The organism is Mycobacterium sp. NGS19 (assembly GCF_059813155.1).
In genome coordinates this window covers 451,328-508,998 of the sequence record NZ_JCALEB010000004.1, presented here as the reverse complement: position 1 = coordinate 508,998, position 57,671 = coordinate 451,328, and the positions used below count along the sequence as shown (strand labels likewise).

47 protein-coding genes and 2 tRNA genes (2 of these 49 running past the window's edge) are annotated in these 57,671 nt (G+C 64.2%); 21 read left to right on the top strand and 28 right to left on the bottom strand.

Annotated features, from left to right (window positions below; all coding sequences use genetic code 11):
• The 6 genes from AC5Y4N_RS15585 to rpmE form a co-directional block, all read right to left on the bottom strand.
• Window positions 1–42: the start of an ATP synthase subunit I gene (locus AC5Y4N_RS15585; protein ID WP_499912568.1), read on the bottom strand. The gene continues 408 nt to the left of window position 1, outside the view; the window shows 42 of its 450 coding nt (coding positions 1–42); it begins with the start codon at window positions 40–42; the stop codon falls past the left edge of the window.
• A 235-nt stretch (window positions 43–277) separates the two neighbouring features.
• Entirely contained in the window at window positions 278–1,477 is a 1,200-nt protein-coding gene (locus AC5Y4N_RS15580) for a glycosyltransferase family 4 protein (RefSeq protein WP_499912571.1), read from the bottom strand.
• 32 nt (window positions 1,478–1,509) lie between these two features.
• A complete protein-coding gene (locus tag AC5Y4N_RS15575) occupies window positions 1,510–2,163 on the bottom strand; it encodes an L-threonylcarbamoyladenylate synthase (protein ID WP_499912573.1) in 654 nt (217 codons plus the stop codon).
• Entirely contained in the window at window positions 2,160–3,011 is an 852-nt protein-coding gene (gene prmC, locus AC5Y4N_RS15570) for a peptide chain release factor N(5)-glutamine methyltransferase (protein ID WP_499912575.1), read from the bottom strand. Before prmC ends, AC5Y4N_RS15575 begins: the two co-directional genes overlap by 4 nt.
• A complete protein-coding gene (gene prfA, locus AC5Y4N_RS15565; RefSeq protein WP_499912630.1) occupies window positions 3,008–4,060 on the bottom strand; it encodes a peptide chain release factor 1 in 1,053 nt (350 codons plus the stop codon). The genes prmC and prfA overlap by 4 nt, the downstream gene beginning before the upstream one ends.
• Window positions 4,061–4,192: 132 nt before the next feature.
• On the bottom strand, window positions 4,193–4,435 hold the full coding sequence (gene rpmE / locus AC5Y4N_RS15560) for a 50S ribosomal protein L31 (RefSeq protein WP_499912578.1): 243 nt from the start codon (window positions 4,433–4,435) through the stop codon (window positions 4,193–4,195).
• Window positions 4,436–4,793: 358 nt separating this feature from the next.
• Between rpmE and AC5Y4N_RS15555 the strand changes: the two genes are divergently transcribed.
• Window positions 4,794–5,246, top strand: coding sequence for a hypothetical protein (locus tag AC5Y4N_RS15555; RefSeq protein WP_499912580.1), 453 nt, complete (start codon window positions 4,794–4,796; stop codon window positions 5,244–5,246).
• Window positions 5,247–5,305: 59 nt separating this feature from the next.
• Here AC5Y4N_RS15555 and rho read toward each other — a convergent pair whose 3' ends face one another.
• The 6 genes from rho to argS form a co-directional block, all read right to left on the bottom strand.
• Window positions 5,306–7,150, bottom strand: coding sequence for a transcription termination factor Rho (rho, locus tag AC5Y4N_RS15550; protein WP_499912582.1), 1,845 nt, complete (start codon window positions 7,148–7,150; stop codon window positions 5,306–5,308).
• Between the two features lie 266 nt (window positions 7,151–7,416).
• Window positions 7,417–8,370, bottom strand: a complete 954-nt coding sequence (gene thrB, locus AC5Y4N_RS15545) for a homoserine kinase (protein WP_499912584.1) — start codon at window positions 8,368–8,370, stop codon at window positions 7,417–7,419.
• A gap of 14 nt (window positions 8,371–8,384) precedes the next feature.
• Window positions 8,385–9,467, bottom strand: a complete 1,083-nt coding sequence (gene thrC / locus AC5Y4N_RS15540) for a threonine synthase (protein WP_499912586.1) — start codon at window positions 9,465–9,467, stop codon at window positions 8,385–8,387.
• Window positions 9,464–10,789, bottom strand: coding sequence for a homoserine dehydrogenase (locus AC5Y4N_RS15535; protein ID WP_499912588.1), 1,326 nt, complete (start codon window positions 10,787–10,789; stop codon window positions 9,464–9,466). Before AC5Y4N_RS15535 ends, thrC begins: the two co-directional genes overlap by 4 nt.
• Window positions 10,786–12,171, bottom strand: coding sequence for a diaminopimelate decarboxylase (gene lysA / locus AC5Y4N_RS15530; protein WP_499912632.1), 1,386 nt, complete (start codon window positions 12,169–12,171; stop codon window positions 10,786–10,788). The genes AC5Y4N_RS15535 and lysA overlap by 4 nt, the downstream gene beginning before the upstream one ends.
• 35 nt (window positions 12,172–12,206) lie before the next feature.
• A complete protein-coding gene (gene argS / locus AC5Y4N_RS15525) occupies window positions 12,207–13,859 on the bottom strand; it encodes an arginine--tRNA ligase (protein ID WP_499912590.1) in 1,653 nt (550 codons plus the stop codon).
• Between the two features lie 124 nt (window positions 13,860–13,983).
• On the opposite strand from argS, the gene AC5Y4N_RS15520 reads away from it, so the two are divergent.
• The 7 genes from AC5Y4N_RS15520 to AC5Y4N_RS15490 all read left to right on the top strand — a co-directional run bounded on the left by AC5Y4N_RS15520 (window position 13,984) and on the right by AC5Y4N_RS15490 (window position 19,743).
• Window positions 13,984–14,056, top strand: a tRNA-Arg gene (locus tag AC5Y4N_RS15520).
• Window positions 14,057–14,370: 314 nt separating this feature from the next.
• Window positions 14,371–14,592 (top strand): helix-turn-helix domain-containing protein, encoded by a 222-nt coding sequence (locus AC5Y4N_RS15515; protein ID WP_090276815.1) that lies wholly within the window; start codon window positions 14,371–14,373, stop codon window positions 14,590–14,592.
• A 56-nt stretch (window positions 14,593–14,648) separates the two neighbouring features.
• Window positions 14,649–15,074 carry a hypothetical protein gene (locus AC5Y4N_RS15510; RefSeq protein WP_499912592.1) on the top strand — a complete coding sequence of 142 codons (426 nt, stop codon included), beginning with the start codon at window positions 14,649–14,651 and terminating at the stop codon, window positions 15,072–15,074.
• A 208-nt stretch (window positions 15,075–15,282) separates the two neighbouring features.
• A complete protein-coding gene (locus tag AC5Y4N_RS15505; RefSeq protein ID WP_499912594.1) occupies window positions 15,283–17,922 on the top strand; it encodes a phage/plasmid primase, P4 family in 2,640 nt (879 codons plus the stop codon).
• A 502-nt stretch (window positions 17,923–18,424) separates the two neighbouring features.
• Window positions 18,425–18,874: a hypothetical protein gene (locus tag AC5Y4N_RS15500; RefSeq protein ID WP_499912596.1), complete on the top strand. Its 450-nt coding sequence runs from the start codon at window positions 18,425–18,427 to the stop codon at window positions 18,872–18,874.
• Window positions 18,871–19,359 (top strand): hypothetical protein, encoded by a 489-nt coding sequence (locus AC5Y4N_RS15495; RefSeq protein WP_499912598.1) that lies wholly within the window; start codon window positions 18,871–18,873, stop codon window positions 19,357–19,359. Before AC5Y4N_RS15500 ends, AC5Y4N_RS15495 begins: the two co-directional genes overlap by 4 nt.
• Window positions 19,360–19,383: 24 nt before the next feature.
• Window positions 19,384–19,743, top strand: a complete 360-nt coding sequence (locus tag AC5Y4N_RS15490; RefSeq protein WP_499912600.1) for an HNH endonuclease — start codon at window positions 19,384–19,386, stop codon at window positions 19,741–19,743.
• Window positions 19,744–19,882: 139 nt separating this feature from the next.
• Here the strand turns inward: AC5Y4N_RS15490 and AC5Y4N_RS15485 are convergent, their stop codons facing one another.
• Window positions 19,883–21,358, bottom strand: coding sequence for a terminase TerL endonuclease subunit (locus AC5Y4N_RS15485; RefSeq protein WP_499912602.1), 1,476 nt, complete (start codon window positions 21,356–21,358; stop codon window positions 19,883–19,885).
• A gap of 324 nt (window positions 21,359–21,682) precedes the next feature.
• Here AC5Y4N_RS15485 and AC5Y4N_RS15480 point away from each other — a divergent pair, with 324 nt between their 5' ends.
• From AC5Y4N_RS15480 to AC5Y4N_RS15445, 8 genes are all read left to right on the top strand, one after another.
• A complete protein-coding gene (locus tag AC5Y4N_RS15480) occupies window positions 21,683–22,879 on the top strand; it encodes a phage portal protein (RefSeq protein WP_499912604.1) in 1,197 nt (398 codons plus the stop codon).
• Complete coding sequence (locus AC5Y4N_RS15475) at window positions 22,872–23,462, top strand: HK97 family phage prohead protease (protein ID WP_499912606.1); 591 nt, start codon at window positions 22,872–22,874, stop codon at window positions 23,460–23,462. Before AC5Y4N_RS15480 ends, AC5Y4N_RS15475 begins: the two co-directional genes overlap by 8 nt.
• A 53-nt stretch (window positions 23,463–23,515) precedes the next feature.
• Window positions 23,516–24,838, top strand: a complete 1,323-nt coding sequence (locus AC5Y4N_RS15470) for a phage major capsid protein (RefSeq protein WP_499912608.1) — start codon at window positions 23,516–23,518, stop codon at window positions 24,836–24,838.
• Window positions 24,839–24,927: 89 nt separating this feature from the next.
• Window positions 24,928–25,131, top strand: coding sequence for a hypothetical protein (locus AC5Y4N_RS15465; protein WP_499912611.1), 204 nt, complete (start codon window positions 24,928–24,930; stop codon window positions 25,129–25,131).
• Between the two features lie 72 nt (window positions 25,132–25,203).
• Window positions 25,204–25,761 (top strand): hypothetical protein, encoded by a 558-nt coding sequence (locus tag AC5Y4N_RS15460; protein ID WP_499912613.1) that lies wholly within the window; start codon window positions 25,204–25,206, stop codon window positions 25,759–25,761.
• A 123-nt stretch (window positions 25,762–25,884) separates the two neighbouring features.
• Complete coding sequence (locus AC5Y4N_RS15455; protein WP_499912615.1) at window positions 25,885–26,163, top strand: hypothetical protein; 279 nt, start codon at window positions 25,885–25,887, stop codon at window positions 26,161–26,163.
• Window positions 26,164–26,491: 328 nt separating this feature from the next.
• Complete coding sequence (locus AC5Y4N_RS15450) at window positions 26,492–27,349, top strand: DNA-methyltransferase (RefSeq protein WP_499912617.1); 858 nt, start codon at window positions 26,492–26,494, stop codon at window positions 27,347–27,349.
• Complete coding sequence (locus AC5Y4N_RS15445) at window positions 27,346–28,461, top strand: hypothetical protein (protein WP_499912619.1); 1,116 nt, start codon at window positions 27,346–27,348, stop codon at window positions 28,459–28,461. Before AC5Y4N_RS15450 ends, AC5Y4N_RS15445 begins: the two co-directional genes overlap by 4 nt.
• On the opposite strand, the gene AC5Y4N_RS15440 is transcribed toward AC5Y4N_RS15445, so the two are convergent.
• The 7 genes from AC5Y4N_RS15440 to AC5Y4N_RS15410 all read right to left on the bottom strand — a co-directional run bounded on the left by AC5Y4N_RS15440 (window position 28,448) and on the right by AC5Y4N_RS15410 (window position 46,895).
• Window positions 28,448–28,828 (bottom strand): hypothetical protein, encoded by a 381-nt coding sequence (locus tag AC5Y4N_RS15440; RefSeq protein ID WP_499912621.1) that lies wholly within the window; start codon window positions 28,826–28,828, stop codon window positions 28,448–28,450. The two genes, AC5Y4N_RS15445 and AC5Y4N_RS15440, sit on opposite strands and share 14 nt — an antisense overlap.
• 10 nt (window positions 28,829–28,838) lie before the next feature.
• The gene (locus tag AC5Y4N_RS15435) at window positions 28,839–30,050 is read right to left on the bottom strand and encodes a tyrosine-type recombinase/integrase (protein WP_499912623.1); all 1,212 of its coding nucleotides are present in this window, start codon (window positions 30,048–30,050) and stop codon (window positions 28,839–28,841) included.
• Entirely contained in the window at window positions 30,047–30,328 is a 282-nt protein-coding gene (locus tag AC5Y4N_RS15430; RefSeq protein ID WP_499912625.1) for a hypothetical protein, read from the bottom strand. The genes AC5Y4N_RS15435 and AC5Y4N_RS15430 overlap by 4 nt, the downstream gene beginning before the upstream one ends.
• Before the next feature lie 480 nt (window positions 30,329–30,808).
• Window positions 30,809–30,988, bottom strand: a complete 180-nt coding sequence (locus tag AC5Y4N_RS15425) for a hypothetical protein (protein ID WP_499912627.1) — start codon at window positions 30,986–30,988, stop codon at window positions 30,809–30,811.
• 106 nt (window positions 30,989–31,094) lie between these two features.
• A protein-coding gene (locus AC5Y4N_RS15420; RefSeq protein ID WP_499912846.1) for an IS3 family transposase occupies window positions 31,095–32,254 on the bottom strand; the annotation gives its coding sequence in 2 pieces (ribosomal slippage) (window positions 31,095–31,963 and window positions 31,963–32,254; 1,161 coding nt in all).
• A gap of 44 nt (window positions 32,255–32,298) precedes the next feature.
• Window positions 32,299–45,450, bottom strand: a complete 13,152-nt coding sequence (locus AC5Y4N_RS15415; RefSeq protein WP_499940520.1) for a non-ribosomal peptide synthetase — start codon at window positions 45,448–45,450, stop codon at window positions 32,299–32,301.
• 680 nt (window positions 45,451–46,130) lie between these two features.
• Window positions 46,131–46,895, bottom strand: coding sequence for a class I SAM-dependent methyltransferase (locus AC5Y4N_RS15410; RefSeq protein ID WP_499911255.1), 765 nt, complete (start codon window positions 46,893–46,895; stop codon window positions 46,131–46,133).
• 233 nt (window positions 46,896–47,128) lie between these two features.
• Here AC5Y4N_RS15410 and AC5Y4N_RS15405 point away from each other — a divergent pair, with 233 nt between their 5' ends.
• On the top strand, window positions 47,129–47,632 hold the full coding sequence (locus AC5Y4N_RS15405; protein ID WP_499911061.1) for a DUF2505 domain-containing protein: 504 nt from the start codon (window positions 47,129–47,131) through the stop codon (window positions 47,630–47,632).
• Between the two features lie 140 nt (window positions 47,633–47,772).
• Here the strand turns inward: AC5Y4N_RS15405 and AC5Y4N_RS15400 are convergent, their stop codons facing one another.
• On the bottom strand, window positions 47,773–48,375 hold the full coding sequence (locus AC5Y4N_RS15400; protein ID WP_499911063.1) for a class I SAM-dependent methyltransferase: 603 nt from the start codon (window positions 48,373–48,375) through the stop codon (window positions 47,773–47,775).
• 138 nt (window positions 48,376–48,513) lie between these two features.
• On the opposite strand from AC5Y4N_RS15400, the gene AC5Y4N_RS15395 reads away from it, so the two are divergent.
• Window positions 48,514–48,735, top strand: coding sequence for a hypothetical protein (locus tag AC5Y4N_RS15395; protein WP_499911066.1), 222 nt, complete (start codon window positions 48,514–48,516; stop codon window positions 48,733–48,735).
• A 164-nt stretch (window positions 48,736–48,899) separates the two neighbouring features.
• Here the strand turns inward: AC5Y4N_RS15395 and AC5Y4N_RS15390 are convergent, their stop codons facing one another.
• On the bottom strand, window positions 48,900–49,553 hold the full coding sequence (locus AC5Y4N_RS15390; RefSeq protein ID WP_499911068.1) for a class I SAM-dependent methyltransferase: 654 nt from the start codon (window positions 49,551–49,553) through the stop codon (window positions 48,900–48,902).
• Window positions 49,550–50,497, bottom strand: a complete 948-nt coding sequence (locus AC5Y4N_RS15385; protein ID WP_499911072.1) for an NAD(P)/FAD-dependent oxidoreductase — start codon at window positions 50,495–50,497, stop codon at window positions 49,550–49,552. The genes AC5Y4N_RS15390 and AC5Y4N_RS15385 overlap by 4 nt, the downstream gene beginning before the upstream one ends.
• A gap of 46 nt (window positions 50,498–50,543) precedes the next feature.
• Between AC5Y4N_RS15385 and AC5Y4N_RS15380 the strand changes: the two genes are divergently transcribed.
• The 3 genes from AC5Y4N_RS15380 to AC5Y4N_RS15370 all read left to right on the top strand — a co-directional run bounded on the left by AC5Y4N_RS15380 (window position 50,544) and on the right by AC5Y4N_RS15370 (window position 53,050).
• Entirely contained in the window at window positions 50,544–51,119 is a 576-nt protein-coding gene (locus AC5Y4N_RS15380; RefSeq protein WP_499911074.1) for a helix-turn-helix domain-containing protein, read from the top strand.
• Window positions 51,120–51,233: 114 nt separating this feature from the next.
• Window positions 51,234–51,968, top strand: a complete 735-nt coding sequence (locus tag AC5Y4N_RS15375) for a Type 1 glutamine amidotransferase-like domain-containing protein (RefSeq protein ID WP_499911076.1) — start codon at window positions 51,234–51,236, stop codon at window positions 51,966–51,968.
• 113 nt (window positions 51,969–52,081) lie between these two features.
• Window positions 52,082–53,050, top strand: coding sequence for a lytic transglycosylase domain-containing protein (locus AC5Y4N_RS15370; RefSeq protein WP_499911079.1), 969 nt, complete (start codon window positions 52,082–52,084; stop codon window positions 53,048–53,050).
• A gap of 197 nt (window positions 53,051–53,247) precedes the next feature.
• Here AC5Y4N_RS15370 and AC5Y4N_RS15365 read toward each other — a convergent pair.
• The 5 genes from AC5Y4N_RS15365 to AC5Y4N_RS15345 form a co-directional block, all read right to left on the bottom strand.
• Window positions 53,248–53,321: transfer RNA gene (locus AC5Y4N_RS15365), tRNA-Ile, on the bottom strand.
• 29 nt (window positions 53,322–53,350) lie between these two features.
• Window positions 53,351–54,160 (bottom strand): carboxymuconolactone decarboxylase family protein, encoded by an 810-nt coding sequence (locus AC5Y4N_RS15360; protein ID WP_499911082.1) that lies wholly within the window; start codon window positions 54,158–54,160, stop codon window positions 53,351–53,353.
• Between the two features lie 41 nt (window positions 54,161–54,201).
• Window positions 54,202–55,563: a metallopeptidase TldD-related protein gene (locus tag AC5Y4N_RS15355; RefSeq protein WP_499911086.1), complete on the bottom strand. Its 1,362-nt coding sequence runs from the start codon at window positions 55,561–55,563 to the stop codon at window positions 54,202–54,204.
• Window positions 55,560–57,077 (bottom strand): TldD/PmbA family protein, encoded by a 1,518-nt coding sequence (locus AC5Y4N_RS15350; protein ID WP_499911089.1) that lies wholly within the window; start codon window positions 57,075–57,077, stop codon window positions 55,560–55,562. The genes AC5Y4N_RS15355 and AC5Y4N_RS15350 overlap by 4 nt, the downstream gene beginning before the upstream one ends.
• 28 nt (window positions 57,078–57,105) lie before the next feature.
• A protein-coding gene (locus AC5Y4N_RS15345) for an esterase-like activity of phytase family protein (RefSeq protein ID WP_499911091.1) crosses the window boundary here: on the bottom strand, window positions 57,106–57,671 show its 3' portion. Its footprint extends 454 nt past the window's final position; only the last 566 of its 1,020 coding nucleotides appear in the window; the start codon falls outside the window, past its right edge; the stop codon is at window positions 57,106–57,108.

Sequence of the window (57,671 nt, the reverse complement as noted above, 5' to 3'; positions counted from 1 at the left end):
GGAGGGAAACACCAACGGCGCGTTCTGCGCTGGCGTCGTCACTTGCTACCTCAATCCCGCGTGTCTGACAGATGCCTGGACGATTCCCAGTGGACCCGCCGAGCGTATCGGAGGGCGACGGGCGCGCTGGAATCACCCAAGGGGCTTCTCCCTATGTCGGTCGTTCTCGGGTCATCGAAGTCCGCTCCGACGGCCCGGGGGGCCGGCAACCCGCGGTGGTACTTCCGGGTTCTACCAGCACCGTACCACATGGTAGGAAGCCCAAAACCGGCCCCTACTACTCGTCGTCGTACAGCTCGTCGCCGCGCCGCAGAAGCGGTATCACCGTCACTACGATCGCAACGACGATGGCCGCCAACATGACTCCGCCGGTGTAGCGCGGGTCGAAGAAAATCGTGCTCGCGGCGCCGAACGCGACGATCCCCACCCACAGGTAGATCAGTAGCACGACCCGCCGGTGCGAGTGGCCGATCTGCAGCAGACGATGGTGCAAGTGCATCTTGTCGGGGCTGAACGCGCTGCGGCCGGCGCGGGTGCGGCGCACGATCGCCAGCAGCAGGTCGAGCATCGGCACGAACATCACCGCGACCACGAGCAGAAACGGCGACAGCAGAGCGAACACGTCGCGGGCCCCGTAGGCGTTCTGTGAGATCGGGCCCGCGGCCGTGGTGGACGCGGCGGCCAGCATCAGCCCGATCAGCATCGACCCGGAGTCACCCATGAAGATGCGCGCCCGGTGAAAGTTGTGCGGCAAGAACCCCAGGCATGCGCCGGCGAGCACCACGGAAATCACCGCGGGCGGGTAGAACAACACGTCGCCGCCGTGGTCGCGCAGCAATCCCACAGAGAAGACGCAGATGGCCAATGCCGTGATGAGCCCGAGGCCGGCAGCCAATCCGTCGAGCCCGTCGACGAAGTTCATCGCGTTGACGATGGCGACCGTGAGCGCCAGCGTCAGCAGGATCGACGACACCTGGTCCAGCACGATCGTGCCGACTCCCCCGAGCGGGATGTAGAGCACGCTCCATGCCACGCCCATCGTGACAAGCACACTGGCAGCGGTGATCTGGCCGGCGAACTTGGTCAGCGCGTCCAGTCCCCACCGGTCGTCGATCAGCCCGATGCCCATGATGATCCCGCCGGCGACGAGGACGGCGGGCATCCCCGAGGAGTACACGAACCCGCGGGTGAGCGCAGGCAGCTGGGAAGCCAGCAGCACGGCGGCCAGCACGCCGATGTACATGGCCAGCCCGCCCATGCGTGGCGTCGGCTGGACGTGGACGTCACGTTCCCGCGGGTAGGCAACGGCACCTAGCCGGGTAGCGAGCATGCGGACGCCGTCGGTGCAGAAATACGTGATGATCGCTGCGGTCAGTCCGACAAGAGCCAGCTCCCGCAACGGAACACCCGCGCCTCGCTCGGCGAGGGCGAGCACGGTGCCGGCTGCCGTGATCACCGGAAAACCGTACTGCACCAAGCTGAGACCGATCCGCTAGCGCGCCACCCGACTCACCTCTGAAGGGTCGCGGCGTCGATGCCCAGAACGTCGGCGATCTCGTCCGCTCGCACCGGGCCCTCGCGCAGGATGCGCGGAGTCGGTCCGGTGAGGTCGACGATCGTCGACGCCGCCTGCTGCACCGCGGGGCCCGCGTCCAGGTACACCTCGATCGAATCGCCGAGTTGCGACCGCGCTTCCTCAGCGGTGACCGCCGGTGGCCGGCCGGAGATGTTCGCGCTCGACACCGCCATCGGGCCGACGTCGCGCAGCAACTCGATCGCGACGGGGTGTAGCGGCATGCGAACCATCACGGTGCCACGGGCTTCGCCGAGATCCCAGTGCAGGGACGGTGCCTGTTGCACGACGATGCTCAGCGCGCCCGGCCAGAACGCGCGGATCAGCTCCCGCGCCGCGTCGGGTACAGCGAACGCCAACCCGTCGATGGTCTGCCAGGAACCAACCAGCACCGGCACGGGCATGTCGCGGCCGCGGCCCTTCGCCGCCAACAACGCAGCGACCGCGGCGGGGTCGAACGCATCGGCGCCGACGCCGTACACCGTGTCGGTGGGCAGCACCACCAGGCGACCGCTCTTGACCGCGTTGGCGGCGGCGGCGAGACCGTCGGCGCGCTGCGTCTCGTCGGCGCAATCGAACGTCTGACTCATGACGCGGCCTTACTGCGTGCGGTGACAAACCGCGGTCTCCCGCCGAAGTCCCGACGAGGCGTCACCTCGTCGAACATGTTGGTGCCCTCCAGCATTGCGACGACGGCCGCCGACGCGGCGTCGTCGTGCTCGACCGCGAACGGCGCGCCTTCGCGCAACCATCGCCCGGCCAGCACCACAATGGCCTCGATGATCGACAGCCCATCGGGTCCACCGAACAGCGCCTGCGGCGGATCATGTTCGGCCACTTCGGGTTCCAGCGCAACGCCGTCGGGCAGATACGGTGGGTTCGCGACGAGCAGATCGACGCGGCCGTCGAGATCGTCGAAGAGCAGCCGATCCCGCACGTCGCCGCGACGCAGTTCGACGGACGTCCCCCTCGTGTTGCGGCGCGCGTAGCCCAAGGCGTCGACCGAGATGTCGACGCCGATCACCCGGGCGGACGGACTGTGACGGGCGAGCGCTGCGGCAAGCGCCCCGGAGCCGGTGCACACGTCGACGATCACGGGGCTTGCATCCGAAAATTGTTGCGCCATCGCCCATTCCAAAAGCGCTTCGGTTTCGGGTCGCGGGATGAACACGCCCGGACCGACCGTCAGTGTCAGCGGTCCGAACGACGCCGTTCCGGTGATGTGCTGCAACGGAATTCGCTCGGCGCGAGCAGTGACGGCTTGCCGGTAGCACTCGAAGAACCCGTCGGCGACGGTGTCGAGCAGTGGCAACCGGCCGCGAGTGGTGCGCGCGACGTGCGCCGCAAGTTCCTCGGCCTCGACGCGCGCGGAGGCCACTCCAGCCTCGGTGAGCCTGCGTGTGGCCTCGTCGATCGCCTGTCGCAGTCGCGCCATCATGCCTGCTGCAAGCGGGACTGCTTGTCGGCGGCGGCAAGTGCGTCGAACAGTGCGTCGAGGTCGCCGTCGAGAACCTGGTCGAGGTTGTGCGCCTTGTACCCGATGCGGTGATCGGTGATCCGGTTCTCCGGGAAGTTGTAGGTGCGGATCCGCTCGCTTCGATCCACCGTGCGGATCTGGCTGGCCCGGTCGGCGGAGGCGTCGGCCAGGGCCTGCTCCTCGGCCAGCGCCTGCAGCCGGGCGGCCAGCACCTGCAGCGCCCGGGTCTTGTTCTGCAACTGGGAGCGCTCGTTCTGGCAGGTGACGACGATGCCGGTGGGCAAGTGGGTGATCCGCACGGCCGAGTCGGTCGTATTGACGCCCTGGCCGCCTTTGCCCGAGGACCGGTAGACGTCGATGCGCAGGTCTGACTCGTCGATCTGCACCTGACCGACTTCCTCGGGCTCCGGGTAGACCAGCACCCCGGCGGCGGAGGTGTGCACGCGGCCCTGGGATTCGGTGACTGGCACCCGTTGCACACGGTGCACGCCGCCCTCGAACTTCAGCCGCGACCAGACTCCGTCGGGTGAATCACCCTTGCTGGAGATGGCCAGCGTCGCGTCCTTGTAGCCGCCGAGGTCGGACGTCGTCTGGTCGAGGACCGTCACGGTCCAGCCGTGGCGCTCGGCGTAGCGGATGTACATGCGGGCGAGGTCTGCGGCGAACAGAGCGGACTCTTCACCGCCCTCACCGGATTTGACCTCGAGCAGAATGTCGTCGGGGTCGTGCGGATCGCGCGGGGCCAGCATGTCGGTCAGCTGGGTGTCGAGTTCGTCGACCTGCGCTTGCAGTTGCACCACCTCGTCGGCGAACGACTCGTCGTCGGCAGCCAGCTCGCGCGCAGCTTCGAGGTCGCCGCGCGCAGCGGTCAGCTTGCGGTACGTCGCAACGATCGGCGCCAACTGCGCGAACCGGCGTCCGGCCTTGCGGGCCGCACCGGGGTCGGCGTGCAGTTCAGGGTCGGACAGGCGACGCTCGAGTTCGGCATGCTCGGCCAGCAACGCGTCGATCGCGGGCGCGCCGGTGTCAGCGCTGGTGTGCGCCACCTGTGTCACCTCCCGGACCGGTTCTGAACTTCTCCCGAACGCGAGCCGACGCCCGTTCCGCGCTCAGGGGCGACAGATCGGGCGTCGGACGAACAGCTATTTGTCGGCGTCGGCCGATTGCGCGGAGGCGTTCTTGCGCTTGCCGTAACGCTTCTCGAACCGCGCCACGCGGCCGCCGCTGTCGAGGATCTTCTGCTTGCCGGTGTAGAACGGGTGGCACTGAGAGCAGACCTCGACGACGATCTGTCCGCTCTTCTTGGTGCTGCGCGTGGTGAACGTGTTGCCGCAGCCACAGTGCACGGTGGTCTCGACGTAGTCAGGGTGAATACCCGATTTCATGGTGTCCTCTTCAATCGTGGACCCGGGTCGCCTGGTCAGACGTGAGTTGTCAGACGTGAACCGGAACCGAGGTGTCGACGGTCGATTATGCCAGCTCAACCGCCACTCACGCGAAACGCCTGGGTGCCAGGCGCTATTCCGGCGTCGACGATTCCTGCGGTAACGGCCGGATGGCCTCGGCCGATGAATGCGTTAGGGGGTCGTGGGTCTGTCTCACGGCAATGGCGCGGTGAGGCGCCCGTCTCTTCGGCACAGCGGCCGATTGTCGGCGCGGCCGTCGAAGAGTTTGACAACAAAGGTGCCAGCTTCGGACCGGTCGGGGCGATTCGAAGTTCGCCGGTCGCAATAGGAGTGATAGATGAGGGTGAAGAAGGTTTTGGCAGCGGTGACTTTGACCAGCGCGCTGTCTGCCGGTGCTCTCGGCGCGGGGGCCGCGGTGGCGGCTGCCTCACCGGTGATGCCGGCCAAGCCGGGTCAATGTGGTCACGACGACGACTGCTGGCCCGGGCCGGGTCGCAACCGCGGTGAGAACTGGAATTGGGACAAGGGCAACAGAGACTGGACGGTCGGCAGCGCCGATTGGTGGCGGGGCCGTCCCGGCAAATGGTGGCGTGACGACGATCTGCCGCCGTGGGGATTCTGGGGGCCACCGCCACCTGCGCAATGGTCCGGCCCGCCGCCGTGGGTGGATCCGCACCCGATCAACTACTGGGGCTACACCGCCACCCCGGTGTGGGATGACGGCTTCCACGGCTGGGGAATCTGGCTCTTCGGAGTATGGATCCCGATCGTGGGCATCCAGGGCTACTAGCCAGCAGAGGAAACGGCCGTCTTGCGTCACCGCAAGGCGGCCGTTTTCCGTCGTCTCCGTTAGGAGGCGAATTCTTCGTTGACCGGCCCAGGCGCGTTCTTGGACACCTGCATCAGGAACTCGTAGTTGTTCTTGGTCTTCCGCAGCTGCGAGATCAGCAGGTCGATGGCTTGGTGCGAGTCCAACCCCGACAGCACCCGGCGTAGCTTGTGCACGATCGCGAACTCGTCCGGGGACAGCAGCAACTCGTCTTTGCGGGTGCCGGACGGGTGCACGTCGACGGCCGGGAACACCCGGCGCTCGGCGATCTTGCGGTCGAGCTTGAGCTCGGCGTTGCCGGTGCCCTTGAACTCTTCGAAGATCACGGTGTCGCCCGTCGAGCCGGTCTCCACCATCGCGGTCGCGATGATCGTCAGCGAGCCACCCTCTTCGATGTTTCGGGCCGCGCCGAGGAACCGCTTCGGCGGATACAGCGCGGTCGAGTCGACGCCGCCGGACAGGATCCGGCCGGACGCGGGCGACGCATTGTTGTACGCACGGCCCAATCGGGTGATCGAGTCGAGCAGCACGATCACGTCTTTGCCCTGCTCAACGAGGCGCTTCGCGCGCTCGATAGCCAGCTCGGCGACCGATGTGTGATCGGACGGCGGACGGTCGAACGTCGAGGCGATGACCTCGCCCTTCACCGAGCGTTGCATGTCGGTGACTTCCTCGGGCCGCTCGTCGACCAGCACCACCATCAGGTGGCATTCGGGGTTGTTGCGCGTGATCGCGTTCGCGATGTCCTGCAGCACCGTGGTCTTGCCGGCCTTGGGCGGCGACACGATCAGCGCACGCTGGCCCTTGCCGATCGGCATGATCAGGTCGATGACCCGGGTGGTCAGCCGGTCTTGGGTGGTCTCAAGGCGCAGCCGCTGGTTCGGGTACAGCGGGGTCAGCTTGCCGAACTCGGGGCGCTTCCTGGCGTCCTCGACCGGGCCGCCGTTGACAGTATCGATACGCACCAGCGGATTGAACTTTTGCCGCTGGTTGGGCTGCTCGCCGTCTTTGGGAAGACGCACTGCGCCGGTGATGTGATCGCCTCGGCGCAGACCGTTCTTGCGGACCATGTTCATCGAGACGTACACGTCGTTGGGGCCGGCGAGGTACCCGGAAGTGCGGACGAACGCGTAGTTGTCGAGCACGTCGAGGATGCCGGCGACCGGCTGGACGACGTCGTCGTCGCGCAATTCGGTTTCGCCGCCGCCGCCTTCGGCACCGCGTTCGCGCCGCCTGCGGTCCCGGAACCGACGGCCGCGACGGCCCTGTCGGCCTTCGCCGTCGTCGTCGCCGCGGGCTTGGTCGCCGCGGCCCTGGTCGCCGTGCGCTTGATCGCTGCGGCCCTGGTCGCCTTGCGCTTGGTCGCCGCGTTGACGAGTGTCGGGCTTGGTGTCGCCGGCGGTCTTGGCAGCACCGTCGGCCTCAGCCTGATCGGCCTGATCGGACTTGGCCGCGTCACCGGTGGCAGGTGTCCCGGTCTCCTCGCTGCCGCTCTGCGCGCCGTCGGCGGTCTTGGCGGGCGCCTTCTCGGTTGACTTGTCGACGGCGTTATCTGTCGCCTGCCCCGCGGCAGCCTCGGTGGCCGACGCATCGCCGTTGCGGCCCTTGCTGATTGACTCTCCGCGGTGCTCGCGGATGGCGGCGATCAACTCGCTCTTACGCATGCCCGAGGTGCCCTTGACGCCGACCTCGTTGGCCAGTGCGCGCAATTCCGGCAGCACCATCGTGGCCAGTCCGCCGTCAGTCTTGACGTCACGCGCCGGCGCTTCGGCGGGCGCGGAGTTCGAGATTTCGGCTGTCACGGTGGTGGGCAACTCTGGGTGTTCGGCGCCACTGTCAGCCGCTATGAGGTCCGTATCGGTCACGGATGTCCTTTCTTTCCCTCGCAGTTTCGCCATACGAGGGGTTCGTTGCACTCAGCGATCCGCTGGGTGCTTATGTCCCACCGCTGTAGTTGCAACGGTGATCGCATCGGTTCGCAGCTGTCGGGCGAACCGTCATTCCCCGAGAAGAATTGGTGGTCGTCCTACTGTCGGCGCAGGTAGAAGCTGCGATTGCTGGACGGCACCGAGGATAACCCGCTTCCGGGGCGGAAGCAAGAAACGCCACTAGGCGTCGGCCACTGTGTTTGTCATCGCGGCAGGCGAGGTGCCACGACGTCTGAAGTCCATCGCACCCCCTCCCCGACCGACATCTCACGGACAGTGAAGTCGTTGGCCAAACCGAACTCGAGGGCTTCGGCGGGCAACTCAGACCGCGTAGTCAGCGCGATAACCGCTGGTCCAGCTCCTGAGAGCGCCGCTGCAACACCGCAACGCCGCAGCACTCGCAGGTATTCCCACGACCTCGGCATCGCGGACGCGCGGTGCGGTTGGTGCAGGACGTCATCGGTCGCGGTGAACAGTAGATCCGGTCGTTCGGTCAACGCGACAACCAACAGCGCGACCCGGCTGGCGTTGAAGCGGGCGTCCTCGTGGCTGACGTGGCCTGGAAGCAGCACCCGGGTTGCGGCGGTAAGCGACCGCTCCTCGGGAATCGCGGTGAAGATGCGGATATCGGGGTGCAGCCGCAACGGCACGGCCGAGTATTTGTCGGTATCGCCGTCGCTTTCCGTCCACGACACCACGGCGCCGCCCAGTACGGCAGCTGAGGCGTTGTCGGGATGCCCTTCGGCCTCCGAAGCGAGCTGGATCAGCTGGCCGCTGCTCATCGATGGCCAACCCGCTTGTGCGACAAGACCATTCGCAGCGGCGAGCCCGCCGACCACCGCGGCCGCCGAGGACCCGAGCCCACGCGAATGCGGAATGTCGTTGCGGCAGCGCACCACAAGACCGGCAGCCGTGACGCCGGCGGCCGCGAGCCCGCGCTCCACGGCGCGCACCACCAGGTGCTGACGCGTCAGCGGAACGTGTCCGGCTCCTTCGCCCTCCACCTCGACCTGAAGCCCGGATTCCCGTGTCGTGACGACGATTTCGTCGTACATACTGAGCGCCAGACCGAGACTGTCGAATCCCGGGCCGAGATTCGCAGAGGACGCCGCAACCACGGCACTGGCCGTCAATCCGGCCGGAAGAGCGGATGTCACGGTGGCGACTCCATCTAGACCAAGCCCAGCTTTTCGACGACCGCAGTGGGGTCCACCGGAATCGGCGATACCGGCGGGATGCCTTTCAGGGCGGTGTCGGGATCCTTGAGGCCGTTGCCGGTCACTGTGCACACCACCGTGGACCCTTTACGGACCCAGCCGTCTTCCACCGACTTGAGCAGGCCCGCGATGCTGGCCGCCGATGCCGGTTCGACGAACACGCCCTCGCTGGATGCGACGAGGTGGTACGCGGCCAGGATCTCGTCGTCCGTGGCCGCCAGAAACCGGCCACCGGACTGCTGCTGGGCTTCGACCGCGGGTCCCCACGATGCCGGGGAACCGATCCGGATCGCGGTCGCGATCGTCTCGGGATTCTTGACGGGTTCGCCGTGCACCAGCGGTGCCGCACCGGCGGCTTGCGTGCCCAGCATCCGGGGCAGCCTGTCGCTGCGGCCGTCGCGGTGGTACTCGGTGTAGCCGCGCCAGTACGCGGTGATGTTGCCCGCATTGCCCACCGGTAGGGAATGCACGTCAGGCGCGGTGCCCAGCACGTCGACGATCTCGAACGCGGCGGTCTTCTGCCCTTCGATGCGGACCGGATTCACGGAGTTCACCAGCGCGACCGTCGGGAAGTCGGCGGTGGTCTTGCGAGCCAGTTCGAGGCAGTCGTCGAAGTTTCCGTCGACCTGGATGATCTTGGCGCCATGCATGACTGCCTGGGCGAGCTTGCCCATCGCGATCTTGCCCTGGGGAATCAGCACCGCGCAGGTGATACCACCGCGTGCTGCGTACGCCGCCGCGGACGCCGAGGTGTTGCCCGTCGACGCGCACAGCACCGCCTGCTGACCCCGCGCGAGGGCGTCGGTGACCGCCATGGTCATGCCGCGGTCCTTGAACGAGCCGGTGGGGTTGGCGCCCTCTACCTTGAGATGCACTGTGCAGCCGGTCATTTCGGACAATCTCGGCGCGAACACCAGCGGAGTGCCCCCCTCGAGCAGGGTGACTGCCGTCCAGTCGGCGGCCACCGGCAGGCGGTCACGATACGCGCCGATCACCCCCGGCCAGGGCTGATGCACCGTTGATTCCGTCGCGGTCATTCGCTGTTTCCCTCCAACCGCAGCACGCTCGCGACATTCTGCACCACGTCGAGCCCGGCCAGCGCGGTGACGGTGTCCGACAACGCGGCGTCGGTGGCTTCGTGCGTGACGACCACCAGCCGCGCGCCGACTCTCTGACCTTCTTGGCTGACCACGCCCTCCTGGCGGACCTCGGCGATGCTCACCTCGTGCTTCGCGAATTCGGCTGCCACAGCGGCCAAAACACCGGGTCGGTCGGCCACGTTCATGCTGACGTAGTAGCGGGTGACGATCATGCCCATCGGCGCGATGGCCAGCTTGGCGTACTTCGACTCACGCGGGCCGCGACCGCCCTGCACGCGGTTGCGAGCCGCCATCACCACGTCGCCCATGACTGCCGACGCCGTCGGCGTGCCGCCGGCGCCTTGGCCGTAGAACATCACGCGTCCAGCAGCCTCTGCTTCCACGACCACCGCGTTGAATGCGCCGTTCACTGCCGCGAGAGGATGGCTCAGCGGCACCAGGGCTGGGTATACCCGGGCCGAAACCCGTTGCTGCCCATCGTCTCCGGTGATCCGCTCACATATCGACAGCAGTTTGATGGTGCGGCCCAGGGCGCGCGCCGAGGTGAAGTCGGCGGGAGTGACTTTGGTGATGCCCTCCCGGTAGACGTCGTCGGCCGAGACCCGGGTGTGGAAGGCGATGGACGCCAAAATCGCAGCCTTCGCGGCGGCGTCGTAGCCTTCGACGTCGGCGGTGGGATCGGCCTCGGCGTAGCCCAACGCACTCGCGTCGGCCAGCGCGGAGGCGTAATCGGCTCCGGTGGAGTCCATTTCGGACAGGATGTAATTCGTGGTGCCGTTGACGATGCCGGCCACGCGCAGCACGGAATCACCGGCCAGCGACTGCGTGAGCGGGCGGATCACCGGGATGGCGCCCGCGACGGCGGCTTCGAAGTACAGGTCGACATGTGCTCGCTCGGCGGCTTGCGCCAGTTCGCCGGTCGACTGGGCCAGTAGCGCTTTGTTGGCAGTGACCACGGACTTGCCGCGTTCCAGCGCGCCGAGAATGGCTTTGTGCGCAGGATCGACCGGTCCCATCAATTCGACGACGATGTCGACGTCGTCGCGCGACACCAACTCGTCGATGTCGCTGGTGAGCAACTCCACCGGCACTCCCCGGTCAGGGGCGACCCGGCGGACACCGACGCCGCGAAGCTCCAGCGGGGCACCGATGCGGGCGGCCAGATCGGCGGCGCTGTCGTTGATGATTCGCACCACCTGGCTGCCCACGTTGCCCAACCCGAGCACAGCTACGCCCACGGGCTTTTCGTCGCCTGTCATCCGGTGGTCACCTCCAAACTCAGTAGATCGTCGACCGTCTCCCGGCGCAGGATCAGGCGGGCTCGCCGATCGCGCACGGCCACGACAGCCGGCCGGCAGATCATGTTGTAACGGCTGGACATGGAATAGCAGTACGCGCCCGTCGCCGCGACCCCCAGCAGATCGCCCGGCTCCACGTCGTCATTGACCCACGTGTCGCGCACGACGATATCGCCGCTCTCGCAATGCTTTCCGACGATGCGCACAAGGACCGCGGGTCGATCGCTGCTGCGGGACACCAGCCGCACGTCGTACTCGGCGCCGTACAGCGCGGTGCGGATGTTGTCGCTCATTCCGCCGTCGACGCTGACGTAGCGCCGGTTTGCGTGCGGCGTTACCGCAACGTCTTTGACCGTCCCGACCTCGTACAGCGTGATGGTGCCGGGCCCGGCGATCGCGCGGCCGGGTTCGACGATCAGCCGCGGTTCAGGAAGCCCCACGGCCGCTGACTCGTGGCGCACGATGCCGGACAGCTTGGCGGCGAGATCCTCGACCGGTGGCGGGTCGTCGTGCGGGAGGTACGAAATGCCAAGGCCGCCACCGAGGTCGATCGCGGAGATCTGAGATGTCTTGGCCACTCCGAATTCGGCGACGACGTCACGCAGCAGTCCGATCACGCGGTGCGCCGCCAGCTCGAAGCCGGCGACGTCGAAGATCTGCGAGCCGATGTGACTGTGCAGGCCCACCAGCCGCAGATGGTCGGCCGCGAAGACATGGCGAATGGCCGCCATCGCTTCGCCGCCGGCAAGCGACAGCCCGAACTTTTGGTCCTCGTGCGCGGTGGAGATGAATTCGTGGGTGTGCGCCTCCACCCCGACCGTGACACGGACCAGCACATCCTGGACGGTGCCTTGCTCACCGGCGATCGCGTTCAGCCGATCGATCTCGGTGATGGAATCCACCACGACGTGACCGATGCCCGCCCGCACGGCGGCGGTCAGCTCGCCGACCGATTTGTTGTTGCCGTGGAACGCGATCCGCTGCGGAGGAAAATTCGCGCGGAGGGCGACCGCGAGCTCACCGCCGGAGCATACGTCCAGACAGAGCCCTTCGTCGGCGACCCAGCGCGCAATCTCGGTGCACAGGAAAGCCTTCGCGGCGTAGTGGACGTTCTCCCCGCCACCGAACGCCGCGGCCATCGCGCGACAACGGCCGCGGAAGTCGTCCTCGTCGATCACGAACAACGGGGTGCCGAACTCGCGGGCTAGGTCGGTGACGGGCACGTCGGCCATTCGAACCACCCCGTCGTCGCCGCGAAAGACGTTGCGCGGCCAGACGTTCGGCGCGAGGGCCAGCAGCTCTTCGGCGGTCTGCGGCTTCGGCGGGGCGGCGGCAGGGTGCACTTCCTCCGCGTGGCGAGGTCCGGCCGGATGGGCGATCACATGCGCTCCGGGGCGGTGACACCGAGAATGTCCAGGCCGTTGGCGATGACTTGGCGCGTGGCCTGGCACAGCGCCAGCCGGGCGGCGTGCAGTTCGGTGGGCGGCTCGTCGCCCTGGGGCAGTACTCGGCAGGTGTCGTAGAAGCGGTGGTAGTCGCCAGCCAGGTCCTCCAGGTAACGGCTGATGCGATGCGGTTCGCGTTGTGCAGCAGCGGTTTTGAGGACGCGCGGGAATTCGCCGAGGTTGCGGATCAGCGTGCCTTCGCGGTCGTGCGTCAGCAGGTGAAGGTGACCGGTGTCCGGTTGCACACCAAGTTCGGCGGCGTTTCGCGCCAGTGCCGAGAGCCGGGCGTGCGCGTATTGCACGTAGTAGACCGGGTTTTCGTTCGAGGCGCTCGACCATAGAGCCAGGTCGATGTCGATGGGCGTGTCCACGGAGCTGCGGATCAGCGAGTAGCGGGCGGCGTCCACGCCGATGGCTTCGACCAGGTCGTCGAGCGTGATGACGGTGCCGGCGCGCTTGCTCATGCGCACCGGCTGCCCGTCGCGGACCAGGTTCACCATCTGGCCGATCAGCACTTCGACCGTGTCCGGGTCGTCGCCCAGCGCGGCGGCTGCTGCTTTGAGCCGCGCGATGTAGCCGTGGTGATCCGCACCGAGCATGTAGATGCAGAGGTCGAAGCCGCGTTGCCGCTTGTCGAGGTAGTAGGCGAGGTCGGCGGCGATGTAGGCCGGCTGGCCGTCGCTCTTGATCACGACTCGGTCTTTGTCGTCACCGAATTCGGTGGTGCGCAACCAGATTGCGCCGTCTTTCTCGTAGATGTTGCCCGTCTCGCGCAGCCTTTTGATGGCTTGCTCGACACGACCGCTGGTGTGCATCGACTCTTCGTGCGTGTAGACGTCGAAGTCGGTGCCGAAGTCGTGCAGGGACTGCTTGATGTGGCTGAACATCAGGTCGACGCCGATGGACCGGAACGTCTCGTGCTGCTGATCGCGGGGCAGGCTCAGCGCGTCGGGCGCTTTCTCGAGCACTTGGGCGGCGATCTCTTGGATGTAGCTGCCGGCATAGCCGTCTTCGGGGGTCGGCTGGCCTTTCGCCGCGGCGATCAGCGAGCGGGTGAATCGGTCGATCTGTGCGCCGTGGTCGTTGAAGTAGTACTCGCGAGTGACGTCGGCACCCTGGCTGGAGAGCAGCCGGCCGAGCGCGTCGCCGACCGCGGCCCAGCGGGTGCCGCCGATGTGGATCGGTCCGGTGGGGTTCGCGGAGACGAACTCGAGGTTGATCTTGCGGCCGTCGAGTGTCGTGGCGTGCCCGTAGTTTGGGCCGGCCTGGATGATGTTGCTGACGATCGCGCCCTGGGCCGACGCGGCAATGCGCAGGTTGACGAAGCCGGGCCCGGCCACCTCGGCGGAGGCGATGCCGTCGACGTTGCCGAGCTGCTGCGCCAGCCACCCGGCGAGTTCGCGCGGGTTGACTCCGACCTTCTTGCCGAGCTGAAGCGCCAGGTTGGTGGCGTAGTCACCGTGCTCGGGGTTGCGCGGCCGCTCGACTGTGACCGTGGCGGGCAGCGCGGCCGTATCGAGGCCATGCTGGTCCAGCACCGCTGCGGCGGTGGTCCTGAGCAGCGCGGCCAGGTCGGCGGGGGTCACGAGGGTCCATCCTATGGGCTGGGCGTTTACAGCCCGAATCCATTCCGATGGGCTGGCGACGGCCATGATGCGCTAGTCTGGGCGAGCCCAACGGCGCAGCGTCTCGGCGAAGTCTTGGCGATGCGCCCCCGTAGCTCAGGGGATAGAGCGTCTGCCTCCGGAGCAGAAGGCCGCAGGTTCGAATCCTGCCGGGGGCACCCTTTCTACCAGGCACTTTACCCCACTCGGGGAGGCTCTACCCCCAAGCTACCCCCAAGGGTCTCCCCTGGCGTGTTGCGAACCGTTCGCTGGTAAACAGGGACTTACACGCTTGGCATTTATCTCACAAATGGTGCTAAGCTATTCGGTATGTGGGGCCTTGCCGTATAGCAGGTCATTCCACCCAAGAGCGGGCACTAAAAGCAGAACCAAATAAAACGCCTCAAGAAACCGATCCGCTACGGGCCACAGAAAGCAATCCGAACTTGCCATGGCTTTTGTCTGGCGCTTTCTGTGAAAGAGGCGTTTTTTCGTGTCTTCGAACAAATCAAACGCGGCAGTTGCTCCGCGTAAGTACGTCAGCATCCAAGAGGCAGCCGACTACTTGAGCGTTCATCCGAATTCAATTCGGAACTGGATTGCTAGCGGTGACCTGATCGGCTACCGCCTGCCAAACGGTCCACGTGGCGGCATTCGGTGGCGTTTGGACCTCAACGAGCTAGAGAAATTCATCACTTCGCGGGCAACGCGATGACCCGCCAAGGGGTCCGCTGATTCCTGCTCTCATTCATTCCATCGAAAGGACAAGAAATGACTAGGAAACCGACCACGATCAACGGAGTTTCGGCACAGGCCGCGAACAAACTCGCCAGAGCCGCTGGCGCTGAAATCGCACACATGCAGCGTGAGGACCGCGAGCGATTCTACGACGTAGCTGCGCGTTTGCAGGACATGATTGACCGCGCGGTGGCCGTCGATGGTGAAGCCGCGCGAGCCTCTGCCGAACGTGTCGCCGCTGCCACGCTGCACGTCATCTTCGGGCAGATCGGTGACGATGAACCCGGCGCACGGCTGCGCTTGAATGAAAACTCTCCCGGTGCTTTCCGCGTTCACACGCACCGCCGCGAAGCGCCGTCGTTGCGCTCGATCATTCGCGCCAATCGCGAGCGCACGGAAAGCGAAAAACGAGAACGTCAGAACCAAGGCGGAATAGAAGAAATTTCCACTGAACCGTAAAGCAGTCGAGAAACTAGATGAAATGCGCTACGAATCAAATTGAAATGCGTTGCACCCCAAGGCTTAGCAGGGCGTGTTATATGCGATTCACGTCCAATTCGGGCGTAAATTGGAACGCCAGACCCTACAAACGGGAATGCCCCCGGCTGACGAGACCGAGGGCAACCATCCCGAACTGCCAGGTTCGCGAAAGGACGAGTCCAGTCTAATGGATACCGCCGACAACATCACGATTGACGCGCCTAGTGTCGATCTATCACGACCATTCGCGACCGCCGCATTGCTTTATCGGCGCAATGGGTGGTTTGGCACTCTGCCGCTTCCATCGAGGCAGAAGAACGCGCCACCGACCGGCTACACGGGGATCAAGGCACCGTGGCCCGAACCCGCCACGGTCAAGCGTTGGCGCGAGCAACAGCCGACCGGCAATATCGCGCTGCGCCTCGGCAGCGTTGATTCTGACTACGAAGTGATCGGCATTGACGTTGACGATTACCTCAAGGGCGGCAAGCGCAAGAACGGTGGCGCTCAACTCAAGGCGATTGAGTCCGAAATCAACTGCGAACTACCTCCGACGTGGACCAGCTCGGCGCGTATCGACGGCTGTAGCGGCATCCGATATTTCCGCGTGCCTCGCGGGCTGCGTTTCCGGGGTCAGGTCGATAAAGACATCGAAGTCATTCAGAAGCGACACAGATTCGCGGTGGTTTGGCCGTCGATCAACCCCGACACAGGCGGCACGGTCTACTGGTGGTTCCCGCCAGGGGCACCGCTGAGCGAAGACGGTAGAGCCCGGTGGGATGGCGTCCTACCTGACGCGCGAAGCCTGCCGATATTGCCCGATGCGTGGATTGATTTTCTGACCCACGGACGCGTCAAAGAGTCTGACGACCCGATGGACATGGATTCGTCGGCTGACGAGTTGTACGCGTGGGCCGATGCGACTTTCTGTGACGGCCAAACGATGTGCGCGCACATGCGCAACAAGGTCAACAGACACGTCAAATCGATTGCGCAAGAGGCTACGTCGCACGACAAACTCACCGATGCGCACATGAGCGTCTACCACTTGGCGCGTGAGGGTCACAGCGGTTGGCACGCTGCGGTTAACGAGATAGAGACCGTGTTCAAACGCGTCTGCATCGAGCGCGACAAACGCAGCGCCGATGAATTGCGAGGCGAAGTCTGGCGTAGCAGGGTGAACGGTTTGCGCAAGGTCAAGGGGCAGTGCGACGACCGCGCAGCCCACGGCGCTGCACCCGTGGACATGGCGTGTGATCGGATCGCAGCATATCCCGACGCGAAGACGTTCGCGGCGTTCCTCAAGAGGCTCGCGAAACTGCTTGGGCCGAAACGCAAAACGCCGCCGAACGCCACCAGCAATCGGCCGGAACTCTACGACGCCAAGATCAGCGCATACATCGCAGACCGATACCTCAGAGGAAGGTATTGCTATTCAAGTGGTTTCGGATGGATGCAATGGACCGGCAAACGCTGGCAACGCGTCAGTGATTCCGTGGTGAAGGAAGCAGTGCGGCTAGGCGTCATAGACTTTCATCGCGAAGAAGTCACGTTGTATCAACGGCAGGTGATCACAGCGGATCGTGTCAACGCGACGGCGAAGCTGTTGGGAGCCAGTCGGATTAAGTCGATTCTCGACCTGTCACGCGGCTACCTGGCTGTCGATGACAGCCGGTGGGACGCTCACCCTGACTTGCTCAACTGTGCCAACGGCGTGATTGATCTGCGCGGCAAGACACTGCATCCGCATGACCCCGACTGGTTTCTCACAACGCTATGCCCTACCGAATACCACAGTGAAGCAACGCATCCCGACTGGACTAAGGCTCTAGAGGCGTTACCGCAAGCACCGCGCGACTGGTTGCAACGCCGGTTTGGTCAGGCGCTCACCGGATATACCCCGCCAGACGATGTGCTGCCGTTCCTCAAAGGTGGCGGGGAAAACGGAAAGAGCACGATTGTCACGGGCATTCTGGCGTGCATCGGCGAAGACTACGCCAAGCCGCTGCCCGAAAAGCTGTTGCTGGCGCGTGCTGGCGATCATTCCACCGAACTCATGTCGCTGCGGGGCGTCCGGTTGGCTGTCGTGGAAGAACTACCCGAGTTGGGTTATCTCAACATCAAGCGATTGAAGACGGTCATTGGTACGCCGATGATTTCGGCTCGTTTGTGCGGCAAAGACAACGTGACGTTTGAAGCGACGCATTCGGTGTTCGTTACTACCAATCGCCTGCCACGCGTGAATGAATCCGATCATGCAACGTGGCGACGACTCGCAGCGGTGATCTTTCCGTTTCGATACCGCAAGCCGGGCGAGCCTTTGGACAAGCCGACTGATCGCAGCGGTGATCCTGGCCTACGCGACCGCATAAAAATCGGCGCCGATAAGCAGCACGAAGCAATCCTTGCGTGGCTCGTTGACGGTGCGGCGCAGTGGTATCGCGACAGAGAAGCATTCTCCCAGCAGCCACCCGAAGTCATTGCCGCTTCTCGGGCGTGGCGTGACGAGGCCGACGTACTGGCCGAGTTTCAACGAGATTGCATCGTGTTCGATTCACGAAGTCACATGATGACCACCGATCTATTTGCGTTGTTCTCGCGTTGGTTGAAAGACCGTGAACATCAGCCGTGGACCGATCAGACGTTCGTCCCGCGATGGATCGAACATCCTGCCGTAGTCGAAGCGGGCGTAGTCAAAAGGTCAGTCCGCAAATCCCGACCGGGGCTGAGCCGTCCTCCGCTAACTGACTCGACGGTGCCTGAGCAATACCAAGCATGGGTCGGAATTCGGATGAAAGCGGCCAATGACGTTGCGGAGGACCAATGAAAGGACTCTGCCGAAAAATGCTGTCTGACATGGGGTTATCGGGCGAGTGTGAAGGGGTGTTAAGGGGTTGGTTGGTAGGTTCCCGTGAGAAAAAAATTCTGGAAACTACCTATTCACCCCTTCACACCCCTTCACACACTCCGAGTCAGCAAACAATTCTCGACCGGCGACACACCCGTTGCGCCATGCGCACAACGCCACGAATTCGGAGAGGATGAAAGACATGAGCGTGAGCACTGACACGCACACCAAGAATCAACCCCTGGCGGGTTCAGGACCGATCAACACGACTGGCCGGGCACCCGATGACGCCGGGACACCGTTGGTCGATTCTGGGGCCGCTGGGGGCTTGCACGCTGGCGCGGGACGGCTTTGGTGGACGTGCGAACGCTGTAACAAGCGCGTCGGTGGGGTCGGAGCCGGGTTTGCCGCCGTCGATCTGCGAGAGACCGACGCAGCCGCACACGGACGGCTGGCACGCGCAGGCGTAGACGGTGCCACGGTGACCGTCAAAGCCACGTGGCGGGTGTTCCACGCCAAGTGCGCACCCGAGTGCGTCAAGCCGCTCACGCCGCACTTCCGAATCTGGATTGAACGCGTGCGCACCGTAGACGAATTGCTTGACGCGGTGGCCGACCTTTCACGTTTGCCGTGGTTCTCGTGGAGTGATTGGGGTGGACTCGTCCGGCGTGTGTTAGCCGATACCGAGCGGAATGCAGGCGAGTCGGTGACGCTGCGTGAACAACGCGCGAAGCTCTCCCGCGAGCAAGCCGAGCGCAAGCGTGCCAGAAACCGCGAGCACATGCGCCGCAAAAAGCAAAACGGCATCGCACCCGACGATCCTCGTCACGGCAAGGCATCGACTTACAACAACTTCGGCTGTCGGTGCGATCCATGCACGCAGGCAGCCGCAGAAGTACAACGCGACCGCAGAGCAGAGGCAAAGAAATGAAAACCATCGACAGCGTTGAAGTCCTAGCCGGGTTGGGTCAATACCTCGCTGATCACGCCCTGGCTCAATACAGCCCGACCGGTGACTATCTCGATCATCCCGACTTGCCCGCAGTGCTGTTCGCCGGAGCCGACGTGCCAGACACGGCGCTAGTGTTGACCGTCACCGGATTTGACGACAGAGCAGGCAACGTCTTCGATGTGGCGCTGACGTTCCGAGCACCAGGGCACGACACACGTGCAGTCGATAGGTTGGCTGACGCGGTGTTTAAACACTTCTCATCAGTGCTCAACCCAGAACTGGGAACATGGGAAGCCGGGACAGCGATCATCCTGCCGACACTGGAATGGGACACACTCGAAGTCCTCAACGTCGAGCGGATGACAAGAGGCGCAGCCGAATTGAGCAGCGAAGGCAAGCACAAAGGTAGTCGCTATGTGAGGACCGACACCTATCAGATTGTCGTTGACCGCGACGACGAATAGCGTTGCTACACAGGATGGTTCACGATGCCAGTCAAGCGACCATGCCTAGAGCCGGGATGTCCGAACTACGCTGAAACGCAGGGGCTTTCGTCTCGGCAACGGTTCGACCGTGGGGGCCGGTGTGCCGAGCACCGCCGAGCGGTCAACGCCATAGAGAACCGCGCTCGTCAGAAGCGACCCGACACGATCACTCGGCGCGATCCTGCCTACCGGGCGATACCGAAACCACACGGATTGCGCTGCGCTCTGCGCATCGAAGGCGTGTGCACCGAGTGGGCGACGACATGGGACGCCATTGTGCCGCTTGCAAGAGGTGGCAGCCATCATCCGAGCAATCTGCAACCGGCCTGCCGTGAATGCAACAGCAGCAAGGGCGCTCGTTGAAAAGTTCGGACGCCGTAGGGTGATGAAGCCGCAGGGTCCCTGTCTCTTTTGCTTATAAACGGCTTGGCATGGCGTGTTTTGGCCGATCACGGCACAGAATGACCCCGTGCTGGCCCTGTAGCGCACGCTGAGCCATGTTCTACAGCACCACCAGCGGCGAACGGACCTTCTGCCTCACGGATGCCCGGTCAAAACACATCATCAGGGCATACGCGGCGTCGATTTTGCCGCGTGACTTCTGCTTTGCAAGAGTGAAGCCGCGTTCGTTGCTGCGCACGACGGCGTTGAGAATCTGTTGCGCGTACTGCTGGTCTCCGTTGTGGGAAATCTCGCCGCGCTTGATCGCTTCATACAGGTTGCCGAACGCCGGAGTGGATCGCTCCAACGTCTGCGGAAATTCAACCATCGGAATACCCTCGTCTGCCAACTGCTGAGCCGGCAGTTCGAAAAGCCTTGGATCGAAGGCTACTTCGATCAATTCGTAACGCCGGTCAAGCTCGCGAATGTAAGCCATAATGTCGGACACATCAATTGCCGAGTCCTGATGTGGCATCCAGATTTTCGCGACCGTGTGAAGTTGTCCGGTGGGCCGACGCTGCGCGATCACAAGCGCCGTTGAGTCTCGTTTCAATCCCACGTCAAGCCCTACCCACGTCGGTGCTCCGTCGCGCAAATCGAATCGAGCCGTGAGGCTGTCCCACACTTTGCGACCGTCAGACCCAAGCCAACTGTCGGTGCCATCGCGCCACTGACCCAGATGGAAGACGCGGAAATGACTTTCCGGGCTCATCTCCACGGCTGTCTCTAGCGCGTCGATGGCCTGATAACCGGCAGCCAAGGCAGGGCATGCAACGTGCCACGCTTCGCGGTCGCGCACATCGCAGTCATCGGGCGCGCTGTATTCGGTGAAGCTAAATCCTGGCGGGGTTCTGCCGTCGAGATATGCCGAACGTAAGTGCCACAAAGCAGACCGTTCTCTGTCCAATCCCGGCGTGCCGACACCGCAGACCAGCGAGCGTGATCGCTTGCCGGATGCGAGAACCATCGCAGTCCACGACTCCAACGGTTGAAAGCCGATCTCATCGACAATCGCCAGCGTCGGGTCCAAGCCCTGCAATCCATCGGGGTCGTTGGCGATGGGAAAGCACGTGCCGCCGTTGTAGCCAACTGCAATGCGCGTCGAGCCAATCGCGGTGTAGGTCAGCGACCGCTCATCAAGCAACGGCTCAGCGGCGACCATCTTCGCGGCCACGTCGAACACCGCGCGTTGGGCCTGGCCCACCGTCGTCGCCATGATCGGCACCTGTGGCTCTCCGGTGTCGTTGCGGTCGAACGTCGCCCACACCGCGAGCGCCGCGAGCTTTGTTGACTTGCCCTGACCACGCGGGCACTGCAACACGCCTTGACGCACGCCAGGAGAAAGCACGTCGGCAATCCACTGCTGTTGAAACGGTGCCAGCCGCAGCGGTTGACCGTAGCCGTAGCCCTTCGGTGCACGGCAGTAGGTCTGAATGAACCGAATCGCGCGCTCTGCCGGATCGGTCTCGGTCCAGTCCCACCAAGGACCGGGCGTAGTCACTCTGAATTTCGAGCGTGCATTTCCACTTTGCGCCATTTCGGTGTGTCCCTTTCCTCCATTCCGATATTGACCTATTCTGGCGAATAGTGCCAGGGCAGAACATTCCTCCACAGTCTGACTGCCCTGGCACACAACAACTTTCAAGCAACACGACAGCGACAAAAAGAAAAGCGAAGCCGGGTCGACAAATTAAAAGGCGCAACAGCCGGCCAAATTAATTTCTCGACCACCCGACAAAATTAATTCACGACAAACGACAGGAAACCCGCTGCGATGGCCTGGTGGCCGTGGTCACGAACCGCACGCTTCGAACCGACCGAACAACGGTCGGCGTCGTGGTCTGTGTCTGACCCCGCCATCGTGGAACTGCTGGGCCTGGGCACGCCTAATGCAGCGGGCGTTGCGGTCGGTGAATCGAGCGTGCTGGGCCTGGCTGGCGTCTACCGCGCCGTGAGCCTGATCGCCGGGACCATTGCCAGCCTGCCTATGAGGACCATCGAGACGAACAAAGACGGACACACCGAGCGCGCACGGTCCTTTCTGGACACCCCTGGCGGGCCTACTGGCCCGACGCCGTTCGAATGGAAAGAGCAGGTGCTTGTGCATCTGCTTTTGCACGGCAACGCCTACTGCGCGCATCTGTACGGCGGGGCCGGTCAAATCGTGGGCCTGTTGCCGGTGCACCCGCTGGCGGTCACGGTGGACATGCAGCCCGATGGATCGAAGCTATTCACGGTGAGTTTGGCCGATGGCACCCGGCGCGTGTTCACCGCAGCGCAGTTGACCCATATCCCCGCACTGTCAACCGATGGCGTCACTGGCCTTTCACCCATCGCCGTCGCGCGCAACGTGTTCGGCACGTCGCTGGCCGGTGATCGCGCAGCCGCGCGCATGTTCGCTAACGGCGCGATGGTGTCAGGCATTGTCACACCAGAGGAAGACTTGACCGCAGAAGAAGCGACGACGATCAAAAACGATCTGCGTCAACGCATTCAGGGTGGCGCGAACGCCGGAGACATCGCCGTCATCAATCGCAAGCTGCGGTTCGACAAGTGGTCGATGAGCGCCGAAGACGCGCAGTTCCTGCAAAGCAGAGCGTTTCAGGTCGAAGAAATCGCGCGGTTCTACGGTGTGCCGCCGCATTTGCTCATGCAGACCGAAAAGCAAACGTCGTGGGGCACCGGCGTGCAGGAACAGAACCGGGGCCTGGCCCGCTACACCCTTGAGCCGTGGACGACACGCATTCAGGAGCGGCTGAGCCGTCTTTTGACTGGTGGTAAGAAGTGCGAATTTGATTACTCGGCGTTCGTGCAGCCTGATCCCGAAACCGAAATCGGCCTGTTGATCGACCAGGTTGACGCCGGATTGCTCACGATCAACGAAGCTCGCAAGATTCGCAATCTGCCGCCGCTGCCTGGCGGGGATGAAATCGCCAGCGATGAAACCGACGCCGAATCGGGTTCGGACACAGTTGATTCCGGTCTAGGCGTCTTGCAGCGATTCGGACAGCCGTTGATCCTGCCAGCACCGGTCACGAACGGAGCACACCATGAGTAACGCCACGGTGGAAGCAACACGGTTCGGCGTCGAACTGCGCGCCGAGGTCACCGGCAACAAGCTCGTCGGTCATGCTGCGGTTTTCGGTCAGTACGCCGAGCTACCGGGACATCTGGAAACGGTGCACCGCAGTGCTTTTGACGCCATTCGCGCCGACGCGTCTACCGACGTGGTAGCACTCTACGAACACGACCCCGCCAAGCTGTTGGGACGCCAGTCGTCAGGCACGCTGCGTTGGTCGGTGGACTCCGAAGGTCTGCCTTTCGAGCTGGACATTCCCGACACCAGTCATGGCCGTGATGTGCGCGAACTGGCTTTGCGCGGTGACCTCAAAGCATGCTCGTTCGGTTTCGTTCCCGGTCGCGATGAGTGGTCGCAGATCGAAGGCCGACAGTTGCGCACCCATACCAGCGTGAGCCGTCTACGGGATTTGAGCGTCGTATGCTTCCCGGCGTATGCCGGAACGTCGGTAATGCTGCGTTCACTCGATCAAGCCAGCGCGCCAACGGAATCAGGACTTTCGCAGCTGATTCGAGCGCGACACCGCATCCGTTACCGCAACGAGTCAAGGCGACTGACATGACCACCATTGCCCGCCAACGCAATCGACACACTGACTTATCGAAAGGAAACACCATGATCACGACACCGACGCCGAACGCTCTACTCATCGCGAAGAACAAGACGCGCGCCTTGGCGGCGTGGCCGCTGTACGGGTCCGAGCCCACGTCACCGGCGAACGCCGACGCCAACGACAACGAGCCGCTGACCGTCGAAGACATCATCGCCGCGCTACAGGACATCATCGACGCCGCCGAGGGCCGCGCGCTGTCTGATGAGGAAGTGCAGCGATACGAACAACTCGAAGTGCAGTTGCGCAACGCACAGCGCACCGTCGAAATTCGTTCGCGGCAAGAGGCGTACACCGCGCCGGTTAACGGCGGTCTGGCTACTGCTGTGCACGTCGGCACCGCGCGCCGTGACGACACGCTGGAACGCGCCTTCGATCACTACATGCGCACCGGTCGCGAAAACTCCGATCTGGTGGAGCTTCGGGCACAAGGCACCACACCCGATTCCGCTGGCGGGTTTCTGGTGCCCGACACTATGCGAAACAAGATCGTAGAACGGCTCAAGACGTTCGGCGGTCTGGCGAGCGCCGTGGAGGAAATCGTGACCTCTGGCGGCGAACCTTTGCGCTGGCCCACGCTCGATGACACCGCCAACGTCGGTGTGATCGCACCGGAGAACGCCGCGCCGACTTCTGGCGGGGCTGATCTGGTGTTCGGTGAAAAGGTGCTCGGTGCGTTCAAGTACATCGCACCCGGTGCCGGTAACCTGCCGCTTCGCGTTTCAGTCGAATTGCTGCAAGATTCGGCGTTCGACGTTCAGGCTCTCGTAGAGCGCAAGCTCGGTGAGCGCATCGGTCGCCGTCAGGCGCTCGATTGGGTGACCGGCAACGGCACCACTGAGCCGTTCGGCATCGATACCGGTATCTCGGTGTTCACTGACACGTTCGACACCGCAACGCCCACCTACGACAACCTGGTCAACGCAATTCACCAAGTGGACCCGGCGTATCGGGCCAACGCGGTGTGGTCGTTCAACGATCAGACCATGGCCGCAATCGAACGACTGACGGACAACGACGGGCGTCCACTTCTGAACCCCGCTGCCGAAGGCATTTCGACCGGTCCCCACAACACGACGTTGCTCGGGTACCCGGTCATCATCGATCAGGCTTGGCCCCCGTATCAGGATGGCGTGGCCGCCAAGTGGGGCGTGTTCGGTGACCTTCGCAGCGGCTACGTCATTCGGCGCGTGAAGGATTTGACGCTCATCGTCAACCCGTACAGCCGCGCCAACGAGGGACAGGTGGAATACACTCTGTGGGCTCGCGCCGATGGCGTTCCGCAGGACACCGCCGCGTATCGCGTTCTGACCAACGAGGTTTCGTAATTGACTGCCCCTAGCGGTGATTGATCTAGGACAACACGTCTGCGATTGGTTGCCACTAGGGCAACAGTTCACTTTGAAAGGTGCACATCATGGCAAGCAAGCTCACCATTGCCGAATTGGCAGAACGCAAGGCCGAATTGCTCGATGAACTTGGCGTAGTCAACGCCGAAATCAAGTCTCGCGCAGGCGAACGCGATGACGACGCCGACGAGTTCGACGCTGAATCGGCCGAGTTGGAGACGACCACCGACAAGAGCGCCGAAAACGTCGAGAACACCAGCGCCACGACGTAAACCCGACGAGAGAGGTCGATTCGCATGGGTTGGGCACCGCCGTACGCGACTGCCGCCGAGTTGGCGCATTTCATGGGTGATGCCGTCGCCACCGATGACGCCGAACTGACCCTAGCGATTGAAACGGCGTCCCGGTCGGTGGATCGCATCACCGGACGGCAGTTCGGATCACTCGACGCGCCGGAATCAAGGCTGTTCACCGCACGCTTTGACACCTACCGCCGCCGATGGATCATCGACGTTGACGACTTCGCCACCACTGACGCCATGACTGTCGAACCCGTTGGCACACAGTATGATTTGCTTCTCTTAAACTGGTTGCCTGCACCGGTCAACGCCGTAGTGGCTGGCGGGGTGTGGACTCAGGTACTCATCGACTCCGGTAGCCCGGTCGTCCCAACCGCTACCGAGGGTGGCGTACGCGTCACCGCAACGTGGGGCTGGCCCGACGTGCCGCCGACCATCAAGCTCGCGACGTTGATCCAAGCATCCCGGTTGTTTGCCCGCCGTCATGCACCCTTTGGCGTGGCGGGTAACCCCGAGGTCGGTCAACTGCGGTTGCTGGAACGGCTGGACCCTGACGTGGCGATCAGCGTGCGACCGTTCGCCCGTGTCTGGGGTGCGGTGTAGCCGATGGCCGGTCGTCGCAGGAAACGCGTTTACCGCCGTGATGCGCACGGTCGTTTTGCCCCGTCGTCGGGTGGTTCATCCGAGGATGAGCGGCGCAAGAAACGCCGCCGTACCGTGGCCGGTGTGACCGTCACCGTGGGGGCCGTGGCCGCGACCCAAGCTCACCCGGCGAGCAGGACCAGGACCGCAGCGACCCGGCGCAAGATCGTGAAGGGCCACGTGGCGCGCGCTCGCGCCGATCACGCCAAGCTGTCGAGCATGCGAGCGCGGGCGTTCCCCACGACGGCGGTCACCGGCAGATCGTTCAACGCGAAGGCCGCGAGAGCCGAGGGCCGCACGCTCACCAAGGGCTACCGGAAGCAGGTCAAAACGCAGCGGAAAGCGCGTGGAAACCGGCGCTGAAGCGCTGAATATGTCAGCGTGGGGTGGGTAAGCGCCAGATATGGAGTTCACACCAGAGGACATCGCCGCTGTTGCACAGCACACGCAGCAGGCACAGGAGCGAGCAGAGCGAGCGCGCCGGGCAGCTTTTGAAACGAGGATGCGCGCTGCCGAGCTGCGCAACGAAGCCGAACAGCTAATGCACGCAGTGGCGGGCATACCGCGTCGTAAGCGGCGGTGAAAGCACCCCTAGCACGGCCCACTGACAGGTCAGCGCGCCTGACGGAAGCTGTGGGTAGCCCTGGCTAGTATCCCCGTCATGGCAAGTGGGAGTCGTGCGCTGCATCGGATGCTGGCTGAGGGCGTTGTCAACGGTGACGCCGCCGACTTAATCCCACGACTACCAGACGGAAGCGTGGATTTGTTCTTCACGTCGCCGCCATACGCCGACGCTCGCGCCTACAGCCGCATTCATCCTGACCACTACGTCGAGTGGTTTCTCCCGTACGCGGAGAAAATGTTTGCTGCGACGAGCGAGACCGGAAGTCTGGTCATCAACATCAAGAATCGCGTAGCCAATCGCGGCCCATTGCGCGGTCAACGTCACCCGTACGTTTATCAGCTTGTCTTGTCGTTGCAACAGATGGGCTGGCGGTGGATTGAAACGTACATCTGGTCTAAGCCCAACGCCGTACCGGGTCGTTTCGGTCCCAGAACGAAAGACTCGTTCGAGTACGTCTATCACTTCGCGCGGGGACCACGTCCCTACTTCGATCTAGACGCCGTGCGCGTTCCGTACAAGGCCGACGCCGCCGAAATTGCTCGGCGCGATAAGGACTTGAACGGTCGTCGCAACACCGCTGCCGGATTCGGCAGAGACCGAACTAAAACGTACCTCCGTGGCGGGGCTGATCCCGGCAACGTGGTCTCGGTGCCACAGACCTACAACCAATACAAAGGCGTTGCGCACACCGCCGCAATGCCCGAAGGGCTTGCCGAGTTCTTCATTCGATGCGCCAGCCCGAAGGGCGGTTTGGTGGTCGATCCGTTCGCCGGAAGTGGAACGACGGTCGCAGTGGCTCGACGCTACGACCGTCAAGCTCTCGGCTTTGAACTGCACGAGGATTTCGTCACAGAGGCACGGCGGCGAATCGCCGCCGACGTATCCGACGACCCGCCAGCCGTCTTGCACGCCGTAGGCCAATGACCGGGATTGATCAGACTGTCAACGACGTTGCCGAAGCCGAGACTTGGGACAAACGAGTCAACGAGATTCGCCGCATTCCCGAACGACACGGAACGCAAGACCACCAACGCATCTATGCCGACGTTGCGCGCTCCCTGTACGTTCCGCATCTGACACCAGATTTCGCCTACGTCCATGACGCACCGTTTTACGACGACGAGTATTTCGATGAAGTCTACGGCGCGGCGCTGACCGCAACCGATGGTTTCACCAAGGTGACCGTTGACGAAATCCGTGATGCGCTGCTGGCTGACCCACGAATTCTGTTGGTATTCCGCACAATAGCCGGCCTTGTACGTAACGAATTCGCCGAAACGACATCCATCGTTGCGTTGCGGCTGGACATGCCCGCAGCCGCAATCACCGGCAACAAAGTCGATTCAATCGAGCGCAACGGCAGCGCGTTGACTAACGACCAAGCCACGGTTGTTGCAGCGACGGTTGACGCGCTAATGAATCGCGAACTGTTCTCCGATCCACCGCCGGGACTGCACGTCAAACAAGACAAGTTCGACAGCCGTGACGGATGGGCGACTGTGCGCAGTCTCGCTACCGATGGCGTGCCGTATCAACGCCTGTTGCATCAGCGCCATTACGGCGGCGCTTTTCGCCAGGTGTTAGACGCCACCTCAACACTGCGCGGCGACTTGTTGGAAGACGCCACCGAAGCCGTATTACAAGACGCCGCAGTGCCTTTCATTCGGACTGGAAGCCACAACCAAGGCGAGATTGCCGCGCGATTCCAACTGACTGTTACGCCCGCGCCTGATTTCGTGGTGTTCGACAACACCGACTCGCTCAAGGCGATGATCGAATGCAAAGGGGCCAACGACGGCGGGACAGCACGCGACAAGGCCGCACGGTTTCAACGGTTGCGCGCCGAAGGGACTCGTCTGGGTGGCGTGCCTGTGTTCGCGGTGCTCGGCGGTATCGGTTGGGCGCGTGTCAACGACACTCTAGGCCCGGTGTTGCGGGACACAGACGGACGCGTTTTCACGATGGAGACACTGCCGGAAATCTTGACCGTCTCGCCGTTTCCGCAACTACACGGACTGGCTACTACTGCGGATTGATCCGTAGGTTGATCTGCTGAACCAGTGCGCCTAGGTGTTCGTCTTCTGCTTTGGCTTCGCGCTGAGTCTGTCTCGCGTCGGATGCGACTGCTGGAAGATCGCTGTGCAAGCCCTCGACCACTTGACTGAACGTCTCGGCGGTGACGATCACAAGCGCACGCATGGTGTCGTCTTCGAACGGGAAATCGACCTCGTAACCGTGTTTCGCTAGCTCCGCGCGCTCGTATACGTCGAGAGGTCGCGTGAACCACAATTGGACCAGGAACTCAGGCGATTCATTGCCGTGCTCTAGCCGGTACGTCTTGAGGCTCTCGTCTAACAGTTCGGCGCGCAGAATGCCTAGCTCCGGTTCGTTCGGTTCAGTCACGGGCAGCACGCTACTCGGCCTGATCGGCAGCGGCAATCGAGTCGGCAGCTTCGGCGATGGAATCGGCAGCGGCGGCAATCTCAGCCAACGCCGTGGCGCTCAAATTCGCCGCGAGCTTTTTGCCGCTGTCGTCGTACGAATGCTGATAAAGCAACGCCGCCTTGACAGTCGAATGACCTAGCCGCTTCATGTTCTCAGCCAACGTCGCACCAACTTGGGCGTTCTTCGAACCGGCGAACCGGCGCAAATCGTGCGCGCTCAAGTCCTCGCGTCCAACGTCTTTCGCCGCCTTCTGGAAAATGTCTTTGTTGAACACCCGGTCATTCAAGTGACACCCTCCCCTGGCGGGTTCGAACAACAGGGCATCGGGACTCCTGCCGACGTAGCGGCTCAGATGGTCGCGCACGATCTGTTGAATGTGCGGAGGAATGTCAACGTCTCGCGTCTCTCCCGTTTTCGTCGGGCCTAGCAGACACTCGCCGCTACGGTGACCGACTGCGCGCGTGATTGAAACCACGGTGCATTCAGCGTCGAAGTCTTTGCGTCGTAGTTCGGTCGCTTCACCGATACGCAGGCCGCACCAACCCGCCAGGAGAACCAGGGCCTTGAATCGTTCGTAACGCGGGTCAGCGCCGAGCTTGTCGGCAATGGCGTGCAGTTCGACTGTCGTGGGTATCTTGACGTTCTTTTTCGCCTTGGTCGCCATCGCGCCTTTGATCATGCACGGGTTGCGCTCTAACAGGCCGTCGTCCACGGCGCTGTTGCAAATCATGCTCAGAACACCGTAGGTCTGGCTGTTGCGCCGTTCCTTGGTGGAATCAAGCCCTGAGAACCACGCACGCACTGCGGCGGGACTCACGTCGGATACCGCGAGCTTGCCGAATGCCGGTTCGATCAGTTGCGCCCATTGAGATTCGTAGAGATTTCGTGTGCGCGGCGACAACTTGCGTTCGTCAATCACGCGCTTTCCGTAGACGCCGAACGTCAGAACGGTTGCCTTGTTTTCGTTGGCGCGTTCGGCTGGCGATTTCCACCGTTCTCCGCCAAGGGTGCATCGCTCTTTGTAGGCGCGTTCTTGCGCTAGCCAGCCTTGCGCGAATGTCTTTGAGGCGAATGTGTGCGGGGCGTAGTGGCGTCGCCCGTCCACGCCGATGTAGCTGGCTTGATAGCTCGGTGTCTTTGTGGGCTGTTTTTTGATCTTGCCCCATTCGTTGCGGCTCATCGGTCGGTGATCTTCCAGTCAAGTTCGTCGGGGTATTTTTCGAGTAGCTCCCTTTCCGCTCCGTCGCGTGTTGCACCGTCTGCGCAATATGACTTGCCGTCGCGACGAACGAGGATGGACCACCCGTTTTCGTCTTTGAGGAACACCTTGGTTCCGATCTTGGCGTGATCGGTCGCGGTGATGTACGAGTCACCGTTGACCAACGCGTGTCGCTTGCCCTCATCTTTGTGAAACGAGCTGTAGCCGAAGTGCGCGCGGTTCCTGTTCGACTCATCCATGCTTTCAATCCCCATTCCCTTGTGCGCTTCACTCGCGACAAAGCAAACCATTTTCCGTGCGTTTCTACAGGGCTTTATCCTGCGGTTGTTGGCGTTGACCTGCGACGTTGCTACAGTCTACCCCCAACTTACCCCCAAGGTGTGTGAAGCCGTGTGAAACGGTGTGAATCGGTGGTCACTGTGGTAGAGGTGTAATCAACTGTGCCACAATGGTTTTGCCTGGTAGACAGCGTGTTAGCTGCGAGCGCGTCGGCAGGTTCGAATCCTGCCGGGGGCACCCTTTCTGACCTGCGGCGATGTCGCTAAGAGGCGGGCAGCAAAATCTCCACCGCAGCTGCGACTGAAGTGGCCTGTGTGGCCGACGAGGTCCCTTTGGACTTGCAAGTCACAGCTCTGTCTCCGCTCCCCGGGGGACGGACATGCCCGCCTAGTAGCGACAACACCGCGAGGGCTTCGAATTTCGCGAATGGTTACCGCGAACTAGCAGTAATAGTAGAAGTAGCTGCCGTCACTGTAGGTCTCCCAGCACACGCTCTCCGGCGGGTGCACAGGTGCGGCGTTCGCTGCCTGGGCGATGCTCAGCGCAGCAAGCCCCAGGCCGGAGGCCAGCAGGGCGGCACCGGCGGTGGTATGGACGATGGCGCGGATCTGGCTGATCATGTGTGTCACTCCTTGGGTCGGTTGTCGTGCTGACACACAAAGAATCGAGCGCGGCTCTTGGCGGATGGGACTGCCCCGAGTTCAGTTGACTCGCGGGGTGTGAATTTTAGGCCGCGGTTGCGCCTGGGGTGTGGAGCAGTTCGAACTCTATCGGGGTGAGCTTGCCGAGGGCGCGTTGCCGGCGCTTTCGGTGGTAGGTGCGCTCGATCCAGGTAACGATCGCCAGTCGGAGTTCGGCTCGGGTGGTCCACCGTTGCCGGTCGAGGACGTTGCGTTGCAGCAGGGCGAAGAAGGACTCCATGGCGGCGTTATCGCCACATGCCCCGACTCTTCCCATTGAGCCGCGTAACCCGTTGTGCGACAGCATAGTAACGAATTTGCGTGACCGGAATTGGCTGCCGCGGTCGGAGTGCACGATCGTGGCGACGGGCGAGCGGACGCCGACCGCATGACGCAGGGCGGCCACCGCCAGGGACGCCTTCATCCGTGAATCAATCGAGTAGCCGACGATTCGGTTGGAGTACACGTCCTTGATGGCGCAGAGGTAGAGCTTGCCTTCATCGGTGCGGTGCTCGGTGATGTCGGTTAACCAGATCTCGTTGGCGGCCTGGGCAGAGAACTGGCGGCCAACGAGGTCGTCGTGCACGGGTGGTCCGGCCTTTCTGTTCAGTCCGCGCTTCTTGGCGAAGAACGACCAGATGCGTTCTTGCGAACACAGTCGAGCCACTCTGTTCTCACCGGCGATGATCCCGCGTGCGGGGAGTTCATCGGCGATGAAGCGGTAGCCGAATGCGGGGTCGTCGGCGTGGATGTCGCGGGCGGCGTTGATGAGATGTGCATCGTCCCAGTCGCGTTGTGTCACAGGTGCTTTACGCCACTTGTAGAACGCTTGGGTAGAGAATCCAAGAACCCGGCAGGTCACCGTGACGGGGACACCGTCTGCGGCAAGATCAAGGACCAGCGGGTACATCATTTTGGGTTGACATCCCGGGACAAGTAGCCGACGGCACGGCGCATGATCTCGGCTTCTTGCTCGAGGAGCTTGATCCGTTTGCGCGCTTCACGCAGCTCGGCAGACACGTCACCCGCGGTCGCGGTTGCTCCTGTTCGGTCGATACCGTCTTCGCGGTCGGCAATCTTGAGCCAGCGATGCAGGCAGGCCTCGGAGATGCCGAAGTCCTTCGCGATCTGACGTAGCGGCGCCTCACCCTTGCGGGCTACAGCGATCACGTCAGCGCGGAACTCGGCAGGAAATGCTTTCGGCACGGAGTTGATCCTTCCAGCAAGGACGAATCCTCACAGGTCAGGAGTCAACCAAACTGGGGGCAGTCCCACTCACCCGCCACCCCCAGTGGAACCCGGCGTAACCACCCATCAAGCACAAACAACGCGGCTCCGGGCACGGGGCTACCAATCGGCACTCCGGCACCTGCGGTCAGCGGCGCGCTGATCGCCACGCACATCGTGGTTTCGGTGGGGCCGTAGGCGTTGATCACCACCCGCCCCGACGCCCACTGGTCCACCACCTCGGCGGGGCAGGCCTCCCCGACGACCACCAGGGCGACGGAGTCCAAGCCTTCTGGTGACAGAGCCGATACCGCTGATGGGGTTTGAGTGAGGACGTCGACGTGCTCGCTGACCAACAGGGCGTGGAGGTCTTGCGGTGAACTCGTTACCTCTTCGGGCACGACGACAACTCGACCGCCGCGCAGAAGTGCGCCGAAGATTTCCCACACCGAGACGTCGAACGCCAACGTGTGGCACTGCGGCCACACACCGGTTCGCGGCAGACCGGAGTCCAGCGAACCCAGAAGTTGCGTGACGTTGTGATGGCTCACCGCAACGCCTTTGGGCGTGCCTGTGGTTCCGGAGGTGTAGATGACGTAGGCGATGTCGTCCGGCGCTGCCGCCGCCAACGGCTTCCCCGGCTGCGTGCCGATCGCGGCGTCGTCGACGACGACGATCGTCGCCTCGTAACCCTCCAGCCGTGAGCGCAAGCCGGTGGAGGTCACCGCGGCGACGGGCGAGGCGTCGTTGAGCACGAACGCCAGTCGCGCATCCGGCAGCGACGGGTCAATGGGCAGATACGCGGCGCCGGTCTTGAGCACCGCCAGAATTGCCACAATCGCATCGGCCGATCGATTGAACAGCAGCGCGACGCACTTGCCCGCCGTGGCGCCGACGTCAACGAGCACGTTTCCCAGACGATTTGACGCTTCGTCGAGCTCTTGGTAGGACATCGTGCGGCCACCGAAGCTGATGGCGACTGCGTCTGGCGTCTGCGCCACGTGCTGGGCGAAGAGCGCCGTAATCGAGATCGTGTTGCGCGCAGACCTTTCCAGCACTGCTCGGTTCCCGAGCGCGTCAAGGCGCGCATGCTCGACCGCATCAACGATGTCGATCGACGAGATCCGCGCCGTCGGGTCGGCCGTCATCGCCTCCAGCACCCGCCGCAGCCGCTCGACCAGTGTTTCAACACTGGCCGCGTCGAACACGTCGGTGCGGAACTCCACCGCACCACCAATCCCGGCCGGTTGATCAGCCGTCGAGAACTTCTCGGAGAGCGAGAACACCAAATCCATTCGAGCGGTGTGGGTATCAACAGGCAGTTGCGTGACGTCGAGATCATCGAGCGCCATGCCGACCGCAGCATCGGTGAAGTCGTAGCCGCTGGAGTTCTGCCACGCCAACGCCACCTGCACCAGTGGGTGATGGGCCAAGCTCCGGGTGGGGTTGAGCCGCTCCACCAGCACCTCGAACGGCACGTCCTGATGCTCGAATGCGCCCAGGCTGCGCCGGCGCACCTGACCCAACAGTTCGGCAACGGTCGGATCGCCGCCCAGATCCACCCGCAACACCAACGTGTTGACGAAGAAGCCGACCAACTCGTCGAGTGCCGGATCAGCACGTCCTGCAATCGGAAACCCAACGGCGACATCTGAAGTAACGCCGACCCGCGACAACAACAACGCCAGAGCTGCCTGCATCACCATGAAAGTGGTCGTGTGATGCTCGGCGGCCAGATCTCGCACCCGTCGCTGCAATTCGGCCGGCCAGTCCACCGGTATGACCGCTCCGCGTTGATCGGCAATCGCCGGATAGGGCCGGTCGGTGGGCAGCTGCAACCGTTCGGGCAGACCGCACAGGACGTCGTCCCAGTACGAAAGCTCTAAAGCGACAGGACTTTCCGGGTCCTCGATGTCGCCCAATTGCGCACGCTGCCACAGTGTGTAGTCGGCGTACTGGACAGGCAGCAGCGCCCATGCGGGCTGGTCGCCGTGCCGGCGCGCCCGATATGCAGCGTCCAGGTCACGTAGCAGTGGAGTCACCGATGCACCGTCGGCGGCAATGTGGTGCACCACGCCGACCAGCACATGCTCGTCATCGCGGATGTGGAAAAGCGTGATACGCAAAGGGATTTCCGCGGCAAGATCGAACGCGTGCCGAGATGCCGCGTCGATGGCCTCTGAGCGCCGGTCAGCCGACCATGAGCTGACATCGATCACGTCCCAGCCGAAGTCCGCTCGGTCAGGTGACAGCACCAGCTGCTGAGGAATGCCATCAGCCGCCACGTACAGGGTGCGCAGGCTCTCGTGGCGAGCCACCACGTCACCCAGTGCCGCTCGCAACGCATCCACGTCAAGATGCCCGCGCAGCCGCAACGCCACCGCCATGTTGTACACCGGCGACGGCCCCTGCAACTGGTCGAGGAACCAGAGGCGGTTCTGAGCGTATGAAAGCGGAATGACTTCGGGGCGTGGGACGGCGCGAAGCGGTTGGCGCAGTTTGTGTTCGCTGCTGACGTGCGGGGCGAGCTCGGCGATGGTGGGCGTGTCGAACAGCGTGCGGATACTCAGGTCGGCGCCGAGGGTGGTGTTGATCGCGGCGATAGTGCGCATGGCGGAAAGGGAGTCGCCGCCGAGGTCGAAGAAAGAGTCGGCGATGCCGACGCGCCCGACTCCCAGTACTTGCGTGTAGATGCCGGCGAGGATTTCCTCGACAGCGGTGACAGGCGCGCGGTAGTGCTCGCCGTGGTGGTAGTCGGGGGCGGGCAGCCCGCGAACGTCGAGTTTGCCGTTGACGGTCAGCGGCAGCGCATCGATGGCCATGATGGCAACGGGAATCATGTAGCCCGGCAACTTTTCGGCGAGCTCGGCGCGGACCTCAGCGGGGTCGGCGGTGCCCGTGATGTAGCCGACCAGGCGTTTGCCTCCGGGTCCGTCTTCACGCACGATCACGACGGCGTGCTCCACACCGGTTACGGCGGCCAATGCGGCGCGCACGTCGCCCAATTCAATGCGATATCCGCGAATTTTGACTTGCTCGTCGGCGCGGCCGAGGTAGTGCAGTTGCCCGTCGGTGCCCCAACGCACTAGATCCCCGCTGCGATACATCCGCGACCCCGCCGGCCCGTAGGGGCATGACACGAACCGCGAAGCGGTCAGGGCGGCGCGGCGCACGTAGCCCACTCCGACGCCGTGTCCGGCCACATACAGCTCGCCGACCAGTCCAGCCGGTACCGGGCGCAGCCACGGATCCAGCACGAACAATGCGGCCCCCGGTACCGGGATGCCAATTGGCACTTGGGATTCGGGAGTCAGAGGAGCGCTGATGCTGGCATATACGGTGGTTTCGGTGGGTCCGTAGCCGTTGATCATCACCCGGCCCGCCGCCCACCGCTCCACCACCTCGGCAGGGCACGGTTCGGCGGCGATCACCAACGCGACGGCCTCCAGACCCTGTGGAGTCAGAGCGGCCACCGCCGACGGCGTTTGGCTGAACACGGTCACGTGTTCGTCGGTAAGTAACGCGTGCAAGTGTTTTGGCGAGGCCACCACAGCGTCCGGCACGACGAGCAGCCGTCCGCCGTGCAGCAGCGGTGCCCACATCTCCCACACCGAGTAGTCGAACGCCAGCGAATGACACTGCGTCCACGTTTGTCCGGGTCCCATGCCGACCCCGACATCAAGGCCGGCGAACAAGCGGGTGACGTTGTGGTGCGTGACCGCAACACCTTTCGGGGTGCCGGTGGTGCCCGAGGTGTAGATGACGTGGGCGACGTCATCGGGCGCCGGCTCCGGCAGGGCGGTCGCGGGATAGATCCAAATGCGGGGGTCGTCGACAGTGATGACCGTCATCTCCCGGCAGCCCTCGATCCGCGACCGCATCTCGGATGTGGTCAGCGCAATGACCGGTGTGGAGTCGTCGATCATGAAATGCAACCGCGAATCCGGCATGGCGGGGTCGACGGGCAGATACGCCGCTCCGGTCTTGATCACCGCCAGAATCGCCACGATCGCCTCCGCCGACCGCGGCATCAGCAGCGCAATGAATTCGGCGGGCCCGGCCCCGTACTCGATCAACAAGTGCGCCAGCCGGTTCGACACTTCATCCAGTTCTTGGTAGGACAGCGAATGGCCATCGCACACCACCGCCGCCGCTCGCGGGAACCGTCGCACTTGTGCGGCGAACAGCGCTGGGATCGAGGCGGGTGCGGCCGGCTGCGTCAAGACCGCACGGTGGCCCCAGTCGTCGAGGCGCTGGTGTTGTTCGTGGTCGAGTGGATCGATGGCCGAAAGTCGCCGAGCGGGATCGGCGGCCATCGCGCTCAGCGTGGTCCGGAGTCGAGTGACGAGTGCGGTGATCATGCCAACGTCGAACAGCTCGGCGTCGTACTCGAGGCGCAGGGTCAACTGCGGGCCGGGCCGGGCCTGCAACGTGAGTGGGTAGTGGGTGGACTCGCGACCCTCGAATCCGGTGACGGTCAGCCCGTCCACGCCGCTCAATGCGGCGGTGTCGACGGGATAGTTCTCGAACACGAACAGCGTGTCGAACAACTGGTCGTGGCCGGTGAGGCGGTGGATCTGCGGCAGCGCCAGATGCTGATGCTCCAGGGTGTCGGCCGCGAATTGCGTTAGTTGCTCCAGCAATTCGGCGGTCGTGATGTCTGCGCTGAGCTGTGCGCGTACTGGCACGGTGTTGATCAACAGGCCCACCATCGACTCCGCGCCCGCCGCGTCGGCCGGCCTGCCCGACACCGCGGTGCCGAACACCACATCGTGTGTGCCGGTCAATACCGCCAGCATCTGCGCCCAGCCGGCCTGCAACACCGTGTTCACGGTGGTGTGCTGTGCGCGAGCCAATTCGCTCAGCGCCGCAGTGGCCTCTTCCGACAATTCACTGGTGTGCACACCTCGACGGCCCGGGACTCCGAGGCCGGGGGCACCGACCAGGGTGGGGGTGTCAAACCCGACGAGCGCATGCGCCCACGCCGCGAGCGCCGCATCGTGATCGCGGCCGGCGAGCCAGGTCACGAACCGCCGGTACGGCACCGCCGGGGTCAGCCGCTGTCCGTAGTAGGCAGCGAAGATCTCGCTCAACAGGATGGGAAGCGACCAGCCGTCGAGCACAATGTGGTGATTGGTCAGCACGAACCGATGCCGGTCCGCACCGGTGCGAATCAACGCGGCCCGGAATACCGGCGCGGTCGCCAGGTCGCACACCGCGGCCCGTTCCTCGTTGCACATCGCCTGGATCTGTTCTTCGCTGCCGAGTTGCTCGTACCGCCAGGCGGCTGTGGGATCGGCGGGAATCATCTGCACCGGCTCGTTGAACTCGGAGCAGAACCCCGCCGCCAGATTGGGATGGCGGCGAACAACGGTGTGCACGGCCTGCCGCAGCCGCTCGGCGTCGAGAGGGCCCGACACCGCGATGTCGAGTTGCATCGCATATGTGTCGCCGCCGTGGCGGTCCGTGGTGCCGGCGTGGAACAGCAGGCCCTGCTGAAGCGGCGTCAACGGCAAGATGTCGGCCACCCGATTCCGCCGTTCGAGGTCGTCGATCTGGGACTGGCTCAGCCGGGCCGGGGCGATGTCCGACGGGGTCAATCCGCCTCCGCCGCAACGCACATGGGCGCATATGCCGGCCAGCGCTTCGCTCCACAGCCGGCTCAGGCGGACTATCCCGTCACGATCGAGCACCGACGGCGCCCATGTCCAGGTGGCCTGCACGAGGAGGCCGTCAGGGCTGTCGACGGCGCCGGCGGTCAGCTCCACGGCATGCGTCAGCGGCATGTCCACCCGCGCTGCCGTCGTCGTCACCGACAGGCCGTCGGCGCTGATCTGCCACATGTCCTCGGACATCTGACCCGCGCTGAGACGTCCCAGGAAGTTGAACGCGACCAGTGGATCCGGCCCCGTGATGTCGACAGAAGGGCTGAGGTAGCGCAGTAGCCCATAGGTCAGCGGGTCGGGCAGCGCGCGCAGCCGTTCTTTGGCCGTCTTGATGATTGCCCCCAGCGCCGCATCGCCGGCGGTCACCTGTGCCCATGACAGCCCGCCCACCGCCAGCGCGACGGGGTGTTTCGTGGTGAACCAGCCGACGGTGCGCGACAGATCCACATCGGCAGCCAGTCCGTCGGCGCGGCCGTGGCCCTCCACCTCGACGGCGATCGGCGCGGACGTACCGCAGAATTCCGCCAGAGCCAACCCGAGCGCGATCAGCAGAACTTCCTGCAGCGCAACGTGAAACGCAGCTGGCACGTCGGCGAGCAGGGCCCCGGCGGTGTCGGCGTCCAGCGACACCGACAGATGCCCGGCGCTGGCGTACGTGTCGACGGTCGGGTTCGGCAGCGGAAGCGTCGGTGTGTTTTCGACGTTCTGCCACGCGTCGGCCTGGGCGGCCACGTCGGGGTGGTGGGCGCGTTCGGCAAGCAGAGCCGACCACCGGGCGAACGAGGTGCCGACGGCGCGCAGGGTCACGCGTTGGCCGCTGCGGTGCTGGGCCCACGCAATGTTGATGTCTTCCAACAGGATTCGCCACGACACCGCGTCGACGGCGAGATGGTGGATGACCATCACCAACTCGCCGGTCCTCGTCGCCCACAGTGCGCTGACCATTCGCCCGGCGGCAGGGTTCAACCGGGCACGGGCCGCTGCCACCGCCTCGTCGGTGACCACGTCGACGGTGTGCAGGCACTCGTGCGCGTCGACTGATCCGGCCGGCTGCGCGCTCAGCATCCAGCCGCTAGTCCCGTCGTCGTCGACCCGCAGGCGCAACATGGCGTGCCGATCCAGCAGCGCCTGCAGTACCGCCACCACATCGGCACCCGTGACTCCGGGCGGGGCGTCGAGCACCATGGTCTGGTTGAACTGGTCGACCCGACCGCCGACGTCCTGCAGCCAGGCCATGATCGGAGTGAGCGCGACCGGTCCGACGCCTTCGTCGGCCGGCCACGTGTCGTCGACGACACCGACCACCCGCGCCAGCCGTGCCACGCTCTGCTCGACGAAGATGTCGCGCGGCTGGCAGGCCAGGCCCGCCGCCCGCGCACGGGCCACCACTTGCATCGACAAGATGCTGTCGCCGCCCAAATCGAAGAACGACTCGTCGACGCCAACCCGCTCCAGACCGAGCACTTGCGCGAAGATGCCGGCCAAGATTTCCTCGACCGCATCGCTGGGGGCGCGGTAGCGCTCGATGTCACCGTAGTCCGGCGCCGGCAGAGCGCGAACGTCGAGTTTGCCGTTGACCGTCAACGGCAGCGCCTTCAGCGCGATGACTGCGGCGGGCACCATATAACCCGGCAGGCGCTGCGCCAGTAGCGCACGCACCTCGGCCGGGTCGGCCGAACCGGTGAAGTAGGCGACGAGCCGCTTGTCACCGGGCCGATCTTCACGGGCTGTGACGACGGCTTGGCTCACCCCGTCGAGATCACCCAGGACGGATTGGATTTCGCTCAACTCGATGCGATAGCCGCGGATCTTGACTTGCTCGTCAGCCCGGCCGAGGTACTGCAACTGCCCATCGGCACCCCACCGCACGAGATCGCCGGTGCGATACATCCGGGACCCCGCAAGGCCGAACGGGCATGCCACGAAACGGGATCCGGTCAACCCGGTGCGGCCTACGTAGCCGTCGGCGACGCCTGCCCCGGCCACATACAATTCCCCGATCACTCCGGGCGGGACGAGCTGAAGCCACGCGTCGAGCACGAACACCGCCGCAGTGGGCACTGGCGCACCGATCGGCACGACGTCCAGATTCAGTCCCAGCGGCGGGGTCATCGACGCATACACCGTGGCCTCGGTCGGGCCGTAGGCGTTGATCACCACCCGTCCTCGTGCCCAGCAATCCACCACCTCGCTCGGGCACGCCTCCCCGCCGAGCAACACGGCCACCGACTCCAGCCCCTGCGGCGGCAACGCGCTGATCGCCGACGGAGTCTGCGTCAACACTGTGACGTCTTCGTCGACGATCATGGCGTGGAACGCCTCCGGGGAGCTGGCCACCTCTTCGGGGACGACGACCAGGCGACCCCCGCCCAGCAGCGCAGCCCAGATTTCCCACACAGAAAAGTCGAACGCGTACGAATGACATTGCGTCCAAACCTGTTTCGGCGGCAAATGCCGCGGAGTCGAGGCCGCCAGGTGCGCCAGGTTCGGGTGGGTCACGGCCACCGCCTTCGGCGCCCCGGTGGTGCCGGACGTGTAGATCACATACGCCCACCCGTCAGTGCTGGGCATCGGCAAGCCGGTGCTGGGCAGCTCAGGAAGGCGAGGGTCGTCGATGTCGACGACCGGCCCGTCGTATCCCGCCAACCGCGACCGCAGTCTCGCGGTGCTGACCGCCGCGACCGGCGCAGCGTCGGTGAGCATGAATTCCACCCGTGCCGCAGGCAGTGCGGAGTCGATCGCCAGATACGCCGCACCCGCCTTGAGCACCGCCAACATCGCGACCACCGCGTCAGCGCATCGCGAGAAAAGCAGCGCCACAACGCCTCCCGGGCCTGCGCCCTGATCGGTCAGGAGACGCGCCAACCGGTTCGACGCTTCATCGAGCTCGCGATAGCTCATCTGGCGGCCACCGCAGCTGATGGCTACCGCATCGGGAGCGCAGGTTGCCTGTGCGGCGAACAGCGCCGGCAACGACACTGCCGCGGTCACAGGTCGGGTCAGCACCGCCCAGTTGCCGTTGTCAGCCAGCCAGCCGTGCTCAGTGGCATCGACGACATCGATGGCCGACAACCTGACTGCGGGGTCCGCGGTCATCGCGGCAAGCACCCGCCGCAGCCTCTCGATCAGCGCCTCGATGCTGGCCGAGTCGAACACATCGGTGCGGAACTCCACCGCGCCACCGATGCCGGCCGGCTGCCCCTCACCGGTGAAACGCTCGGACAGCCACAATGCGATATCGACTCTGGCCGAATGTGTTTCGACGGGCACCTGAGTCACTTCCAAATCACCCAGGCTCAGTCCGCTGACCGGATCGCCCGTGTTGCCCGGCAAGTTCTGCCAGGCCAGCATCACCTGCACCAGCGGATGATGGGCGAGACTGCGCGTCGGGTTGAGTTGCTCCACCAGCACCTCGAAGGGCACGTCCTGATGTTCGAAGGCCGCGAGGCTGCGTCGGCGCACCTGCGCCAGCAATTCGGCGGCGGTCGGATTGCCGGACACGTCGACCCGCAACACCAACGTGTTGACGAAAAACCCCACCAATCCCTCCAGCGCTGCATCGCGGCGTCCGGCAATCGGAAAGCCCACCGGCACGTCACAACTGGCGCTCAGCCGCGACAACAGCACCGCCAACGCCGCTTGCATCACCATGAAACTGGTCGCGTCATGCTGGGCGGCCAGCGCACGGACCTGCTGCTGTACCTCGACCGGCCAGTCGATGACCACCTTGGCGCCGCGCAGATCCGCCACCACTGGATAAGGCCGATCGGTCGGCAAGGCCAGGCGCTCCGGCAGATTCGCCAGTGCCTGTTCCCAATATGACAACTGCGCGGCGATCGGGCTACCAGGGTCGTCCAGGACACCGAACTGGGCGCGCTGCCACAGCGTGTAATCGGCGTACTGCACCGGCAGCGGCGCCCAATCGGGAGCTTGGCCTGCACATCGGCTGACATAGGCCTGGTTCAGATCCGCCACCAGCGGTCCCACCGACCACCCGTCCGCCGCGATGTGGTGGACCACTCCCGCCAACACATGCTCGTCCTCTGTGAGCCGGAAAAGCTTCGCACGCAAGGGAAGTTCTGCTGCCAGGTCGAAGCTGTAACTCGCGGCGGCCTCGAGGGCCTCGGTCAGCTGAGCACCCGACCACGCGCTGGCGTCCACCAGAGCCCAACCGACGTCGGCGCGCTCGGGCGGCAGCACCACCTGCTCAGGCACCCCATCGTGGGCTACGAATATGGTGCGAAGCGACTCGTGGCGGGCGACCACATCGGCCAACGCCATCCGCAACGCATCCACGTCCAGGCGGCCGTTCAGTCGCAGCGCCACCGCCATGTTGTAGACCGGTGAAGGACCCTGTAATTGGTCGACGAACCACAACCGGGCCTGCCCGAACGAAAGCGGCAAGACTGCGGGCCGCTCCCCCGCTACCAACGGCGCCAACGCCGCCGAGTCCATCCCGACCCGAGCCGCAAGTTGGGCGATGGTCGGCGCATCGAATACCGCGCGCACCCCGATGCCGGCGTTGATCGATGCGTTGACTGCAGCTACCAGCCGCATCGCCGAGACGCTGTCTCCGCCCAGGTCGAAGAACGAGTCGTCCGCGCCGACGCGGTACACGCCGAGCACGTGCGCGTAGATCCTGGCCAGGATTTCTTCTACCGCGGTCGACGGAGCACGAAAGCCGTTGGCGCCGAGGTATTCCGGTGCGGGCAACGCGCGAACGTCGAGCTTCCCGTTGACTGTCAGCGGCAAGGCGTCGACGCTCACCACCGCGGCGGGCACCATGTGAGCCGGTAACCGCTCCCCCAATGCGGCGCGGGCGTCGACCGGATCGACACCGCCGACGACGTAACCCACCAACCGTTTGTCGCCGGAACGATCTTCGCGGACAACCACCGCCGCATGCTCGACGCCATCGATGCCGGCCAATGCTTCGCGCACATCACTCAACTCGATGCGATAGCCGCGAATCTTGACCTGCTCGTCGACACGGCCGAGGTAGTGCAGCTGACCGTCAGTGGCCCACCGAACCAGATCGCCCGTCCGATACATCCGCGAGCCCCGAACGCCGAAAGGGCACGGCACGAATCGGGATGCCGTCAGCCCCGGCCGATGCATATACCCGAGGCCGACACCCCGACCGGCGACATACAGCTCACCGATGACGCCTGCCGGCACCGACCGCAACCAGGCATCCAACGCGAACAGCGCGGCCCCTGGCACGGGCACGCCGATCGGCGGCGTCCCGAAACCGGCTGTCAGAGCGCCCGTTCGGGAGGCGCAAACGGTGGTCTCCGTCGGCCCGTAGCCGTTGATCATCACCCGACCCGGCGCCCATCGATCCACCACATCGGCGGGACAGGGCTCACCGGCCACCAGCAAGGCCACGGACTCCAGCGCGTCCGGGGAAAGCATCCCCACCGCTGACGGAGTTTGGCTGAGCACGGTGACGTGTTCTGCGACGAGCAGGGCTTGCAGGTCTGCTGGTGAGCCCGCCACCTTTTCGGGCACCACGACCAGCCGGCCGCCATGCAGCAGTGCACCCCAGATCTCTTCGACCGAGGCGTCGAAGGCGAAGGAATGCCACTGCGCCCACGCCTCCGTGGGCAGGTGCCGATCCGGCTGACCGAGCAGTTGAGTGACGTTGTGATGCGTGACCGCAACACCTTTGGGCACACCGGTGGTACCCGAGGTGTAGATGACGTATGCCACGTCGTCGGCCCTCGGGGCCGGCAATCCGCTCACCGGATACGTACCGATCCGGGGGTCACTGACTTCGACGATCGTGAGATCCCGATGTTCCCAGAGTCGCTTGGCCAGCTCGCCGGTGGTGATCGCGGCGATCGGCGCGGCATCGTCGACCATGAGGGCGATACGCGCGTCCGGATACGCCGGATCGATCGGCACATACGCGGCGCCCGTCTTGAGTACAGCGACGATCGCGATGATCGCCTCGACCGACCGCGGCAAGAACAACGTCACACACTGACCCGGCCCGGCGCCAACGTCGATCAGCATGTGCGCCAACTGATTCGACGCTCTGTCGAGCTCGCCGTAGGTAAGCGAACGTCCGTCGCATACCACCGACACGGCCTCCGGCGCGCGTGCCACCTGCTCGGCGAACAGAGCTGGAATCGATACCGGCACCGCCGGCTGCGTCAACACCGCCCGATTGCCCCAGCGGTGAAGGCCGGCGTGTTCGTCGGCGCCGACAATGTCCATCGAAAGCAGCCGCCGTGTCGGATCGGCGGCCATTTTCACCACGATGCGCTCGAACCGTGCGGCGAGATCTGCGGGATGGAAGTTCGAGAACGGTTGCCCTGCACCCGCCGTGCAGAAGGCTTGTTGATCGCCGGTGCCGAGGAAGAACATCCCGAAATGGTCGACCGGTCCGAAGGTGGTGTAGGTAGCGGTTGCCGAAACACCGCCGAGATCCAGGGTGAGCCGCGACGGAACGAAGTTGAGAACCACTCGATGCGCCGACTGGCCCGCACCCGGCACACTTTCCTCACCCTCGAGGGTGTGAACGGGAAAACGCTGATGGCACAGTGCTTCTCGGATCTGCGCGTCTACATGCCGACAGAAGTCAGCGACTCGCGATCGTGGCGACGTCTTCAACACCAGCGGAACCACTCCTGCGAGCATCGCGGGCAGGGTTCGGGCTTCCGGGCGCAGCCGTCTGCTGACCGGGAAGTCGAGCACCACCTCTGACCCCCGAGCGCCGCATCCACTTACCAAGAGCGCGCAAGCCGCGGTGAGGACCGACGATCGGCGGATGCCCAATTCCTTGGACAGTCCTTTGATGTGGTTCACGATAGCGGGAGCCAAAGGTGTTGGCGTAGAGGGAAAATAGGAATCCGGCTCACGAGTGCCCTGCGGCCCGTAGTCAGGTTCACGTGCTGACGGAAGATGGGCACTCCAGTAAGCGCGGTCTGCCCGGAAGTCGTCGGAGCCCTCGTACTCCAGCTCGCAGGTGACAAAGTCGTGCAGCGAGCCGAAGAACGCAGGCGGAATGACTGCGCCACAAGCGATTGCGGAGTAGATCGCCGCGATGCGACGGCCCACGAGCGCGATGCTCAGGCCGTCGATGACGATGTGGTGACAGCAGGTGAACCAATAGAACTCGTCGGCCCGCGTGCGAAACAGCGCGAATTTGAGCAGTGGACCGCTGAATGACATCGGCATGCGTTGTATGGACGACGCTATCCGCCAAGCTTCCCGCACGGGATCGCTCGACAAACGCACGTCGTGGAAGGCGAGTTCGACGTTCGAGTAATCGATGGCCTGTTGGAAGACCTGCCCGTCCGCTTCGAAGAAGGCGGCCCGGATTGGTTCGGCCTCATGAAGTGCGCGACGGATTGCCCACTCGAGCAGTTCGCGGTCTACGAGACCGTCTATTTTGGCCATGAGGCCGAGTTGCCACTCTGTGCTCGAGTGACCGCTCTGGTGCGCGAGCCAGATGTCAAGTTGTCGCTGCGTCAGCGGAAGTGCCCGGTCATCCAGTCCCATGTGACCGTCCCTTCCCTCATCGGTGCGCCGTCAGAAGCGCAACGCTGCGCCCGCTCTGGCATGAGCCGCCAGCCGCGTCGATCGAGATGACTTCGATGCAGGCCGGCTTGGCGGGGAGACCGGCTGAACAGTCGGCCAGCCGGCAGCGAGCTCGCCGGTGGTTGCGTGCCTACGGCGACAAGTCCACTGTTGAGCAAAACCTGCCATTATGTGCCAAACGGATCGGAGCCGACTGGTGGTCCAGAGGGTGAGTCGAAATCAGCAGAACCGATCTGAACGTACGGCAGCTAAAGGACGCTGGTCTCGCGATTCCAGAAATTGGCGCGGGCGTCAACAACAACTCTTTGATGTCAGACAACATCGTCGGAGGGTCGGGCCGGGTGGCCGCTTCGTCGCAGGTGACGCGCGGTTTTCTGGCGACCGATGCCAAATTCGGCACGGCAAAAGGAAGCCGGCAAAGCCCAGTTGTCGGTGGTCGGTAGAGGAATGCGGCTTCGCCGTAACACTTTTTGTCGGGGCCATGACGTCATACCCCGCCTAAGCAGGCGCGCCGGGTACCGCGAAGATGTCGCCACACGACCATCGGTGGCCGCGGCAGCATCGGTCGGGCCCAGCGCCGCCAGTACGGCAAAGTGAACCGGCATGTCTTTTTCCGCGCCGGGAGGCCACGAGTACGGCGGTCAGAACGCGAAGCGGAAGACCCGTAGGTGGTTTCGCGTCAGCGAAATCGCGTACTGGGCGTGGTACAGCAACCGTTGCCGCTTGAGTGGAATTTTGTCGAAGCCGGCGACAACAGGCTCCTGATCGACCAGTTTGAGGCGAGAATCCCAACGGGTGATCTCTTCGCCGTGCCGGGTGCCCCACTTGATCATTCCGGGCCGCGCAATTTTCGACATCCGCAGACCCCACTTCGACATCAGGTCCGCGAGCAATTCACCGCTGTCGAACCGGTCGACCAATCGGTGGAGCAGCTCTGCGATGTCGTCGGGGTTCAGGTAGACAAGAAGCCCTTCGGCGACGATCAATACCGGACCGCCCTCCGGTAAATCGTCGATCCACCCGGCATCGGTCACCGATGACCCAATCATTCGGTAAGTCTCAGATTCGGAATACAACTGGCGACGCATCGCAATCACTTGCGGCAGGTCGACGTCGAACCACCGCACACCTTCGGGTATTGCGAGTCGAAATGCGCGACTGTGCAAACCACACCCGAGATGGAGAACCACGGCATCGCGATGGTGGTTCAGGTAGTCGGTGGTCCAGGCATCCAATTGCGCGCCACGCAACGCCACGCCGAATTGATTACTCGTCGGACGGACGGCTCGATGGATACGCTCGAAGTCGTAGTCGATACGCGCGACGTCTCGTGCGGCGAAGTGATCGCCGAGAATTGGCCGCTCCAAACGGCTTTCGCACGCACGCAGGTAGAGCATGCAGAGCATCGTCCATTCCACCGATCCCCATTGGACCCACGTAAAGTCCACCTTGTCGCCGTGATCGTCGACGGGGTCGATCGGCCCCGGGGCTTCAGAACTTGTCAGAACTCTGCCCCTTCCTCACCGGCCCTCGACGGTGCAGGCTTTCGGTCGACTCAGCATAGGCCTCGTTTCGCCGGCGGTGGCCGCGTTCAGACTTTGATCACGCCGCAGGGCTGACAAGCGATAGCGTGGCCGGTATGCCACGGTCATTCGACTTCGCGATCGAGTCTCCGGCCAGCGTCGAACAGATCCATTCAGCCTTCTGCGAGGAGGAGTATTGGCGGGCGCGGATCGAGGCGTTCGGCGGTCGCAGCAGGCTGGAGTCGTTGAAGGTTGACGACGACGTTGGTGTCAACGTGGTCATCGTTCAGGACGCACACCACGAGGGGATTCCTAAACTCGTCGCGAAGTTCTATCCCAGTGAATGGCGCGTCGTACAGGAAGAGACGTGGAGCCCGGTCCGCGACGGCGTCGTACACGGCGAGGTGAGCATCGCAACGCACGGAGCGCCGGGATCCGGTTCCGGCACTGCGCTCCTGTCGCCAACACCCAACGGCTCGCGGCTGAGTTGTAAGGCCACCGTGGAGTTCAATGTCCCGCTGGTCGGCGGCAAGGTCGAAACCTTCATCGGCCGACAGTTGACCAAACAGTTTTCACTCATTCAGCGCTTCACCACCGAATGGATCAGCGAACACGCTTGACGGCGCTTGGCGCCTTTGGCTGCGCCTACTCGTCATACCCGTGGCGCGCCAAAGCCTTTCTCCACTGCTCTGCGCGCTCGTCGCGATGCATTCCGTCGAGTTGGCGTTCGAGTTCATCACGCGCCTGATTTTGTGTGTTGCTACTTCGTCTTGTGCCAGGCGATGGCGTATCGCCATAGTGGGAGCCGGCGCCACGTCATGCCCGGGAGCACCGTCGCGGCGGTCTGCTTGACCTCGATGTAGGTGTGCGGGAACTGCATCTGGACGGGGGCGTTGTGCTGCCAGAAGCCGCGGGTGCGGGAGTAGATCTGGTGCTGCACGACCCCTCCGGCATCGAAGGCGTAGTCAGGCAGGGTCGAGCTGCGGGCGCAGCCGATCACAACCAGGGTGCCGCCGGGGGCGGTGAGGTCCGCGAGGCGCTGCAGGCCAGCCGTCAGATCGGGGAAGTGATGGACGGTCGCGACGGCAGCCACAAGGTCGTAGTGCGCCTCGGGCAGGGCATGGGTGAGCACGTCGCCGACGATCCAGGTGATAGTGGCCGAGGTGCTGGATCGAGCGAGGTTGATGATGTCGGCGTCGGAGTCTATGGCGGTGACTTCGGGAATCTTTTCGGCGAGCCGAATTGCCAGCAGGCCGTCGCCGGTGCCGACGTCCAGAGCGGTGCGCGCGCTTGGTGGCACGGTGTCGAGAACGATGTCGTAGTAGTGGGTGTTGTGGTTCCACCGGTGTTGTTCGTTGCTCACCTGACCACTGTGGCACCCAGAAACGGGCACGGGGTCGCGCCGTGAAGCCTCCTGAAGGCGTCTGCGCTACGGTGTGGAGCTTTCTGTGGTGGTGTCGCCGCTGCGGGCGCGGGTCTGAGCCAGCCCCGCGGCCGCGATGTGCTGGGCGGTTTCGACTTGGTGCTGCGCTGGTTCTTGTCCGATGTCCGTCCGAAGTTCCCGGACTCGCCAGTGCTCTTCGCCGAGGAGTCCGGCGGCGCACTGCATCGTGGGACTATCCGCAGCCGGTTGCAGTATCTGATGCAGTTGGAGGGCCGCCCCGGTGACCGACCGGTTCAGCCCACACGCGCTGCGGCGGGCGTGCGCGACCCACAACTGTGAGCGTGGAGTGGATCTTGTTGCTATTCATCCGGCCGCCTTCGACTCGGTGTCACCCCGACGAATTCCTCAGCCACGCAGTTCTTTTCGGCCAGTTTCCGTACAGCCGCGCGCAACGCTTTGGCTATGGCGCTGAGGGACTGTGCGGCTGAAGCCGACATATGCGGTCAGGCTTTCACGGTTTTGCTGCTGCATTCTGGCACCCGTCGCAACAGGATTACGTTGTCTGTCATTGTGCCGGTCTGGCCCTTAGGTCCTACCGCCGACCGCGAAACAGATTCAGCCCGCAGCCGCTCCCACGTGTTGGGGTTGAGGGCCAGTGAGGCCAGCACCTCGTCAACGCTGGGAAAGCGGTGTTCGTGGGTTGGTGTCGGCGCCCAAGAGGGCGCGGCGCCATGGTCCACGATGAGCAACAGTCCTCCCGCGACGACCGCTTCCGCGGCGCGGCGTAGTACGTGCTCACGGTCAAGCCGCACGGGCGATTGGAGATACAGTGCTGTCACTAAGTCGAAGCTGCCGTCAGGGAAGCTGTCGGACAGATCGTGCTGCTGAAAATCGATGCGCCGCTCCACGCCCTGGTAAATCGCGTCGGTGGCGGCTCGTTCCAGCGCGGTATGCGAGACATCGACGGCAACGACACGCCAGCCTCGATGGGCGAGCCATATGGCGTCGGCGCCTTCTCCACAGCCGAGGTCGAGCGCATGGCCAGGTCGTAGCGGTTCGACCACTTCGACCAGCCAAGGGTTGACCCGTCCGCTCCAGACGCGGTCCCGCGCGCCATAGTGCTGCTCCCAAAATTGTTTCGCATCAAGGGTTGTCATGATGACTCCACTCCGGGCATGGGCAGCCCGACATCGTCGGCCAACAGGCTTTGCACCACCACCGCACCCGCCAGCGATCCGGATGCGACCGCGGCGGCCACCTGGGGCACCTGGGCGGTAAGGTCGCCCGCGGCAAAGACACCTGGTGCCGAAGTGCGGCACAGAGCATCGACGCTGATTCGCTGCGCGGTGAGCGGCGTCGGTTCGCCGAACTCGACACCGAGTTGCTCTGCCAGCGAAGACCGTTGGTGCAACGTTACGGCCACCATCAATCCGCGACGTTTCAGCGGCTGGCCATTGGCAAATAGGATCGCGACCAATTGCCCGTCGGCACTGAGGATTTCGGTCACTTGCCGCTCGTCGACGCCAACACCAGCGGCGGCCAGCCGCGCAAGATCGTCGTCTTCCAGATCGGCTGGCCCATCACTCAGCAGGATGATGTCATCGCTCCATCCGCGCAGCAGTAACGACGCGTGGACAGCCTGCTTGCCACGCGCCAGTACAGCCAACGGCTGATCGCGCACTTCCCATCCGTGGCAGTACGGGCAGTGAAAAACCGACGCACCCCACAGCGGCGCTAGCCCCCGGATGGACGGCGGCCGGTATTCCATTCCGGTGGCCAGCAACACGCGTCGGGTCCGCTCGCGCCGGCCGTCGGCCAACATCAGCTCGAAGACATCACCGGTGCGTGCGCCGGCGACGACCTCACCGGTGCGGTGTTCGACGCATGGATATGACGCGATTTCGCGCACGCCGGCGGCGTAGAACTCAGCTGGTGACCGGCCGTCATGGCCAAGCAGACCACCGATGCCGTGCGCGGCCAAATTGCTTTGTTCGCCAGCGTCGACTACCAGCGTGCGGCGACGGGCCCGGCCAAGCACCAGGCCCGCGCTGAGTCCGGCCGCACCGCCGCCGACGATGACGCAATCCCAAACGTTGTCCATGACCCGAGCTTGCCTGTGTCACTATCTATTGCCAAACTCTTTTGCTATGCAGGCAAAGAACGCAACTGACGTCGACGCCTTGGTTAGAAAACGGCTGCGTGAACTCCGCGTCCAGCAGGGCATGACCTTAGAAGAGGTCTCCGCCCGCGCCAACATCGACATCTCGACGTTGAGTCGGCTGGAATCGGGCAAGCGACGCCTCGCGCTGGACCATCTACCCAGGCTGGCCGAGGCACTGTCGGTCAGCACCGATGAGCTGCTGCGTGAACCCGAGGTCCCCGATCCACGAGTGCGCGCGAGCTCGCATACGCGCCATGGCATCACCTACTGGCCGTTGACCCGCAGCGGTGCTGCCGGCGGTCTACAGGTGTTCAAAGTTCGCGTAAGCATGCGGAGGCGTAAACCACCCGAACAATTACCCGTGCATCAAGGCCAGGAATGGATTTTCGTGCTAACCGGACGGCTGCGACTGATCCTCGGCGAACGTGACTTCAACATCACACCCGGCGAGGCCGTCGAATTCAGCACATGGACGCCGCACTGGTTCGGCGCCATCGACGGACCAGTCGAGGCCCTGATGATCTTCGGAGCGCATGGCGAGCGGCTCCATCTACACAGTTGACTGATTGGTGCGCTTCCGCACCGTTGAAATGGTGGCTTACCCAACCCCGCTTCGGTGACACACTTCGGTATTTGCAGTGGTACCCATGCGCCCGTTCGACGTTAGGGTGGGAGCATGTCGGCCACCGACGGACAAGGGACGGTGACTCGGTCGACGGCGCAGTTTCAACCGCTCTACCTACTGGCTGACAGCCAGCTGTTGTTTTGGAAGAGGCACGATCGCTTGCTCCTCGAGGCAGCCGTCGAGGGCCTGACCGGGGACACACCAGTAAGCGCCGCGTATATCGGTGCCTCCAACGGGGATCGCCTCGAGTTCTACGAGATCTTCGAGGCCGCGATGGACGCAATTGGAGTCGGCCAGCGCCGCATGATTCATTCATCGTTCGGCCCGAACGACCGCGCCTACTTGGAGAGGGCGCACCTCGTGGTGCTCGCGGGCGGCGATGTGCGCGTGGGTTGGAACATCTTCGAGAGAACCGGCATGAAAGACGTGATTGTCGGTCGATACTCGAAAGGGGCTGTGCTCGTAGGTATTTCGGCCGGGGCAATCCACCTCGGGCGCTACGGGATCATCGGGAACACAGAGTCGGGCACGACTGAGCTCATGGAAATGCTCAAGCTCGTGCCGCTGATCATCGACACGCACGACGAGCGAGACGATTGGGCGCGACTGTCGCGCGCGGTTCGATCGCTGGAGGGGACGGTCACCGGGCTGGGAATTCCCGCCGGAGGCGGAGTCGTCGTCCACCCAGACAACACCATCGAGCCGCTGCGCCAACCAGCCCACGAAATCCGCTTCGACGGCACCACCGTCACGCAGTCATTGTTGTGGCCGCACGAAGACGAATGATTGGTGAAAGCCATGTCGGTTCGGCTGATGAGTCACGACCTGATACGAGACACTCGCGGCACGCGAAGTGGTCCCAACCGTAGACCACTTCAGGAGGCCGGGAAGTGGCGACAATGAGCCGTAAGCGCGCGATCCGGCACACCGCAGCGCTTCTCGTGATCGCCATGCTTGCTCTGGTCGGCTGCTCCGACGGCGACACCGCCACACCGTCTGCCTTGAACACGAAAGGCACCAGAGCGACCACGTCGGTGGCTGCGCCGGCGCCGGCCGCCGACCGTGTGCCGATGATGTCATCGGAGCCCGCGCAGATAGCGGATGATCTTGTGGCCGACGAGCAGGTGCTTCGCAACCCCTCTTCGCCCGAGACCACGATGACGGCTGCAGCGCGCCGGCAGCAAGTGGCCTACCGGCTTCTCGGCCGTCATCCCGAGTGGGATGCATTGGTGCACAGTAGGATTCCGGACGCGCTTCGGGAGAGCTACGACCGCAACGTCGACGCGCGAAGGCAACTCAGTGCGATGAGCCAGCCGAAAGACACGCTGCCCGCATGGCGCATCGACCCGCCGACCCCGGCCGATGAGCTGCTCGGCTACTACCGCGACGCGCAGAGAGCCACGGGCGTGGGCTGGAACTACCTGGCGGCCATCCACCTAATCGAGACGGCCTTCGGTCGAGTGGCCGGAATCAGCACCGCCGGTGCGCAAGGTCCCATGCAGTTCATGCCATCGACGTTCGCCGTCTATGGCGATGGCGGCGACATCCTCTCGCCGCATGACAGCATCATCGCGGCCGGGCGCTTCCTCGCCGCGCACGATTTCGCTGACGACCGGGATGCGGCGCTGTACCGATACAACAACTCGCATCAGTATGTGCGCGCGGTCGACGATTACGCAGAGGTGCTAGCAGCCGACCCGAGCGCGTTCGCCGGCTATCACCGATGGGACGTTTACTACAACACCAGCGCCGGCGACGTACTACTGCCCGCTGGTTATTCGGCGACCTCACCGATCCCGGTCGGGGAGTACTTAACGGCGCACACGGAACGTTCTCTGCGACAAGGTGTCAACGCTCAGCCGAAGTAGCTACCCCACTTGCTGGGCCGGAGCATCGGCTCGGCCGGCGCCGCATGCCGCGCCGAACGTGACCCCAGTGCGACGACACGCCGACGACGGGGTCCGTCAGTTCACGTTCGCGGAAGCACTTCACGTGAGATTTGGCCGCTGAGCTAGCGCGATCGCACGTCGCAGCCGCGTATAGCGGCGTTCTGCAATTCGGGTCGTGGGGCGGGCGGGGCTCGAACCCGCGACCAACGGATTATGAGTCCGCGGCTCTAACCAACTGAGCTACCGCCCCGGTGATCCGGCACCATCGTAGGCACGGGCTCACGCGAACTGCGTCCGGCCGTCTCCCAGTATTCGATACTGCTCTGTGCCTTCTGCTACCCGCGGCGCATCGGCCGCCATCGCAACCGCGATCTTGTTGCTGGCGTTGCGCATAACGTCGAACGTCAGCTCTACCGCCTCAGCCTCCGAGAAATGCTCGAGCACCCCTTGAGCGACAGATTGTGGGATATTCCACGGCGACCAGATCAGCGCGTCGACATACCGAAGCGCAGCCTTCTGCGCATCACTCAGTCGCGCGGAGGCCTCGTAAAGCTCGATGTCGCCATACAGGTCCTCCGATCCGCCGGCTTCCAACGCCGTCGCCTCCCGCAGCGAGTTGCACAGCCGGCAACGGTGCGCCGCGGCGCCGCGCAAGCGGACAACTTCCGACGTCACGGGATCGAGCGCAGTCAGCCGTGCTACCGCCGGTAAGAAACGGTTGAACACTGCGTCAGCCGGATCCGTCGCAGCGTCCCAAGGAAGAACGGGAAGCGCATCGTCAACGCCGAGGGACCGCAGACCCGCCAGTACCCGAGGCGCGAAGTCCGCGACATACATCAACACCACTGCACCAAAAGCGTTGCGCCCGAGCCGCGTTGTCAGGTCCTCCCGCTGCGCGTCGCTTATCTGCGACACGTCGACGCTGAATTGCTCCGCGAAGTCGACCACCGCCGCATCCGAACCCGCCGGCACCGGCGCAGGCAGCGGCGGCAGTCGCAACACCGACGCGCACGTCTGCCGAACCAAGGCGTTGATCGGCCCGAGAGGCCCGTCCGGCGCCAGCGCAATCAACCGCCCGAACTCTGCCATCACAGAGCAGACGCTACGCCGACAGCACAAGCCCCGGAGCTCTACTGCGCCTGGCTCACGCTGGACATGTAGAAGTCGGGAATCAGCAACGGCGGCATGGCCGCGCGGGTGACGTAGTCGCCCCACTCGCGCGGCAGCGTCAACTCCGTCGCCCCGACCGCGGTGGCCCGTCCCAACAGATCAAGCGGGCTTTCGTTGAACCTGAAGTTGTTCACCGCTGCGGACACCTTGCCGTCCTCGACCAGATACACGCCGTCGCGAGTCAGCCCGGTCATCAGCAGCAGAGTCGGGTCCACCATCCGGATATACCAAATGGTCGTCAACAGCAGCGCCCGTTCCGTTTGCGCGACCATGTCGGACAGGGAGACGTCGCCGCCCGTCATCACCAAGTTGTCCGCGGGCACCGCCACGGGTGCGTCGAACTCCTGGGCAGCCGCCCTCGGATAGGCCAGCGCATTGATCACGCCGTCGCGCAGCCAGTCGACGCGTTCGATGTCGAGCCCGTTGTCGAAGACCGAGACCGTTTCCGACGACGTGGACGTCGCGACGAACGGCCGGCACTGCAGACGTTCCACCGACGGATCCGAGTACATGGTCAGCGGCAACTGGGTCAACCGCTCCCCCACGCGCGTCCCACCGCCAGGCGCCGAAAACGCGGTACGCCCCTCCTGCGCACCGCGGCCTTCCATCGCCCAGCCCATGAAGATCATGAAGTCGGCGACCGCCGACGGCGGCAGCAATGTCGGATACCGGCCGGCCGGCAGCGAAACCGTGCGCCGCGACCATCCCAGCCGGGTGGACAAATCCTCGAGCAGCTGGTCTGTCGGCACGTTGAGGAAATCCGGCGTGCTCACTCCAGCCCACGCGCTCGCTCCGTCGCGTTTGGCGTTGATTTCCACTGAACCCGTCGGCTGCGTGAAGCGTCGCCGCACACCCGTCGACGTCGCGAGAAAGGTCGTCGCCACCTCGTGGCGGGCGAACCCGTACAGCGTGTCGGGGCCGCGGAAACCCCGTGACAGCGACGCCGCCAGCGCTCCGAAGACCTCCGGCCCGGTCGCCGGCACAGCCAGATCCCAGTCGCCCGGGGCGTTCGACCCGGTGACCAGCGGCGCATTGTCGCGTGCCTCCGGTGCAGACCGCGCGATGTCTTCGCTCGCCGCCACCACATCCCGGATCACCTCCGGGTCGACCTCGCTGGTTTCGACGGATCCCACGTGCGCCCTGTCGAAGTCACGCACGATCGAAATCACCGCCAGCGAGCGGGCGGTCGAGACGCCGTTGGTGGTCATCGAGCTGTTCGCCCACCGCAGCGACGCCTCCGAGCGGTCCGTGACGATCACGATCGTCTCGTCGGCCTTCGCGGCGGCCAGCGCCTCGTCGACCACCTTCTGCGCGGCGATCAATGCCCGGCCTCGGTCATCGTGTTGAGCACTCGCACCCCACGGAACAGCGTCGCGGGGCAGCCGTGGCTGACCGCGGCCACCTGGCCAGGCTGCGCCTTGCCGCAGTTGAACGCACCGCCCAGCTGCCACGTCGACTCGCCGCCGACCGCCTCCAGCGACCCCCAAAAGTCTGTGGTGGTGGCTTGATAAGCGACGTCGCGGACCTGCCCCGCCAGCTTGCCATTGCGGATCGCCCAGAATCTCTGGCCGGTGAACTGAAAGTTGTAGCGCTGCATGTCAATTGACCATGACTTGTCGCCGACGATGTAGAGGCCGTCGTCCACCCGGGAGATCAAATCCTCGGTGGACAGATCCTCCGGCCCAGGCTGCAGCGACACGTTGGCCATGCGCTGGATCGGCACATGATGCGGCGAGTCGGCATAGCTGCAGCCGTTGGATCGTTTCTGTCCCAGCCGCGGCGCGAACACTCGGTCGAGTTGGTAGCCGACGAACACCCCGTCACGCACCAAGTCCCAGTTCTGCGCGGCCACGCCGTCATCGTCGTATCCGACCGTTGCCAAGCCGTGGTCGACGCAACGGTCGGCGGTCACATTCATCACCGGCGACCCGTAGCGCAGCGTGCCCAGCTTGTCTGGTGTGGCGAACGACGTGCCGGCGTAGGCGGCCTCGTATCCGATCGCGCGGTCGTATTCGGTGGCGTGGCCGATGGATTCGTGAATGGTCAGCCACAAGTTGGTCGGGTCGATCACCAAATCCGTCGGACCGGGCGCGACGCTGGGCGCCTTCACTTTCTCCGCCAGCAGCGGCGGAATCTCGGCCAGCTCCTGCGACCAATTCCAGATCGAGTCGTCGACGACGGCTTCCCAGCCGCGCGCGGTGGGCGGGGCTAACGTGCGCATGGAGTCGAAGCTGCCGGCGGCCGCATCGACGGCCACCGCCTCCAGCACCGGCATCACGCGCAGCCGCTGCTGGGTGATCGACGACCCGTACACGTCGGCGTAAAAGGTCTGCTCCTTGACGCCGATGAACCCGGCATACACGTGATCGACACCGTCGGCGGAGATCAGCCGGTCCGAATACTCCCTGAGCACCCCGATTTTGTCGTTCGTCGGCATCGCAAACGGGTCCACTTCATACGACGACACCCACTCGACGTCGCGGTAGACGGGTTCGTCGGCGAGCCGGACGGTTTCGGCGTTGAGCGCCCGCAGCGTGCGGGCCACCTGCACCGCGCGGCGTGCCGTCTCGGCAGCCACCTCGGGCGCAAGCTCGGCATGCGAGGCGAATCCCCAGGTGCCGTCGACGATCACCCGGACCGCCAACCCGATTTCACGCTTGGTCACCGAGGTCTCCAACCGCGCGTCACGCAGATGGATCGTCTCGGTGGTGAGCCGATGGATGCGCAGGTCGGCATGGCTGGCGCCCGCCTCGGTGGCCGCGCTCAACGCGGCATCTGCCAGTTCGTGACGGGGCAAGACCAGAAAGTCGTCGTCGATTCCCCCGCTGGCTGACACGGCTATACCGTAACGGGTCCGCCGGCGCTCACATACGGAAGGCCAAGATCTGCGTGACCTGCCGTGGGTTGAAGTTGTTGTCCGACACCAGCACAAGCGATCGGTGCCCGTCGGGCAGATCCGGCCCCAGCGTGATGCCTTCGATGTTGTCGAGCGGCGGCACACCTGCCGTGGCCGACAGGTCGGCCATCAGGGTCTTGGTCATCGGTTTGGAGACACCGGGCAGCGACGGGCGATCGAGCACGTTGTCTGCGCCCCCCACCTCCGCGCGATAGACCCGCGCCACGTTCGAGTTGCCGTGGGAACGCTCGACCGTCAGAAAAGTGTCCTCGTCGAGGGCGACGAGCGCGGTCAAACCCGTGGGATCTCCCGACGGCGCAGCAATCGGATCGAGCGGATACGCGTACTGCGCGACGGCCTGGCGGGTGGTGACGTCGAACTCGGTGATCCGGGTCAGCGCCCCTGCAGTCTCAGTGGGTGGCTCGCCGTCGTTGCGGCCGGGATGCTCCATCGCCGCCCACACTCGTGTTCCACTGGGAGTGACGGTCAGGCCTTCCAGGCCGGCGTTGAACCGCGGCTGCACGGTCGGCGGCA

Bases quoted from the DNA above. Each gene is read 5' to 3' on its own strand.
- AC5Y4N_RS15575 (WP_499912573.1), bottom strand. From the start codon at position 2,163: ATGAGTCAGACGTTCGATTGCGCCGACGAGACGCAGCGCGCCGACGGT.
- prmC (WP_499912575.1), bottom strand. From the start codon at position 3,011: ATGATGGCGCGACTGCGACAGGCGATCGACGAGGCCACACGCAGGCTC.
- rpmE (WP_499912578.1), bottom strand. From the start codon at position 4,435: ATGAAATCGGGTATTCACCCTGACTACGTCGAGACCACCGTGCACTGT.
- AC5Y4N_RS15555 (WP_499912580.1), top strand. From the start codon at position 4,794: ATGAGGGTGAAGAAGGTTTTGGCAGCGGTGACTTTGACCAGCGCGCTG.
- thrC (WP_499912586.1), bottom strand. From the start codon at position 9,467: ATGACCGCGACGGAATCAACGGTGCATCAGCCCTGGCCGGGGGTGATC.
- AC5Y4N_RS15535 (WP_499912588.1), bottom strand. From the start codon at position 10,789: ATGACAGGCGACGAAAAGCCCGTGGGCGTAGCTGTGCTCGGGTTGGGC.
- AC5Y4N_RS15510 (WP_499912592.1), top strand. From the start codon at position 14,649: ATGACTAGGAAACCGACCACGATCAACGGAGTTTCGGCACAGGCCGCG.
- AC5Y4N_RS15505 (WP_499912594.1), top strand. From the start codon at position 15,283: ATGGATACCGCCGACAACATCACGATTGACGCGCCTAGTGTCGATCTA.
- AC5Y4N_RS15495 (WP_499912598.1), top strand. From the start codon at position 18,871: ATGAAAACCATCGACAGCGTTGAAGTCCTAGCCGGGTTGGGTCAATAC.
- AC5Y4N_RS15490 (WP_499912600.1), top strand. From the start codon at position 19,384: ATGCCAGTCAAGCGACCATGCCTAGAGCCGGGATGTCCGAACTACGCT.
- AC5Y4N_RS15485 (WP_499912602.1), bottom strand. From the start codon at position 21,358: ATGGCGCAAAGTGGAAATGCACGCTCGAAATTCAGAGTGACTACGCCC.
- AC5Y4N_RS15475 (WP_499912606.1), top strand. From the start codon at position 22,872: ATGAGTAACGCCACGGTGGAAGCAACACGGTTCGGCGTCGAACTGCGC.
- AC5Y4N_RS15470 (WP_499912608.1), top strand. From the start codon at position 23,516: ATGATCACGACACCGACGCCGAACGCTCTACTCATCGCGAAGAACAAG.
- AC5Y4N_RS15465 (WP_499912611.1), top strand. From the start codon at position 24,928: ATGGCAAGCAAGCTCACCATTGCCGAATTGGCAGAACGCAAGGCCGAA.
- AC5Y4N_RS15460 (WP_499912613.1), top strand. From the start codon at position 25,204: ATGGGTGATGCCGTCGCCACCGATGACGCCGAACTGACCCTAGCGATT.
- AC5Y4N_RS15450 (WP_499912617.1), top strand. From the start codon at position 26,492: ATGCTGGCTGAGGGCGTTGTCAACGGTGACGCCGCCGACTTAATCCCA.
- AC5Y4N_RS15445 (WP_499912619.1), top strand. From the start codon at position 27,346: ATGACCGGGATTGATCAGACTGTCAACGACGTTGCCGAAGCCGAGACT.
- AC5Y4N_RS15435 (WP_499912623.1), bottom strand. From the start codon at position 30,050: ATGAGCCGCAACGAATGGGGCAAGATCAAAAAACAGCCCACAAAGACA.
- AC5Y4N_RS15430 (WP_499912625.1), bottom strand. From the start codon at position 30,328: ATGGATGAGTCGAACAGGAACCGCGCGCACTTCGGCTACAGCTCGTTT.
- AC5Y4N_RS15425 (WP_499912627.1), bottom strand. From the start codon at position 30,988: ATGATCAGCCAGATCCGCGCCATCGTCCATACCACCGCCGGTGCCGCC.
- AC5Y4N_RS15415 (WP_499940520.1), bottom strand. From the start codon at position 45,450: ATGGGACTGGATGACCGGGCACTTCCGCTGACGCAGCGACAACTTGAC.
- AC5Y4N_RS15410 (WP_499911255.1), bottom strand. From the start codon at position 46,895: ATGCTCTGCATGCTCTACCTGCGTGCGTGCGAAAGCCGTTTGGAGCGG.
- AC5Y4N_RS15405 (WP_499911061.1), top strand. From the start codon at position 47,129: ATGCCACGGTCATTCGACTTCGCGATCGAGTCTCCGGCCAGCGTCGAA.
- AC5Y4N_RS15390 (WP_499911068.1), bottom strand. From the start codon at position 49,553: ATGACAACCCTTGATGCGAAACAATTTTGGGAGCAGCACTATGGCGCG.
- AC5Y4N_RS15385 (WP_499911072.1), bottom strand. From the start codon at position 50,497: ATGGACAACGTTTGGGATTGCGTCATCGTCGGCGGCGGTGCGGCCGGA.
- AC5Y4N_RS15380 (WP_499911074.1), top strand. From the start codon at position 50,544: ATGCAGGCAAAGAACGCAACTGACGTCGACGCCTTGGTTAGAAAACGG.
- AC5Y4N_RS15375 (WP_499911076.1), top strand. From the start codon at position 51,234: ATGTCGGCCACCGACGGACAAGGGACGGTGACTCGGTCGACGGCGCAG.
- AC5Y4N_RS15370 (WP_499911079.1), top strand. From the start codon at position 52,082: ATGAGCCGTAAGCGCGCGATCCGGCACACCGCAGCGCTTCTCGTGATC.
- AC5Y4N_RS15360 (WP_499911082.1), bottom strand. From the start codon at position 54,160: ATGGCAGAGTTCGGGCGGTTGATTGCGCTGGCGCCGGACGGGCCTCTC.